A 57,023-nucleotide genomic window follows, 5' to 3' on the forward strand; every position below is an offset into this window, starting at 1 on the left:
TGACGGATTCGCTCTCCAGCAGGGTGATGCGTTCACGGTGATCGGCCCCGGTGGCTTGTTCCCGGCGCAGGCGCTCGACTTCATCCTTGAGACTGTTTTGTCGATGACGCAGGCTTTCCAGCGGCGGCGGCACGTCGTGTTGGCCGAGGGCGACCCGGGCGCACGCGGTGTCGAGCACGCTGATGGCTTTGTCCGGCAGCTGTCGGCCGGAGATGTAGCGATGGGACAGTTTCACCGCTTCATGGATGGCGGCGTCGAGCACCTGCACACCGTGATGCTGCTCCAGTTTGGCAGCGACACCACGGAGCATTTCCACGGCGGTGATTTCATCCGGCTCCTCGACTTGCACCAGTTGAAAACGCCGGGCGAGGGCCGGGTCTTTCTCGAAGTATTTTTTGTACTCAAGCCACGTCGTAGCCGCCAGGGTGCGCAACTCGCCACGGGCCAGGGCCGGTTTCAGCAGATTGGCCGCGTCGCTGCCACCTTCCGCGCCACCGGCGCCGATCAGGGTGTGGGCTTCGTCGATGAACAGGATGATCGGATTTTCCGCGCTGCGTACTGCGTCGATCACGCCTTTAAGACGCTGCTCGAACTCGCCTTTGACCCCGGCGCCAGCCTGCAATAAACCGAGGTCGAGCACCCGCAGGCTGACCTCCTGCAACGACGGCGGCACATCCCCGGCGGCGATGCGCAGCGCCAGGCCTTCGACCACCGCTGTTTTGCCTACGCCCGGTGCACCCACCAGGATCGGGTTGTTTTGCCGGCGGCGCAGCAAAATGTCGATGCACTGACGGATCTCGCCGTCGCGCCCGACGATGGGGTCAATACGCCCGGCATGGGCGTCGGCGGTCAGGTCCTGGGTGTATTGATCGAGTAGCGAATCCTGCTTCGGCTGCGGGTTACCCGGACTAACCGGGCGCGCGCCACCCACGTGTTCGCGAGAGCTTTCGGTCCATTCCAGCAGGTTGCTGCGCAGCGCATCCCGGGGAATCTTCAGCAGCGATGAAGCGCTATTGAGTAACAGGCTGCGGCGTTCATCACGGTCGATCAGGGCCAACAGCAACAAGCCGGAACGAATGCTGTCCAGCCCCAGCACACTGGCCTGGACCACCGCGTCTTCCAGCAAGCCAATGGTGTGCGCCGACAGCGCCGGCGTGCGGGTGCTGCCGGATTTGAACAGTTCCAGCGCCTTGTTGATTTCAGCGGTCAGGGCATCGCGCTCCAGACCGAAGCGCGGCAGCAGATAGGCGAAGTCGCCACCCTCGATGTCCAGCAACTCCAGCAACAGGTGTTCGATTTCGACGTAATGATGACCCCGTTGCAGACAGCGTTGCGCGGCGCGTTCCAGCGCGCGGCGATTGTCGGGGTTGAGGCGCCCGATCAGGCTGGCCAGTTCCATGTTCAGGTGATCTCCAGCTGACGAAGGCGGGTTTCGATCCGTTGCACGGCGAGACTGGTTTGGCGTTGCAAGCCGCCGTTCCAGCTCAGCAGCGGCGGTGCTTCGCGACCGAGTTTCATCGGGCCGGCGCCGCGCACCAGCAACACCAAAGTGCAATCCAGGTCCGGGCCGAAGTACAGCGCGCTGAGGCTGGCCAACGCCGGGTGGGATTCGCCGTCCGGCAAAAACTTTGCAGCCTGGGCCGAGCTCAACGGACCAAGGGTCATTCTGAAACCTGCGTGTTCATCCCAGACCCGAGTACCGGCCACTGCCGTGCGCCCCAGTTGCAAGTTACGACCGCCCGGGATCATGCGGCTGCGACTGGCGGGCGGGATCTCCCGCCAGGCACCTTCATAGGCGCTGAGCTCCACCGGCAATTCGAAGTGCTCGCGTACGATCGCGGCGAAACCGGCGAGGGAACGACGGCCATCCGCGAATAGCGCGCTGCACGCCAGCACGGCGGAGTCGGGCACGGCTTGGCGTTCTTGCAAGGCTTTGGGCAGCAACCCGGTGAGTGCGCGCAATTGCGCCTGCACCGCCGAGGCGCCGGGAACCGTAAACCCAATGGCTATCCGGTGTTTGCGCATCACCTTGTACAACAGGCTCAGCAAGCGATGCTGGAACAGGTCAAGGAATTCGGCCGGCGCGTAGTCCTTGGCCCGCGCCCGTTGTTGCAGCCATTCCTGATAGGCGTAGGGCAGGGGACCGTCGGGGCCGCCGAGGCCGAACACCGGTGTGCTGAGGGTCGGTTGTTCGCCGGGTTCCTGGGTCAGGCTTTCGATTTCGCTGGCGGCGAACAGTGGCGTCAACGGCCCGCGCAGGCGAATGGCTTCCGCCTGGGGCGAGGTGCCGCTGCCCAGGGATTCGGCCTGCGGGTGTTCGCGTTCCAGCAGCAACAGCGCTTGCAACAGCTCAAACGCTTGCGGATCACGCCGCAGCTTTTCACTCAGGTTCAGAGGGAAAGCGGCATGCCGGCTTGGGGTTGCCATGTTTTCACCTCCTTGTCGGACTGGACCAGCACCGTGCGCACAAAGCGATTGGCCGTGGCATACAGTGAAAAGAACTGGGCCAGCACCGCCGAAAACAATACGGCGCTGCTGCCGACGAAGTGCTGCGCATCCAGTTGCAGCTGCACCTCCAGGCCGTTGCGCCAACCGCGCCAGGCGTCTTCGCCGACATGGCCGATGACGCGCTCGCAACTCAGGCTCAGCAAGCCCTCGATCTGCCGCAAGGCACTGGCCTCGTCACGCAGGTTGTGCAACTGAAGGATTTCCTTGAGTGCATCCAGCGCTTGGGGCCCTTCGACCAGCGAGAGATGATTGAGGGTCAATTGCGACACCAGTCGCCAGCGCGATTCGCCGTCCAGGCGCGGCAAACTCTGCGGGCTCGGCGGGTTGCGCAGACGTGCCCAGGCCACTGGACCCGGCCGTTCAAAACCCAACGGGGTGCCGGCAGGCAGGCTTTGGGCCAAGTGTCGATTGGTGCACAGCAACTCGGCGGTGAGGCTGAATTCGACTACGTCCGAGAGCGGATCGAGTCGGGTGTCGACCAGGCTCATCATCAGGTCGGTGCCGAGCCGATTGGGGGTCATGCCGCTGACCCGTCGTGCATGCCAATAGCACTGTTGATCGCCGCCGCCATGCTGGCTGCCGTAATAGGCCGGCACCCGTTGCACACCCTGACGGGTGGTGGCGCGCACGGCTCGAATGCTATGGATCTCGACGCTGTTTTCCCGGTGACTGTCGGCCACCAGCCGGTATTCGCTGCGGGTGCCGTCCGGGCGCAGAGGTTCGGAGGTGCGCGGAAACAGGTTGATCACCGGCGCACAGCCGAGGGCGATGTCGCTGGCCTGAAGGTGCATGCGACTGGTGGGCGGACGGTCGAAGACGATGTACAGAAACAGTGTCTGACTGTCGGAACTGGCGCCGGCCAATGGCAGGTCGAAAAAATTGAATTTGTCTGGGAAAGCGAAGTACTCGGCCAGCAAGCGCATCCCGGGGTGCACACCGTCCTCGTCTGGCAGCAGCACTTCATCGCTGGCAAAGCCGACAATCTGCGGCAACCCCGACAACGCTTTTGGCACGCTGCCCGCCGGCCCGGCCAACACCTTCACGGCGTGGGCGCCGAGCAGGTCATACAGGCAGGCATTGATCACCGGGGACGCGGCCAGATGGATACGCAGGTGCTGGATGTTCAACTCCGACCACTGGCTTTCGCCCAGGCAACGCAGGCTCAGGCGTAACGCCGAACGGGCTTGGGGAACACCGGTCAGGGCCTGGGCTTCATCGCTGCCCAGCAACAAGGCTTCATTGATTTCCACCGGCCACAGTTGAACGGCGGCACTGGTGCGAAAGTGGATGCTTTCGCCTTTGCTGGTGGTGACGAACAGCGGTGTGTCGCGGGGCAATGGATAGCCGCCCGCGAGGTTGCCCTTGCTCGGGTCCGGCTGGAACTGCACGATCGCGCAGGACGGCAGCGGACGCATGGCCAGCGGGTAAAGTTGTTCCAGTAGGGCATCGCTGAATTCGGCGTAGTCGTCATCGAGCCGTCGTTGCAGGCGCGCGGCCAGCAGCGCAAAGCCTTCCAGCAGCCGTTCGACATGCGGGTCGGGGCATTCGCCGGGGGACAGTTCCAGACGCCGGGCGACCTTGGGATAGCGCTCGGCAAAAATGCTCCCGGCATGCCGCAGCCAGGTCAGTTCACGTTGGTAGTAGTCGAGCAGTTGCGGGTCAATCGAGTCGCTCATGACGCACCTCAAGGCCATCGCTGGCCTTCTCGATGACAAAGGCCACGGGCCAGTGCTGCAGGCCGCTGCGCAACTCGCCGAGCAGGCGAATACTCAACTGCTGTGGGTGGCCGGGGACTGGATTGACTTGAACCTCGCCCAGTTTCAAGCGCGGTTCGAAATGGGTGATGGCCTCACGCACTTCCCGCGCCAACTGACGACGGTCATCGCTGCGCTGCTGTTGCAGGGACGTCCAGTCAGCGATGCCGTAGTCGAGAATGCTCGGCGGAGAGGTCAAGGCGCGGGGACCGCGCCGAGTGTTGAACAGGCGCAGCAATTCCGTTTGGACTGAATCAAGCAGCTCCTTGCGGTCGAACACCTGCACGGTGTCGACCTCGCTCGAAGCAAGCCGCTCGAACAGCGGCGCACGGATGCCGGTGCCTGCCATGGCTGACGCGTCCTCTTACTTGCTGGCCTTGTTGGCGGCCATGTCCCAGACCGTACCGGCGGTGCCTTCCTTGGTGCCGTCGTCTTTCTGCGCGGTGAGTTCCCATTTGATTTTGGTGAAGTTCAGGGAAATGGTTTCCACCGGTTTGCCACCCGTGCCGCCACTGACGCTGACGTTGGACAGCACCACGTTGGTCAGGGTGTAGATGATGAACGGCATCAACTGACCACTGCCTTCGGCTGCGTTACGGCCGATGGTGATCTTGGCTTCCGGGATCGGTTTGCCGGCGCAGCAGTAGCCGTTGAGGGACGGCGTGGAGCTGTCGACGAATTTGGTCAGGGTGAACTCGCCGATGTGCGGTTTACCGGAGGTCCGTTCCGAGTTGCTGACGTCGTTGGTCACCTGCATCGCCACGTTGTGGCTGTAAGACATGACTTCGATTTTGTCCTTGTAGCCCTCGAGCAGACTGTCGCCTTTGATGTCGCCGCCGAGGTCGAGAATGATTGCATCCATCGCATGAAACTCCTGAAGGTTATCGCGCTAGATAAACGGAGAACTCCCGCCGGGTTGGCCGGCGGGAGAGAGGCAGGTCAGGCAGCGGCCGGTGGCGGCAGGGTGGCAACCAGGCGGATCGATGCGGTCAGCTCTTCAAGCTGGAAGTGCGGCCGCAGGAACACCGTGGCGTTGTAGGCACCGGGCTTGCCGGCGACTTCGGTGACATCCACCCGGGCTTCACGTAACGGGTATTGCGCCTTGATCTCTTGCGGCGCGTTATCGTTGATCAGCACGTAGTCGGCGATCCAGTTGTTGAGGTAGGTCTGTACGTTGTCGCGGGTCATGAAGCTGCCGATCTTGTCGCGCATGATCACCTTCAGGTAATGCGCGAAACGAGACGCCGCGAGCACGTACGGCAACATCGCCGAAATCCGCGCGTTGGCATTGGCTTCATTGGTGTTGTAGAGCTTGGATTTGTTGGTGGTCTGGCCACCGAAGAACACCGCGACGTCGCTGTTTTTCTTGTGGCACAGGGCGATGAAGCCGAGGTCGTTGAGCTCTTTTTCCCGGCGGTCGGTGATCGCCACTTCGGTCGGGCATTTGAGCGACAGGTCGCCGGAACTGGTGCGGAAGGTATGCGCTGGCAGGCCTTCGACCGCGCCACCACCTTCGGCGCCACGAATCGCCGCGCACCAGCCGTACTTGGCGAAGGCCTCGGTGATGCGTTGCGACAAGGCCCAGGCGGCGTTGCCCCACAGGTATTTGCCGTGGTCGGTGCCGTTGACGTCTTCGACGTAATTGATGCCTTCCACCGGCGAGGTTTCGGGACCGTACGGCAGGCGCAGCAGGAAGTGCGGCAGCACCAGCGAGACGTAGCGCGAATCTTCACTTTCGCGGAACGAGCGCCATTTGATCAGTTCCTGACTCTCGAACACTTTCGACAGGTCACGGGGCACGGCCAGTTCGGTGAAGCTGGTCATGTCGAACAGCCGTGGGCTGGCAGCGGCAATGAATGGCGCGTGGGCAGCGGCAGCGACGTTCGACAGTTTCTCCAGCAGGCCGATGTCCTGCGGGTGCCGGCCGAAGGTGTAGTCACCCACCAGCAGGCTGAACGGGTGGCCGCCGAAGGTGCCGTATTCTTCTTCGTAGATTTTTTTGAACAACGCGCTCTGGTCAAATTCGACGGCTTTTTCCAGGTCGTTTTGCAGCTCTTTCTGGGTCACGTTAAGCAGGCGCAGTTTCAGTCGGGAACTGGTTTCGGTGTTTTGCACCAGCAGGTGCAAGCCACGCCAGGAGGCTTCGAGTTTCTGCATATCGGGGTGGTGCAGCACTTCGTTGAGTTGAGCGCTGATCAGCTTGTCGATCTGGCTGATGCGGTCATTGATCATCGCCACGGTGTCCTTGTCGATGGCCATGCCTTCGTCGAGTACCTGGGTGGCGAATTCCGCGAGCATGTCGCGGGCATAGTCCTGCTGGCTGTCGTCATGGGCCATGCGGCCTTCGGCGATGATGCGGTCTAGCAGGGACAGGCTTTCTGTGGTGCTTTCACTGGTTTTGGCGGCGGCTGAAGCGGGCATGGCGACTTCTCCCTACGTGAATGAGTGATCAGGCTTGCGGTTCGGCCGGTGCTTCACTGTCGCCGGCGGCGGCAGGCGCAGGGGTGTCCGGACGCGCAGACTTGATCTCTTGCAGGCCCTCGGTGTTGGCGATGACATCGCGCAACAGCTTGTCCAGATCATCGTTGCCATCGAGTTTGGTCAGCAGGTCGCGTAGACGCTGGCGGGCTTCGAACAGACGGCGCAGCGGCGTGACTTGCTCGACCACTTTCACCGGGTCGAAGTCGTCGATGTGCTTGAAGTTGAGCTCGATGTTGAGCTTGCTGTCATCGCCGGTGAGGGTGTTGGTGACCTGCAAGGTGGCGCGGGGGGCGATCGAGGCGAGGACTTCGTTGAAATTGTCGCGGTCGATCTCGGTGAAGCGTCGCTCGGTCAGCTTGGGGAGGGCCTCGAGAGGCTTGCCGGAAAGGTCGGCGAGAATGCCCACCACCAGCGGCAATTCTTTTTTCTCGATGGCGTTGCCGATTTCGACGTCGTAGGTGATTTGCACCCGAGGCGGGCGCACCCGGTCGAGCTTGTGCTGAGTACTTTCTGCCATGTTGAGTGACTCCGATGCATGAGCGGGCGCAATGCATCGGGAGGCCCGTTCATCGCTTTCCCTTGCTGGACCGTAGGTTAGAAAGGGTGGCAGATGGACCTGTCGTTCCTTTGACAAACCTTCCTAGTTCGCCGTGTGGGCCGAACTACCCAAGACGCTAGAACAGGTCTATAAAAAAGCAAGGGAAAACCTTTTTGTGACAGTCATGAGAAAAGGAAAATTCATTTTGTCTGCACGTTTTTTTGCCTGCGCCGTGTTCTTGTCCCTCGCCGGGTGTTCGCTTTTCGGACCACGCGTCGATCTCGACAACCTGACCCTCGACGTCGCGCCACGAGCCAACGACGACACTCCGATTGCCGTGGATTTCATCGCCGTGAATGACCCGGACCTGCTCAAGCAGTTGTCGGGCATCACCGCTCGCCAGTGGTTCACCGAGCGCGATCAGTACCAGCGCGACTACCGGCAACTGATGACGGTCTGGGGGCTGGAGCTGGTGCCCGGTCAATTCATCGACAAACAACCCTTCCCGCTGGGGGGCAAGCGGGCGGCTGGACTTTTGGTCTTCGCCAGCTATAACACTCCCGGAGCACACCGGTTACGGCTGGATGACCAGAGCAATGCCTGGCTCAAGTTCGACAGTCGCGAGATGACGCTGGTGGGCGACAGCCCGAACTGATCACCTTGCAAGAACACCGCGTTGCGCGGCGAAACCATGACCTCGAAAGGAATCGTATGAGCCTGTTACCTGACGCGGTTTGCTGGCACGAGGGCATGCAGTTGTTGCCCCAGCATTTTCAGTTGCAAGGACTGCGGGCCGAGGCGCTGGTCGCGCATTTTGCCCAGGCGTGTAATCCGTGGTTCTGGGGCGTGAATCGCATCGAAGTTGATCCCGGTGCACTGAGTGCCGGGCTGGTGCGACTGATCAATCTGCAAGCGACAATGCCCGATGGTTTGCCGGTGAATCTGCAGGCCGGAATAGGGCCGACCCTGGAGCTCGACGTCGGCGAAGCGATCAACGCCACTGACGATGCCACGGTCACGGTTTACCTCGCGGTGAGCCCCTTATGGCGTGCCGGACAGTTGCTGCCGCTCAAGGGCCGGTTGCAATCGGTAGTCGGTGATGCGTTGCCGGATTTGACCAGCGGCGAGTACCCCGAATCGATCACTGTGTGGCGGCCGAATCCGCGCTTGTGCACGCAGTTGAACAAGGCCGATTCCATCTGCCTGCCGCTGCTGAAAATCCGTAAGGAGGGCGGTGGTTTCATCCCGTTGCCTTACACACCACCAACGCCAAGCCTGTTGCCGGAATCCGTGATTGGCCGGCGAGTGGCCGGTTTATGCGCCAGGGCGCGCGAGAAATGCATGTTCCTTGGCGGCCGTTTGCGTCAGGCGCAGCAGGCGGGCAATCAGGATGACGTACTGGAAATCCGTCGCCAGTTGACTGCGCTTTGGGCGCGGTTGCCGGAAGTCGAAGGTGCGCTGGGCAGCCGTCAGGCCAACCCGCAAACCCTGTATGGCGGGTTGCTCGGGCTGGCGGGTGCCTGGTCGGCGCTGGACCCGTTGGCCGGTGTTCCGCCGTTCGCGCCGCTGGATTTTCTGGAGCTGCAACGTGGCTATGAAGCGGTCCTCGACTGGCTGGAGAAAACCCTCGAATTGATCCGCGCCGGCTATCGCAGCCTGCCGTTTGCCCGCAGTGAACAGAGCTTTTCGATCCAGTTGCCCGACGATCAATCGAGCCAGCGCCTGGTGATCGGTTTGCGCATGCCCAACGGTGTTGGCGAGCAGGCTGCCAGTGAATGGCTGAGCGGCGCGATCATCGCGTCGCAGCCGCACATCCCGTTGCTCAGTCGCCAGCGCATGAGCGGTTTGACCCATCAGGCCATGAGCCGTAACGAGCAGGTGGCCTACAGCGTCGGTGACGATACGCGCTTGTTCGTGGTGACGGCCGAAGGCCAATGGTTCGACGGGCAGTTGCCGTTGCTGATTGCCGCGCCAGCGTCGAAACCGGCGAGCAGTCCATGGCAAGTGGTGTTGTTTGTGGCCCAGGCCAGTGAAAGTGCTTGATCAAGGAAGGGGCGTCGTATGTCTGAAGGGAATGCCGGGGCGGGTACACGGGGCCTCCACGAAGCACCGTTGAGCAGCGCCTTTCGCCAGGCCTGGTTGCAATGGTCCGAGGAATGGAACCAGTTGCCCAAGGACAGTGATGAGACGGCGCTGGTCGAGGCCGTGGTCGAGCTGTCCACGCAGATTTCCCAACGCCTGTGGCGCACCGCATTCGCCCGGGTCGGCGATGCGGCGACCGAGCAGGTCAAGGCGCTGGTCTATGCCTTTGTCGCGCTAATCGATGAAACCCTGCTGTTCACCCCGTGGCCGGGTCAGTCGGCCTGGCAGGACAAACCCCTGGAGTCACGGATGTACGCCAGCCGTCAGGCCGGTGAACGGCTGCCGTCAGCGGTCAAGGAACTGCTGGATGAGCAGATTCCCACCACCCGCGACCTCGCCAATGTCTATTTGCAGTGCCTGGTGCTGGGGTTTCAAGGACGGCTGCGTGGAGAGCACAGTCAGGTCCAGCATGAAAAATTGCGCCTGGCACTGTTCACCTTTGCCTGGCAGCACGAGGCAGATTATGCCGATGTCAGCACCCGGCTCGCGCAACCGGCGACGGTGCCGCCGGTGCAGTTACCGGTGCGCCTGTCGTTGCCCGATGGCTTTCGTCTGGGCCTGGGGATTCTCGCCATGGTGCTGTTGCTGACAGGGCTGGGGCAGTTGTTCTGGCGCGATATCCGCCAGGAACTGGAGCCGGTGTTGCAGATGACCGATTCCGCTGCCGTGTCGGAGCAAGACTCATGAGCACCCTGCAGATCGTCGGCCTGGTCATCGCACTGTTGGTGTTACTGGCACTTATCGTCTTGGCGCTCTGGTGGTTGCGCACTCAGAGCGGCGCAGCGATTCGCAGTTTTTACGCGGCCGTGCGGCACATGGAGCAGGAGCAGGGCGCTCAGGACCGCTATCAGATTCCCTGGTTGCTGATGCTCGGCAACGAGACCCAGGGCACGCAATTGTGCAGCCAGTGGCGCCTGCAACCGACCGACAAACCGGCCTGGTTTGGCCGTTGGTGGTCGGACCCCGAAGGTGCGGTGCTGGTGGTGCCGCAAGCGTTGTTTCTGCCCGACGAAGGCATGAATCTGCAACGAGGTGGCTGGTGGCGTTTGCTCGGGTTGATCCTGCGCCTGCGCAGCAAACGTCCACTGGACGGGGTGATCTGGACCGTGCCGGTCAGTCGCCTGGGCAATGTTGAGCAGGCCGCTAACCTTGGGTTGGCGGCGCGTCGGCGCTTTATTGATTTGCTGCAACGCTTCGGCCTGAGCCTGCCGGTGTACGTAGTGATTACCGGCATGGAAGAACTGCCGGGCTTTCAGGAACTGATCAGTGCACTGCCGCAAGAAAGCCGCGAGCGGGCGCTGGGCTGGTCGTCGCCCCACGGCCCTGATGCGATGTGGCAATCGCAATGGAGCGATCAGGCGCTGGATCAGGTCAATCGGGCCTTGGCGGAATCGATCATCGAACTCGGGACGCTGTCCGGCCATTTGAGTGGCGATTTATACGGTTTACCCGAGCGTATCGAAGCCTTGCGTCGCAATTTGCAAACCCTGTTGGAGCCGGTATTCCAGGGCAATGCCCAGGGCGAGGCACCGCGTTTTCGCGGGGTTTATTTCACCGCCAATCAGCCGTCCGAGGACGCCCTCGACGGGTTCGACGCCAATGACAGCGACCTGCAACAGAGCGTCTTCGCCCGGCAGTTATGGCAGCGGCGGGTGGTTGCCGAGCGTGGCCTGGCGCTGGTGGTGCCGCGCCTGTTGCGCCTGCGTCAGCGCTGGCAGCGCCTGAGCGGAGCGATTGCGCTGGTGGTCGGGGTGATCTGGATCGCCGGCATGCTTTGGGTCTGGCAAGACTCGGTCAAGGATGCCCATGAACTGTCGCGCCTGCTGCAAGGCGCGCAAAAGAACTACGTCGCGGTCACCGATGAATCCCATCGACTGGACGCGACCCGGCGCAATGTCCAGAGCTTCTGGCGGGTGCTGGAAAAGGCGCCGCGCTGGACGTTCACTTCGTTGGTGTTCCCCACCTCCTGGTTCTCGTCGCTGGACGTGCAAGTCGAGAATGAATTGCGCGCTACTGCCCAGAGTCATTTGCTGGAGCCATTACATGAACTGTTGATCGCGGAACTGGCGCAGCTCAAGTCCATCCGCAACACCGAGCGTCGTGGCACTGTCGAAAGCGAAGACCCCGCCCAATGGCAAAACTACGTCAAGGCCAAGGATCTGGTGGAGCGGGCGGTGCGTCTGGAGCAACAGAATCAGTGGTTCAACCAGGCCTTGAACAACCCGAAGGCGCCGCTTGAAGACCTGGTGTTGCTGAGCAACAACGCCTTGGCCCTGAACCTCAATGCCGGCACTTTGCGCCGCGCCGGTTTTTACAACCGGGTGATGCTGGATGCCGATGGCGGCAACCTGAAGCCGCTGGACCTGACCCTGGAGCGCCCGGCGATCGAGGAAAACTTTTCCGGGCTGATGGAGCATTGGCTGGATCAGTATTTTCTGGCCGACAATTTCGTGCGTCAGGCCGGTTATCTCAAATTGCACCTGGAGCGGCTGGAGGCCGGCAGTGGCAATTCCCTGACGGAACTTGAAGATTTAAGGGCGCTGATCGATGACTTGCAAGGGCTGATCGGCCTGACCAACTCAGCCTGGAGTCGAGGCAAGGGTCAGGACCTGGTACCCGGTTATCGCGAGATGATGGACAAGGTGCGCCAAAGCGCCTTGCTCGGCCAGCAGGTGGAGCAACAACTGGATCAACAGGCGTCGAAGTTGCAGCAGAGCTTTCGCGATCAGTGGATTGCCCAGGCCGGTTCCAGAGGCAATTTGCTGGTGCAACAGGGCAGCGGGCAATTGGTGTTGCAGGAGCATGTGAGCCAGTTGAACAACGCTGTGCAGGCTTTGTTCAAGCGTGATTTCGTGGCGATTGCCATGCGTGCGGATCAGTCGGGTGACGGTGATGTACAGGGGCAAAATGTCGATGGCGACGACCTTAACGGCGCGCTGAATTACTTCGCCAGTTACAAGAGTTATGCCGCCGAAGAACTGCCGCGCATCCCGCCGGCGTATCGCGGTGCCTTGCTGGAAGCTGCCGAAGGTGCGGCGGCCAAGGCCATGTGGTTGAGCCTCAAGGATCACAATGACCAGTCTCACGCCTACGGGGTGTTCAATGTGCAGGCGCCGCAAGCGGTGGCCTTGCAGAAAGCCTTTATCGACTTGCGCCGCGGCGATCTGGCGACGCGTTTGCAAAGTGCCTTGAACCGGCGCGCCATGGCCCAGGTGGTTGGCGGTCTGGATGAGATCACCGCACAACCGCTGTTCAGCGGGCGCACCGAAATCAGCCAGTGGGACGGTTCGAAAAACCTTGGCCTGCAACTGTATGGCGCCAGTGATGTACAGGATTTGAAGCTGAGCCTCAAGCAGCAGTTCAACACCATGCTCGGCATCACCGAACGACGCACCTCGGCGCTGGAATGGCTGAAAACCCAGCAGCAGAATCTCTCAGCGCTGGATTACGAGCGTGTGACGCAATTCAGCGCACTCAATGACGAGTTGCTCAAGTACAAGGATTCGAACCCCGCAAGTTCACCTGCGCAGATCGAGCAATTGGTGAGCCGCGACTTCATCGAAATGGACACCTCGTCCTGCGGCCAGATCCTGCAAACCGCCAGCCTATCCGGCGGGCGCGGTACGTTGGCCATGCGTGCCCTGGAACTGCAGCAAACCGCCATGCAGCGTTGCCAGCTTCTGCAACAGCAGCAAGCCTCGGCGGCGTGGAACGACCTGGCCAACTATTTCAATCAGTACCTGGCCGAGCGCTTTCCGTTTGCCAATGGGGTGCAGGTGGCGGACGCCGACCCGGCGCGGGTCCAGCATTTTCTTGAACTGATCGACAAGCGTTTGCCGGTGGCCCAGGCCGGGTTGTCGCTCAGCCAGACGCCGGAACGGTTGGCGGCCGAGGACTTTCTCAACCGTTTGAAGCAGGCCAGCACGTGGCTAAGCCCGCTGTTTGTGCGGGACAAGAGCGGCATCCTGGGCGTGGAAATGGACGTGCGCTGGCGCACCGATCGCGAGGAGGAGCGTGGTGCCGATCAAGTGATCGCCTGGAGCCTGAACGCCGGTAATCAACAACTCAGCTACCCCGGTGAGGCCCAACCGAACCTGCGCTGGATGGTCGGCCAACCGGTGCGGCTGACGCTGCGATGGGCACGCAATGGTTCCCAACGCCCGGCCAACGATCCGTTACAACCGAGCCTGGTGGTGCGCGATCTTGAGGCCGGTTGGGAGTATGGCGGCCCTTGGTCGTTGCTGCGCCTGATGCGTTCGCACCAGTCAGTGCAGCGCCAGCCGAACATGGACTACACCGACTTTCCACTGACCTTGCGCCTGCCGGTCACCGCGCCGTCCAATACGGCGGAGCAAACGCTGATGTTTGTACGCCTGTCGTTGATGAGCCAGGGCTCGAAGCTGCCGTTATCCATTCAACCGCTGCCCACCCGCGCCCCGCGCTCGCCGTTCCTGCAGACCCGGGCGACCGCTTCTGCAACGGCCATGAATCAGGAGGAGGGCTTGTGAATATGCCTTCAACACCGCTGCCGGAACTGATTGACCGCTTGCTGGAGCCGATCAGCGACGATGCGCCTTGTGGTCAGGATTTGCGTTATGAACGTGAATTTGACCAGGCACGAGAGCTGCGCCGAGAGGACGACACGAGTTTGCCGACCGGGGTCTGGCAATCGTCGATCAAGCGTGCGCAATGGCCGGAACTGGAAAAATTGACCACCAGCCTGCTGCTGGAGCGCAGCAAAGACCTGATGCTCAGTGCCTGGCTGGGCGAAGCGTGGTTGCATCAGGACGGACTCGAAGGCTTGCCGGGTAGCCTCGCCCTGGTCGCCGGGTTGTGTGAGCGCTATCCCGAGCACCTTCACCCGCAGGCGGAGGAGGGGGATCAGTCATGGCGGGTGATCCCGCTTGAGTGGTTGGCCCGGCGCTACACTGAAGTGCTGCTGACGCGGGTGCCGTTGCTCGACCCGCGTAACGGCGAATTCGACGGCCTGTGCCTGGATGCGTGGCGGCGCTTGCAGGTGCAGCAGGTGCTGGTCAACGACAGCAAGGGTGCAAAAACCTCGGCGGAAACCGCACGCGGCGAACAGAAGAAAATCACCGAACAGATTCGCGCCACGCCGTTGTCCTTCTGGTTGCGCAGCCAGGGCAGCCTGTTGTTGAGCCTGCAGCATCTGCAACGGCTGGAAGCCTGGAGTGATGCCTATCTCGGCAGCCAGGCGCCGGGCTTCAAAAGTTTGCAGGACGTCATCACGGCGTTATTGACGCTGGTTCAGGAGTTCATCGCCATGCACCCACGACAGTCCACCGAGGCCCCCGTTGAAATCGCGCCCGCGGCGGCGTCGGGCCTTGAAGAAGTGGTCGCTGCACCGCAGGTTTTCCGTGAGCCGGCGAGTCGCGACGAGGCGTATCGGCAATTGTTGCTGATTGCCGAATACCTGGCCCGCACCGAACCCCACAGCCCGGTGCCGTACTTGATCAGGCGAGGGGTGGAGTGGGGTAACAAGCCCTTGAGTGAATTGTTGGGTGAGCTGATTTCGGCGGATGCGGAATCCCGGCGGCTCTGGACGCTACTCGGCGTCCTCTAGCTGTTGTGGGAGCGAACCTGCTCGCGATGGCGGTTTTATAGCCAGCAATGATGGTGAATGTGATGGCCTCTTCGCGAGCAAGCCCGCTCCCACAGTTGTTTGGTGGTGGGTCGGGAGTTTGCGTACGCCGCAATCCCTTGTGGGAGCGAGCTTGCTCGCGATGGCGGCGTTTCAGTCGATATAGATGCCGGCTGACAGTCCCTCATCGCGAGCAAGCTCGCTCCCACAGGGGTGATGGGTATCAGACTGACCGCGCAACCACCGGAATTGGCAGCACAATCGGCGTCAACACCGGCCGGCCGGCAAAGAACGCCACCAGGTTTTTGCCCACCAATTCGACGGTGCTTTGGGTAGCCTCCGGGGACAGCCCGGCGACGTGGGGCGTCAGGATCACGTTGGTCAGGGTTTTGAGGGCTTCCGGCACCTTGGGTTCGTGATCGAATACATCCAGCGCGGCGCCGCCAATCCGCCGTTGTTCCAGGGCGCTGATCAGGTCCGTCGTGACCACGACGCTGGCCCGGGCAATGTTCACCAGAAAACCCTTGGGCCCCAACGCGTCCAGTACCTGACGGTTGATCAAGTGTTGGGTGCCCACTCCGCCGGGCGTGGCGACGATCAGGAAGTCCGAACCCTTGGCCAGTTCCGTCGGCGTCGAGCAATAGTGGTAGGGCGTGTCACTGCGGTGCTGGCGGTTGTGGTAACTCACGCTCATGTCGAAACCGTTGGCCGCACGCTTGGCAATCGCCATGCCGACCGCCCCCAGCCCGAGAATGCCCAAGCGTTTGCCGGACAGTGACGGGCGCATGATTTTCGGCCACTCGCCACGGCGCACGGCGGCATCGGCCCGGGGAATGTCGCGCACCATCGACAGCAACAACGCCATCGCGTGGTCGGCCACGGAAGAGGCATTGACCCCTGCGCCATTGGTCACGGTGATACCGCGGTCGCTGGCCGCTTGCAGGTCGACGTGCTCATAGCCGGCGCCGATCACGCAGATGATTTTCAGGGCGGGCAGGGCGGCGATTTCTTCGGCGTACAAACCCAAGGGACCGCGCGTCAGCACGGCATCGATACGCGCGCCATGGGTGGCAATGGCTTGGGCGCGCTCGGCAGGCGTGGGCGCCAGGATCAGGTGAAAGCCCTGATGCTCGAGAATCGGCAGGTAGTCATTGATGGTTTCAACCAATACCAGGACGGTTGCAGTCATGCTGGGCTCCTGTGGCCATCGAAATATAGGGGCTCGAAAGTCGCTTCAGATTGCTGATTCGAGAGAGGTTTGGCAATCACCAAAGATCATAGGCTATAGGCCGGTGCACTGTAGGAACTGCCGAAGGCTGCGATCGGGTGATCTTGATCTTTTGGCGCCGCCAACGACGCCAAAGGATCGCAACCTGCGCCAGGTCCTACACGTCTGCGGTGTTCAATACCTTGGCGAAGGCACCGTTCAAGGTCGCGTTATGGTGCTCGATAATGGCCCGGGCGGGCAGCGCGGGTGTGTCCATGCAAGTATGGGCATCGGCCACCAACATTGGTTTGAAGCCCAGATCGGCCGCTGCCCGGCAGGTACTGTCGATGCAATACTGGGTTTTCATGCCGACGATAAACAGGTCATCGATCCCGCCAGCCCGCAGTTGCTCCGCCAACGCCGTCCCGTAAAAGGCATTGGGTTTGTGCTTGTCGAACAGGATATCGGTGTCGGGATTCAGCGCCAGCGCGGGCAATAACTGCCAAAAGGGACTGCCAGCCTCGATCGGTGAACCTTGAGGGCCAGTATGGCGGACCGCATAGATCGGCATTTTGCGTTCCCTGGCCCGGCAGATAAGCAGCTGGATGTTGGCCAGTATTCGCTCGCCGTCGTAGGGTTGGTCCGGGCCGTTGAACAGACCGACCTGCATATCGATGATCAAAAGTGCTGATGACATAGGTGTTTCTCCGTGAAGTGCCGAACGGACGGGAGAAACAACAAGGCCCCGTCCATTGCTGGCGGGGCCTTGGGTTTACTGCGCTGGGTTTAAGTCAGCCAGCCACCCCACGACCCGCCGGAAGCGGTCGTGGTGGTGCGGGTGAGGTTCAGCGCAGGAAAGTTCATGGGGCCGATCATGCTGTCGGCGCTGCGAGCTTGTCAACGGTATCGTCCGCCGTCAGAAATGCCCGCGCCGCGTCGAGGATTTCATCTGACAAGGCGTCCCCACGGGTAGCGCGCGCCAGAGTCAGGGCGCCGACCATCAGCGAGTAGTCCACCAAGGCGCGTTGCCGATTGGCTTCGGGCTGATCCGCGCCCATCAGCGGGGCGAGCATTTGCAACAAGGCTTCCAGGCCCTGGGTGTAGGTCTGGTGCAAACCGCTTTCTGCCGTTTCGTGACACATGTCGCCGGCAAATGCGGTCACCGGGCAGCTTTCCCCCGGATTGTCGCGATTGGCCGTCGACAGGTACGGCGCGATGATGCTGGCGCGGGCGGAGAGGGGGTCGCTGCTGTCGTCGATTCTCTGCTTCCAGCGCTCCAGCGATTGGCTGAACGCCCGGCTGCAAGCCTCTTGCGCCAGGGCTTCCTTGGATTCGAAGTGCCCATAGAAGCCGCCGTGGGTCAGGCCGGCGGCGCCCATCACATCGACGACGCTGATCCCGTGCAGGCCGCGCTCACGAAACAGCCGCGTGGCGGCCTCGACGATGATTTCGCGGTTGAGTTCGGCTTGTTTGCGGGAGACTCGAGGCATGGGTGGCTCACATTCTTTAAACGTATCGATGAACGGCATCTTAGGGAACTGCCGGCGCCGTGTCTTCCTGACGGGGTGACAAGTCAGATCGCTTAGCCAGCAAATTGACCGATGCCATTACCGAACGACCAGTTCTCGCGCTTGACCTCCACCAGATTGATAAACACATCTTCCAGGCGCACGCCCAGTTCGGTATTCAGGCTCTCGGCGATGGTCTTGTAGAGCAGTTTTTTCAGCTCGGTGGTGCGGCCTTCCATTAGCGTGATTTGAATAATCACCAGCCCGTCGGTGCGTTTGATGCCCATGAAGGTCGGGTCGTAGATGAAGTGGTTTTCATCGTGTTCGGCGAGGATCTGGAAGTTGTCGTTCTCGGGAACGTTGATGGTGCTGTGCATGGCCGCGTAGATCAGTTTGCCGACACGCTTGGCGAAAGTGGGGTCCTGGTGTTTTTTGATGTCGATGCGAACGAGTGGCATGGGAAGGCTCCGCGAGTGAGGCTGCTGGTCAGCAGGTGAGATCGAAAATACATGACGGCTGTCTTTTATTAAATAGATTTTTTAAAACATCTATTTAATCCCGACGTAAGGGCTCCATCGCTCCAAGATAAACGGTGCCGTTCAATTTGAGAGGGCGAGTGCGCTGACCTTCTCTTTGACAAACTCCAGAAATGCCTTGGTCAAACGTGAAGCCTCCAGACGCTCAGACGTGACAATCCCGTATTCAAAGTCAATCTCGGGTTTGAATGGACGCACCAGGACTTTATCGCCGAGCGTATCGGCCACCGCAGGATCGATGATGGAAACACCGGCACCGAAACGGGTCAGGGATGCGATGACCGTGGATTGTTGGCATTCGATGTTCAGTTGGCGCTCTATCTGGTGCTTCGCAAACAGTTCATCAATCACGCGTCGGGTATCCAGTTCTTGGGGATAGGAAATGAACGGTTCACCGGCCAAGTCCTCTGGAGTGATATGGGCGTGGTCCGCCAACCGATGGCCGTTCGGCAGAATGCAGCGCATGGGGGCAGTGAACAGTTGTTCGAGCCTTACGCCAGGTTGCCAGGTTGTGTAGGTCACGAAGCCGACGTCACATTGTTCGTTGGCCACCATTTCACTGACGGTTTTAGTGCCGTGGATGGTGAAAATCACGGTCACCCCGTCGTGCCGTGCCATGAATTCCGAGATCCAGGCGGGCAATAATCCTGCGGCCAGGGCAGGGGCGCAGCAGACGGTCAGGGCGCCCTTGTTCAGTGAGCGTATCTGGCGTGCGGCATGGGCAATCCGTTCGACCCCGACAAACGAGCGTTCCACCTCGCGATACAACAGCTCGGCATCGGCCGTCGGAAATAGCCGGGCTTTTTCCCGTACGAACAGCTTGAACCCGACATCCTCTTCCAGATCAGCAATCAACCGCGTAACCGCCGGCTGCGTCACGCTCATCATCTCTGCCGCGCTGGTGACCGAGTGCCGGATCATGACCGCGCGAAACGCCTCTAGCTGCCTGTTTTTCATGGTGATTCCTACTCATTATATTTTGACATTCGTTGGCGTTATCTTTTGGCCAAAAGCGTAAGTCACTCTGGGCCGAATGTATCAATGAGCGCCAAATCCTGACCATTTGTTTAAGAAGCATAAGCGTTTCAGCAGATTTTTAGCAGGCGATAACACTGGATAAAACCATAACATTTAGACATGGATGTCCTGTCAATTGTGATTGGACCCCCTGATATCAATTGCAGACACTGGGTCTGCCCGGAAGGTGCGGGCATCGACAGTGGTCCTCATATCAGGAGTCAACATGATCAGAAGGTTTGCCCCCGCACTCATCGCGGCCTCGCTGTTCGCCAGCTACGCACACGCCGAGCAACCGACCCTTTACGTCGCCGTTTTCGGCGGCTCTTTCGAGCAGTTGCTCAAAGAGCAAATTGTCCCGTCTTTCGAGAAAGCCACCGGCAGCAAAGTGATACTCGTCCCCGGTGACACGACCACCACCATGGCGCGTATGCAAGCCCAGAAAGGCAAGCAAACCCTGGACGTGGCGTTTCTGGATGACGGTCCCATGTCCCAGGCTGCGCAACTGGATTATTGCGAGGCGTTGAGCGATGCCCCTGTCTACAAGGACCTGTACGACGCTGCGCATTTCAAAAGCAACAAGGCTGTCACCATCGGGCTCGATGGCACCGGCATTGTCTACAACGAGCGGGTATTCGCCGCCAAGGGGTGGGCACCACCCACGTCCTGGAAAGATTTGGCCAACCCTTTGTATAAGGGGCACGTGCAGTTTCCCAGCGTCACCAATGGCTACGGGATTGAAAGCCTGGTGATGTTCGCGCGTCTCAACGGTGGCAGCGAGCAGAACATCGAGCCGGGTTTTGTGGCGATAAAAACCAGCGTGGCGCCTAACGTCCTGTCCTTCGATCCATCACCGGGCAAAATTTCCGAGCTCTTTCAGAATGACAGCCTGTGGATCGGCGCCTGGGGCGCAGGCCGTACCCAATCGCTGCGCAACCAAGGCGTACCGGTGAAATTTGTCGCACCCAAGGAAGGCGCCATGGCCCTGGGCCTGAGTGTTTGCCCGGTCAAGCACGATACGGTTAACGCGTTGGCCCAGCAGTTTGTCCAGTACACCCTGACCCCGGAAGTGCAAGCGCTGTTCGCCGATGAAGAGGGCGTGGCGCCGGTCAACAAACACACCGAGCTGCCTCCCGCCGTGCTGGCCAAGGTGCCGGACAAAGCGACCGTCGCGGCGATGTTGAGCGTGGATTGGGACATCGTTAACGCCATGCGCCCCGCGTGGATACAGCAGTGGAATCGCCAGATCGAGCAATGACATTTGCGTCACAGGCAGGACGGCCAAAAGTCATCCTGCCTGGGCCAGCACGCGCCCGCCCAAGCGAACAGTGAGTCTAATAAAAATGAGCTATTTGAGTATCGAAGGCCTGAGCAAGTCGTATGGCGACGTGACGGTCCTACATGGGGTCAATCTGAACATCGAACAGGGCGAATTCATTTCGTTGCTCGGGCCTTCGGGTTGCGGCAAGACCACGACGTTGCAAATGATCGCCGGCTTCATCGATCCCAGCCATGGCGATATCCGTCTGCAAGGCCAGTCGTTGTTGGGGCGCCCGCCAGCACAGCGTGGCTTGGGCATGGTGTTTCAAAGCTACGCGTTGTTTGTGCACATGACGGTTCGGGAAAATATTGAGTTTGGCCTGCAGATGCGTGGCGTGGCACGCGTCGAGCGAGCGCGTCAGGTGCGTCAATCGCTGGAACTGGTGCAACTGGGCGCCCATGGCGACAAATTTCCTCGCGACCTCTCCGGCGGCCAGCGCCAGCGGGTCGCACTGGCCCGGGCGCTGATCATCAAGCCGCCCTTGCTGTTGCTCGATGAACCGCTATCCAACCTGGACGCCAAGCTGCGTCACGACATGCAAACCGAACTGCGCAGCATCCAGCGCCAGGTCGGCACCACGACGATCATGGTCACCCATGATCAGGACGAAGCCTTGGCCATGAGTGACCGGGTTGCGCTGCTGGACCGGGGGCGAATCGTGCGTTTCGATAAGCCCAACCCTTTGTATGACGATCCGGGATCGCACTTCGCCGCCGATTTCATTGGCCGTGCCAATCTGCTGGACGGCGAAATCGTGCTGCGTGGCGGTCAACGACAATTCGTCTGCGGTGCCGGCAGCCTGGCGCTGGACGCCGAGTTGCCGTGTGGTCGCGCAACTTTCTCGTTGCGACCTGAACGCATCGATCTGGTTGAAGGTCCTGCCGCCGTCCTCTACGGGAAAGTGGCGGGTTGTGTGTTCAAAGGTAATTGCTGGCTGCTCACGGTGGTGACTGAGCTGGGTGTCTTGCAAGTCATGCGGGCCAATCGTGGTCAGGTCGCCGTAGCGCCCGGCGCACAGGTGGGTTTGTCGTGGGAACCGTCGGCCCTGCGCCATGTAATGCACTCCGGGGTGGCGCCATGAGGCAGGCGTCCATATTGAACCCCCGGCGATTTGCCTTCGAATTCAGCAGCAAAGCACTGCTGCTCTTGCTGCCAGCCAGCCTGTTGTTCATCGCGCTGCTGGCCATTCCGATGCTGATGACGGGCGAACTGAGCCTGCATGGTTTCAATGCTGCAACCAGCGACGTGCTGGCGACACACTCCTGGCACAACTATGCCCTGGTGCTGTTCGATCCGTATTACCAGACCATCTTTCTGCGCACCCTGGGTCTGGCATTGGCGGTAACGCTGGGCGCCGTCGTATTAGGCGTGCCGGAGGCGTACATCATTTTCCGGATGCGGCCGCGCTGGCGTGCGTTCTTTTTGATCATGACCCTGGCACCGCTGCTGATTTCGGCGGTAGTGCGGACACTGGGCTGGTCGATCCTGTTGAGTCAGAACGGTGTCGTTGCCAGCACCCTCGTGTGGCTGGGCGTTACGGACGGCAGTGTGCAGATGCTGTTCACGTTTTGGGCCGTGGTCATCGTCTTGATCCACGCGCTGGTGCCCTTGGTGATTTTGTCGGTATGGACCTCGTTGCAAGGCATTGACCCGCAAAGTTGCAATGCCGCGCTTAGCCTGGGCGCCGGGCCGATGACGATCTGGTGGCGGATCGTCTTGCCACAGGTGCTGCCTGGCGTGCTGTCCGGCAGCCTGATGACCTTCGCCCTCAGCGCCAGTGCGTTCGCCACCCCGGCACTGATCGGTGGCCGGCGCCTGAAAGTCGCGGCCACCGCTGCTTACGATGAATTTCTCAACACCTTGAACTGGCCGGTCGGGGCGACGATTGCCGTCCTGTTGCTGCTGCTCAACCTGCTGGTGATCGGCGTGTACGGCAAGCAGGTTGAACGCCGAATTCAACGACGTCTGGGGCGCTGACATGAACAAGAATGGATTGTTTGCGCTGGTGTTTCACACCCTGTTTTCAGTGTTCCTGGCGGCGCCCTTGGTGATCGTCTGCCTGGTCGCCTTTACCCCGGGCACCATGCTGAGCGTGCCCACGCTGCACTTTTCAGTGCGCTGGTTTGTGGCCCTGTTCAATGACAACGGCTGCATCACCGCATTCTGCAACAGCATGGGCCTGGCAACGCTGGCCGCGACGGGGGCGGCCCTGCTTGGCGTGCCCGCCGCCAGGGGCCTGTTGCGTTACACGTTCCCCGGTCGGGCAGCGCTGAACGGCTTGCTGCTGTCGCCGCTGATGATTCCGCCCGTGGTGTTGGGGGTCGCGTTGTTGCGGCTGTTCAATGAGTTTGGCGTCAACGGCTCGTTTACCTCGTTGGTATTGGCCCATGTGATGCTGATCTTCCCTTACTCACTGCGCCTGATCATGGCGTCGATGGTGAGCCTGTCCCGTGAGCCGGAGCATGCGGCGATGTCCTTGGGCGCCAGCGCCTGGACGACCTTTCGCCGCATCACGCTGCCTGCGCTGCTGCCGGGGATTCTCGGCGGATGGGTACTGGCCTTCGCCAGCAGCTTCGACGAACTGACCGCCACCATTTTTCTCGCCTCCCCAGCGACGATCACGTTGCCGGTGCGCATCTACATGAGCATGACCGAAACCGTCGATCCCATGGTGGCGGCGGTCGCGGTGGTGATCATCGTGATCACGGTGGGCTTGATGTTTGTGCTGGATCGTCTGGTGGGGCTCGACAACGTGCTGATGGGGAAAAACTGATGAAAAACGACTACGACTACGTAGTGGTCGGTGGCGGATTGGTCGGGATGGCCATCGCTTATGGACTGGCGAAACGAGGTGTTCGCACCTTGGTGCTCGATGGCGAAGATTCAAGCGTGCGCGCCGCCCGGGGCAACTTCGGCCTGGTGTGGGTTTCGAGCAAAGGTTCGCGGCAAATCGATTATGCGCGCTGGTCATTGGAGTCATCGCAACTGTGGCCCGGCTTCTGCCAGGAACTCGAAGACGCCAGCGGTATGAAGCTCGGTTACGAAAAACCGGGTGGAATCATGATCGCCATGAATGAGGAAAGCCTGGCCAGCAGCGCGGCGGCGTTGGAAAAACTCCACGCGCAGGACAGTCGCCTGAGCTATGAAGTGCTCGACCACGGCCAACTGGCACAGCGCATACCGGCCGTGGGGCCGGACGTGGCGGGGGCGGTGTATTCGCCCCACGACGGCCATGTCAGTCCGCTCTACACCTTGCGCGGCCTGTTCGCCGGTTTCGAACGCGCGGGGGGTGTTTATCGAACGGATTCGCGGGTCGATTTGATTGTCCCGCGTGACGGCGGCTTCCGTCTGACCGCCGGCAAGCAGACTTTCGAAGCCGGGAAGGTGGTGCTCTGCGCCGGCCTCGGCAATCGCGACCTGGCACCGATGGTCGGTCTGCGCGCACCAGTCGTGCCGCTGCGTGGGCAGATTCTGGTGACCGAGCGGGTCAAACGCTTTCTCGACTACCCGACGTTGTCTATCCGGCAAACCGCCGAGGGGTCATTGCTGTTGGGGGACTCCGCCGAAGACGTGGACATGGATGACGGCGTGACGCCGGGCATCATTGCCCATATCGCGCAAAAAGCCATCGCGCCTTTTCCACTGCTCAAGAACGTGCGCGTTGTGCGCGCCTGGGGTTCGTTGCGGATCATGACCCCGGACAGCATGCCGGTTTACGAAGAGTCGCTCGCCCATCCCGGGGCGTTTGTTGCTTTGTGCCACAGCGGCGTGACGCTGGCGGCCGCCCATTGCGAAAAACTCGTGCCCTGGCTCATGGGTGCGCCTCGTCCCTCACTACTCGACTATTTCTATGCCAAACGTTTCGCTGTTTAGCGCGCTCGCCGCTACGCCAGCCGCTCAGGTTTCAATCCTGATCAATGATCGGCCGTTCATCGTGCCGCATTACATGACCGTCGCCGCGGCGCTGCTGAGCGTTGGGGTGACGCAGTTACGCGAGACGCCAGTGTCCAACGCACCGCGGGCGCCTTTTTGCATGATGGGCGCCTGCTTCGAATGCCTGGTGGAAATCGACGGTGTGCCCAATCAACAAGCCTGCATGACGCTGGTGCTGCCGGGAATGATGATCCGATCCATGATCGGTGCCAGGAGTCTGAAATGAGCATGATCCATGTTGACCTGCTGATCATCGGCGCCGGTCCGGCCGGCATGGCCTGCGCGGTGCAAGCCAGGGGAGCGGGCCTCGATGTGCTGCTGCTGGACGAAAGCCAGCAGCCCGGCGGGCAGATTTATCGCAGCGTGGCGCAATCGCCGCTGGCAGATCCTGATGTGCTGGGCAAGGACTACATCGCCGGTGCTGCGCTGGTGAAGCGCTTCCTGGCGAGCGGCGCGACCTACTGGCCAGGCACCTTGGCATGGCAAATCACACGCGACCGACAAGTGAGCTTCACGCGCAACGGAGCCAATGGCGGCAGTGGGCAAATCCAGGCCCGGGCACTCGTCATCGCCAATGGCGCCCAAGAGCGGCCGGTGCCGTTTCCCGGCTGGACGCTGCCGGGCGTCATGGGCATCGGCGCTGCGCAAACGCTGTTGAAGTCCGCCGCATTGTTGCCGAGCCAGCGGGTGGTGCTCGCCGGTAGCGGGCCATTGCTCTATCTGTTTGCCTGGCAGTTGATCCGGGCGGGCAGTTCCGTGGCGGCCATTCTCGACACCACGCCCCGAGCCAATCGTTTTCCAGCGCTGCGCTATCTGTTTTCAGCGTTGCGGGCACCGGGGTATTTGCTCAAGGGCATGGGTTTGTTGAGGGCCATTCGCGGCAGTTCCATCCCGCATATCCAGCATGTCGAAACCCTCACTGCGCTGGGGCAGGGCGCTGTCGAGAGGGTTTGCTATTCAGTTGATGGTCGTGACGCGCACATCGACTCGGACCTGCTACTGGTCCATCAGGGCGTTATTCCCAACGTACAGCTGACGCGGTCGCTGGGCTGCGAGCATCGCTGGGACGATATCCAGCTTTGCTGGCGCCCTGAGCTTGATCAGTGGGGGCAGACATCGCTCGCGGGGATTTACGTCGCGGGGGACGGTGGCGGCATCGATGGCGCCAAGGTGGCAGAGCTGTCGGGAGCATTGACTGCGCTGCAGATCGGTCAGCAACTGGGCTTTTTTACAGAAAGCGTTCGTGACACAGAAGCGCGCCCATTCAAGCGCCAGCTCCATTCCCATCGGGCCATACGGCCATTCCTGGACACGTTGTATCGGCCTGCGGAAATCTTCCGGCGGCCCTCAGACCAGACCATCGTCTGCCGCTGTGAAGAAGTCAGCGCCGGTGATATCCGCGCCATGAGCCGATTGGGTTGCAGTGGGCCCAACCAGACCAAGTCATTCTCGCGGTGCGGCATGGGACCGTGTCAGGGCCGCATGTGCGGGATCACGGTGGGGGAAATACTGGCTGAGGCCCGGTGCGCGCCGATGCAAAAGGTGGGCTATTACCGGATTCGCCCGCCGATCAAACCCGTGCAGTTGATTGACCTGGCCAACGCTTACGTGCCGGATGCGAATGCGGCGCCGTTGGTGGCGTTTGTACCCAAATAAGCGCATAAATCTTTGCGGATTACCCTGCCTGGACGTCTGAAACTCCACATTAGGAATTTGAAATGAAAGAGATTATTCGTATCGACAGTAACCCTCGTATGAGTCGCGCGGTTGTCTGTAATGGCTTTGTCTTCGTCGGCGGGCAAACCGCATCCGACACTACCCAAGACATCAAAGGCCAAACGGCCCAGGTCCTGCAAAAAATCGACGGGTTTCTGGAAAAGGCGGGGTTAGACAAAACACGCATTGTTTCCGCGCAGATATGGCTGGCGGACATTCAGTCTGATTTTTCAAAAATGAACGAGGTGTGGGATGCGTGGGTGCCTCAAGGTCACACGCCCGCCCGTGCCACGGTGGAGTCGCGGCTGGCGCTGCCGGAGTTGTTGATTGAAATCACGGTCATAGCCGCTGGCTGACCGCTGAAAACAAGATTCAACCCTAGGGAATTTCCTACAGATCAGGGAGACAAATCCTTCGTTGGAAGTGTCATGAGATCGCCACAATTCTGGCTTCACGGTATTGCAGAGTAACTGGTGAGATGGACTCCCCTAGCGTTCTCGTTTTAGAAAATCACTCGTTTCAGCGCGGTGTATTGGTCACGGCTCTGCAGCATCTGGGCGTCATCGATATTTTGCAGACGGACAATAGCGAAGGGGCGAAGGCGCAGATACGCCGGGCGGGGGGGGCGTTGATATTGTGCTCTGCGACCTGGTGCCTGGACTTCCTGCATTGGGTCGGGCAGAACGGCATGGTTCGCGCGGTCGCCCTGTGCAGTGAGTTACAACCGGAGTTGCGCCGCGCCGTCGGGCAGATGACCTGCTTTTCGGGGCTGCAAATGCTCGGCGTCCTGAGCAAACCCACGCTACTGCATGCGTTGCAAGGCATCTTGCAGCGCTATCGCCATCGGCGCCTTCCAGCCGTCATCGAGCCGACGCCGTTGAACCGGCTGCCCAGTGAAGAGGACGTTCGCCGGGGCCTGGCGTTGGGGGAGTTCAAGGCCTGGTTTCAACCCAAGTTCGAGATGAACAGCGCGGCATTGGCCGGGGCGGAAGCGTTGGCGCGGTGGGAGCACCCGATGAGCGCTCCATGCGAGCGATGATTTCACCGTTCAAGCTGCGCCGATTCTGTTTGGCAATGCGTTTCAATGTGAGACGCAAACCATCCGGCAGTCGAAGAACAAACCTATCGAGTACTTTATCCACCACCAACTCCTGACAACCTTGGAATTCGCTAGTTTGGCCTCCGACAGCAGGGGTTTTATGTAAGATTTTTCCTGCTAAAACGTTCGAAATTTCTTGTAGTTGCCCGCCACCATCATCTGATCCGCATAACCATTCCTCACCTAAGTCTTTGCTTCTGCTCATTAATCCCGGACAATCGCGCCCCTGTTTCGGCCAGGGCGCTGCCTGTCGGGTTTTTCCGACTCGTCCTGGTCGGGTAGCAACTGACCGGAATGCGGAGATCCCACCGGATGAATGATCAGGCCAATAGCGTCGACGAACGCTATGTAGCGGCGGCACCAGCGACCCTTGAGAGCTGGAATCGCCATGACACCACCTGGATGCTGGGCCTGTTTGGCACGGCAATCGGGGCCGGCACGTTGTTTTTGCCAATCAACGCGGGCTTGGGCGGCTTTTGGCCGTTGCTGGTCCTGGCGGTGCTGGCGTTCCCGATGACGTTCTACGCCCACCGTGGCCTGACCCGTTTCGTGTTGTCCGGCCGTGAAGGCGCGGACATCACCGAAGTGGTGGAAGAACACTTCGGCATCAAGGCCGGTGCGCTGATCACCTTGCTGTACTTCTTCGCGATCTTCCCGATCCTGCTGATCTACAGCGTGGCGCTGACCAACACCGTCGGCAGCTTCCTTGAACACCAACTGCACATCATGCCACCGCCTCGGGCGATCCTGTCGTTCGTGCTGATCCTTGGCCTGCTGGCGGTGGTGCGTTGCGGCGAGCAGGTGATCGTCAAGGCCATGAGCCTGATGGTGTACCCGTTCATCGTTGCGCTGCTGTTTCTGGCGGTGTTCCTGATTCCGCACTGGAACGGCGGCATCCTCAGCACCGCGTCCACGCTGCCTGAGCCGTCGGCGCTGCTGCACACGTTGTGGCTGGCGATTCCGGTGATGGTGTTCTCGTTCAACCACTCGCCGATCATCTCCGCGTTCGCGGTGGACCAGAAGCGTCGCTACGGTGAACACGCCGAGGAGCGCAGCTCGCAGATCCTGTCCCGCGCCCACGCCTTGATGGTGGTGATGGTGCTGTTCTTCGTTTTCAGTTGCGTGCTGACCCTGTCCCCGGCGCAACTGGCCGAAGCCAAGGCGCAGAACCTGTCGATCCTGTCGTACCTGGCCAACCACTTCAGCAACCCGACCATCGCCTTCGCGGCGCCGTTGATTGCTTTCGTGGCGATTTCCAAGTCATTCCTGGGCCACTACATCGGCGCCAGCGAAGGCTTGAAAGGCCTGATCGTCAAGAGCGGCAAGCGTCCGTCGCCCAAAGCTCTGGACCGCATGACTGCCGCGTTCATGTTGGTGGTGTGCTGGATCGTCGCCACCCTGAACCCGAGCATCCTCGGCATGATCGAGACCCTCGGTGGCCCGATCATCGCCGCGATCCTGTTCCTGATGCCGATGTACGCGATCCGCAAAGTGCCGGCCATGGCCCGTTATCGCGGCCAGGCTTCCAACGTCTTCGTGACGGCGGTGGGCCTGGTGGCGATTTCTGCGTTGATCTACTCGCTGACCGCCTGAAACCCGGGGTGATCGGCTGGGAATGCCCCGACCGGTCCACCCCGCAAAAATGCCTGATCGAGTGAAGTAACGGCCGCTGACTGCGCATAAAGCGCAGCACGGCCGTTTTTTTGGTAGGCCGGAAAGCTCAGCGCCACCACGTGATCGGTGTCGGTGCGTTGGGGCTGGCCGAGCCGGCTCAATTGCACGCCGTTGCGCAGAAAATAGCGTTCCAGGGCCGGTGTGGTCACCGCCACGACTTCCGTCGCGCCCATGCACCAGGCGTCGTGCAAGGCGTTCCAGAACACCCGCATCGGCAGTTTGCCTTCCTCCAGCCGAGTGGCGGCGAACCGCGAGATCTCCCAGGTATCGCTGCGCCGTGGCACGGGTTGATCGCAGAGAAACCCGAACACTTCCGACAATAAATACGGCTGGGTCGTCGGCAGCAGCCGTGCGCAACCGTGGATGTGCTCATAAGCGTCCACGGCGATGATGTAGCGGGTGTCTGTATGGTCGAACTGATCGTATTCGCGACCCGGCAGCGCGCCGCTGGATTTCAGTTGCCAGCCCAGATCCTTGATGAAGACCTTGTGCCGGTAACGACCCAGGTCGTCGTGCAGGCTTGGGGACAGCTCGTGATGATGCCGTGCAATCACTGTAATCATGGGGCGATATCCTTATCGTGGTCGAGTGGGCTTAAATCAGCCCGAGTGCTGCTCCATAGGCGGCCGCCAGGGTTTTATTGGCGGCGCCGAATTTCTTCTGAATGATTTTCAGGTGAAAGTTCACGGTGTTGACCGAGATGCCGAGGATCACCGCAATTTCCCCCGAACTTTTGCCATCGGCGGTCCATTGCAGGATTTCCCGCTCCCGGGGGCTCAGTTCGATGAGTTCCGAGGTGGCTTGCTGATGGCCGATTTCCGCCAGGCGTGTGGTCACCAGTTCGATGATGCAGCGCAGGCGCAGGCGGATTTCCTCGCGCTCGGCATCGCCGATGAAGGTCTGGTTGCGGGCGACCGAGAGCACGCTCAGGGCGTTGTTGGGCGTATGGATCGGCAAGGTCACGCCGACTCGCAGGCCCCAGTCCTGGGCTTCGCTCCACAAATTGCGGCTGTGGTCGAACAGCGCGTCATCCCAGACCACCATTTGCGTGGAACGCAGCCCGTTGAGGATCGACGGGTCGATCGCGGCATAGTTCTGCAGGTGATAACGCTCCAGCCACGCTTTGGGATAAGAGCCGTAGATCTCGGTTTTCGGTCGGGTGAAGGGGATCGAATGGCGTACTCCATACGCGTAATAATCAAAGCCCAGCTGTTGAACTTCCTGTTCCAGAAGCGCAAAAATCCGTGGCGCGTCCTGTTGCTTGAGCATCTCCATGCGCAGGTCATTCCACCAGTGCATGAAATCTCTATCCTTATCCATGGCAGTCGCCTTGATTCCGTGCACCTGAGGGAATCTAGCGCAGGACGATCTGCTGTCAACACAAACCTACACATTTTCGTGGGATCGACCGCTCTGGCACGGCGTTCTTCAAGACGCAGGCTGAGGGGCGGCCGACTCATGGCAGTCGGCATTTTGAAAAACAGGTACGGGGCGGGGCAGTTTGCCGTAGGTGAAAGCGTGGAAAACAGAACTTCTGCACGGCGTTGCGCAGATTGGATTTTTAACAAGCAGGGGCACCTACCTGATCTGGCAGTTGCCCCTGGGGTACGTGGTTTGCGGTTGTCTGATCGGGGCGACCCGGTCTTCCGGAAAAAAACATCGCTTTTCTAACGTTCGGCGGTGTTTTTATGGCTGGCGCCATGACCCGGAGCACAACAGCCAGCGGATAAACGGCTACCCTAGAGCCTTCACTGACGCGTCGTAGACGGCCTGTTGATCTTTTCTCTGGAGACGCTGCATGGCTCGTGCTCAAGGCGCATCGGTGCAACCCCGTGCCGATTCCCCCAACCGTTGGCAGGACCTGTTGGCCGGGCTGTCGATTGCCGGTTTGCTGTTGCCGGAAGCGGTGGCCTATTCCAGCATCGCCGCCGTGCCGCCCCAGGCCGGCGTCATTGCGTTATTTGCCGGCCTGCTGTGTTACGGGCTACTGGGCACCAGCCGTTTTGCGATTGTTTCTGCGACCTCGTCCTCCGCCGCTGTTCTGGCCGCCGCCACCGCCACGTTGGCCAATGGCGATTCCGGCCTGCGGATGACCCTGGCCATCGGCCTGGTGTTGGTGACCGGCGGGTTCTTCTTGCTGGCGGGTCTGTTCAAGCTTGGCAGCGTCACGTCCTTTATCGCCAAACCGGTACTGCGCGGTTTTGCCTTGGGGCTGGCCGCGACCATCATTCTCAAGCAGGTCGCCAGTATCGTTGACGTGCACTTGAGCAACGGCAATCTGATCCGTTTCGTCCCGCAGTTGCTGGAGCAGTGGCCACAATGGAATCGTGTCGGCTTGCTGGTTGCGGCAGTGGCGCTGCTGGTGTTGTGGGTGTGCGCGCGGTTTCGGCGTGTGCCCGGCGGTTTGCTGGTAGTGGCGCTCGGCATCGCGGCGGGGCAGTGGCTGAACTTGCCGGCGTATGGGGTGGACCTGATCGGCGTGATCGACCTGAGCCTTGAAGTGCCCCGGTTGCCAGTGTTGCCGTTTGCCGATTGGCTGCGCCTGGGGGAGCTGGCATTTGCGATGGTGATGATCCTGTATGCCGAGTCCTACGGTTCGATCAGCTCCTTTGCGCTCAAGCACGGCGACCGGGTGTCTTCGAACCGCGACCTGCTGGCCCTCGGTGCGGCGAATCTACTGTCCGGCCTGTTCCACGGCATGCCGGCGGGCGCCGGTTACTCTGCGACGTCGGCCAACGAAGCAGCGGGTGCCACTTCACGTCTGGCCGGTGCGGTGGCGGCGGGGGTGGTGTTGCTGATTGTCTTGACCGTGCTGCCCTACATTGCTCTGACGCCTGAGCCAGTATTGGCTGCGATCGTCATTCATGCGCTGGCGCGGGGCTTGAGTCTGCAGCCTTTGGGCCGCTATTTCATCTGGCGCCGCGACCGTGTGCTGGTGATCTGCGCGGTGGCTGCGGTGTTGGTATTGGGCGTGCTGGACGGCTTGCTGGTGGCGGTGGCAATCAGCGTGGTGCTGATGCTGAAACAGATGTCATCGGCGGATATTCAAGTGCTGGGGCAGATGGGCAGCGGTCACGATTACGTGGATGTGCAACGCCATCCTGACGCCCTGCAGATTCCTGGCGTGTTGATTGTGCGGCCCAGTGAAGCGCTGTTTTTTGCCAATGTGGAACGTATTTTGGGCGGTGCGCTAAGGCTGGCCCGGCACGCGTCGCCGCCGGTGCACACGATCATTCTCAGTCTGGAAGAGTCCCCCGATCTGGACGGCACCAGCATAGAAGCGCTGGAAGCGTTCTTTTTGCAGGTGCGGGCAGAAGACAAATTGTTGATCCTGGCGCGGCTCAAGCACGAGGCCAAAGCGGTGCTGGCGTTGTTGCCGGCGCAGGAGTTGGAGCAGGTGATACTTAGCGGCTTGAGTGTCGACGGTGCGGTCCAGCAAGCCCTCAAGCCATCCACATAACCCCTTGTGGGAGCGGGCTTGCTCGCGAATGCGGTGTATCAGTCACATCATTGCTGGATGACACACCGCATTCGCGAGCAAGCCCGCTCCCACAGGGATGTGCAGTGTGAACCTTGCGGGCATAAAAAAACGCCGCTCATCTCGCGATGGGCGGCGTTTTTTATTGCGTTGCAGCGTTAGGCTTGAACGACCGGAATGTTGGCGTTCGCAGCAGCTTCACGGAACTCGGCGATCTGGTCGAAGGACAGGTAGCGGTAGACATCAGCCGCCATGCTGTCGATCTTGCCAGCGTATTCCATGTACTCCTCGACGGTCGGCAGGCGACCCAGGATGGAAGCAACGGACGCCAACTCAGCCGAAGCCAGGTAAACGTTCGCGCCGTCACCCAGACGGTTCGGGAAGTTACGGGTCGAAGTCGACACTACAGTCGAATTCGGCTCTACACGTGCCTGGTTACCCATGCACAGCGAGCAGCCTGGCATTTCCATGCGTGCGCCGGCCTTGCCGTAGATGCCGTAGTAGCCTTCTTCGGTCAGCTGGTGAGCGTCCATTTTGGTCGGCGGCGACAGCCACAGACGGGTTGGCAGCTGACCCTTGACCTGATCCAGCAGCTTACCGGCAGCGCGGAAGTGACCGATGTTGGTCATGCACGAACCGATGAACACTTCGTCGATCTTCTCGCCAGCGACGCTGGACAGCAGACGGGCGTCGTCCGGGTCGTTTGGCGCGCAGAGCACAGGCTCTTTGATGTCGGCCAGGTCGATCTCGATGATTTCAGCGTATTCGGCGTCAGCATCGGCAACCATCAACTCAGGGTTGGCAACCCAGGCTTCCATCGCTTGAGCACGACGTTCCAGGGTACGCGCATCGCCGTAGCCTTCGCCGATCATCCAGCGCAGCAGGGTGATGTTGGAGTTCAGGTACTCGGTGATCGACTCTTTCGACAGCTTGATGGTGCAACCGGCAGCCGAACGTTCAGCCGAGGCGTCGGACAGCTCGAAAGCTTGTTCGATGCTCAGGTTGTCCAGGCCTTCGATTTCCAGGATGCGGCCGGAGAAGGCGTTCTTCTTGCCTTTCTTCTCGACGGTCAGCAGGCCAGCCTGAATCGCGAAGTAAGGAATGGCGTGAACCAGGTCACGCAGGGTAACGCCCGGTTGCATCTTGCCTTTGAAGCGCACCAGGATCGATTCCGGCATGTCCAGCGGCATAACGCCGGTGGCAGCAGCAAACGCAACCAGACCGGAACCGGCCGGGAACGAAATGCCCATCGGGAAACGGGTGTGGGAGTCACCACCGGTACCGACGGTGTCCGGCAGCAGCATGCGGTTCAGCCAGCTGTGGATGATGCCGTCGCCCGGACGCAGGGAAACGCCGCCGCGGGTCATGATGAAGTCTGGCAGGGTGTGGTGGGTGGTCACGTCGATCGGCTTAGGGTAAGCCGCGGTGTGGCAGAAGGACTGCATCACCAGATCGGTCGAGAAGCCCAGGCACGCCAGGTCTTTCAGTTCGTCACGGGTCATAGGACCGGTGGTGTCCTGGGAACCGACGGTAGTCATCTTCGGTTCGCAGTAGGTGCCAGGACGAACGCCTTTGCCTTCTGGCAGACCGCACGCCTTGCCGACCATTTTCTGTGCCAGGGTGTAGCCCTTGCCAGTGTCGACAGGTGCTTCAGGCAGTTTGAACAGATCGGTAGGACCCAGGCCCAGTTCAGCACGAGCCTTGTCGGTCAAGCCGCGACCGATGATCAACGGGATACGGCCGCCGGCACGAACTTCGTCCAACAGTACCGGAGTCTTCATTTCGAAGGTGGTCAGGACTTCGTCGGTGCCGTGTTTGCAGACTTTGCCAGCATGCGGGTACAGGTCGATCACGTCGCCCATGTTCATGTTGGTAACGTCGAACTCGATTGGCAGTGCGCCGGCATCTTCCATGGTGTTGTAGAAGATTGGAGCGATCTTGCTGCCGAAGCAGAAACCGCCAGCGCGCTTGTTCGGCACGTAAGGAACGTCGTCGCCGAAGAACCACAGTACCGAGTTGGTTGCCGATTTACGCGACGAACCGGTACCGACCACATCACCGACGTAGGCGATAGGGAAGCCTTGACCGCGCATTTCTTCGATCTGCTTCATCGGGCCGGTAACGCCTTGGGCGTCAGGCACGATGCCTTCACGGGCCATTTTCAGCATGGCCAGGGCGTGCAGCGGGATGTCCGGGCGGGACCAGGCGTCCGGGGCAGGGGACAGGTCGTCGGTGTTGGTTTCGCCGGTGACCTTGAACACACGCAGGCTGATCTTGTCGGCCAGGGTCGGACGGTTGCGGAACCACTCGCCGTCAGCCCAGGACTGGATCACGCCTTTGGCGTGTTCGTTGCCATTGCGGGCTTTTTCCGCAACGTCGTGGAACGCATCGAACATCAGCAGGGTGTGCTTGAGTTGAGCGGCTGCGACCGGGGCCAGTTCGGCGCTGTCGAGCAGGTCAACCAGGGTCACGATGTTGTAGCCGCCCTGCATGGTGCCGAGCAGTTCAACAGCGCGTTTCTTGTCGATCAGAGGGGAGGTTGCTTCGCCTTTGGCCAGGGCAGACAGGAAACCAGCCTTTACATAGGCTGCTTCGTCCACGCCAGGTGGAATGCGATTGGTGATCAGGTCAACGAGGAAAGCTTCTTCGCCAGCCGGGGGATTCTTCAGCAGCTCGACCAGGCCTGCAGTTTGTTCGGCGTTAAGCGGCTGGGGAACGATACCCAGTGCTGCACGCTCTTCGATATGTTTGCGGTAGGCTTCAAGCACAGTTATTACCCTCATCAGTGGTCCCAAATGGGTGTCCGGGACGCTCATCCCGAAATTGCCGTACTCATGCGCTGCGTGGCGTTGTGGGCCACTTAGCCAGAATTACCGACAATTCCTTACAGAAGCTGCTTTCAAAGTTTTACGCCTGCAGAACGGGGAGCTGATGAGGGTTGGCGTAGAGCTTTTCCCCGCTGGAAAAACCCTTCGCCAACACCGCTCTGTAGGAACGACTGTGCTCGTGACGCTTTGAAAACAGCTTCTAACGGACATTGGCGCCTTAAAAGGCTGGCTGATTCTACGGCAAAAAAAATATAAACGTAAGTTAGCCCCTCAAGATTGAGGGGTGATCAATGTTAGACAAAGGGCTAACATGCCGACCTGTTCTGCTTTCCCGTGTTTTGCCTACCTATGCCCAATCAGACCATCAAGACCCCCTGCGTCGGCCTCTGCTCCACCGTTTACGGTGACCTGGTGTGCCGTGGCTGCAAGCGTTTCCACCACGAAGTGATCAACTGGAACGGTTACAACGAGGAAGAAAAGCGCGCAGTGTGGTTGCGTCTTGAGCAACTGTTGTCCCAAGTGATGGCCAGCAAACTGGAAATTTTCGACCCGCAACGCCTGCGGTTGCAGCTTGAGCAGCGAAAAATCCGCTTCGTGCCGCATCAATCGGAATATTGCTGGGCCTATCAGTTGATCGCCCGTGGTGCGCGGGTCATCAATAATCTGGAGGCGTACGGGATGGTGCTGATGCCGGAGTTTCGCGACTGGAACCTGCCGGAATTGCGCGATGCCATTGATCGGGAGTTTTTCCTGCTGTCGGAAGCGCATTACCAGCGCTACATCGCGCCGGGCTTTTTAAAGGACGCCTTCGGCGCCTAAAAGCTTCGCGAGCAAGCCCGCTCCCACAGGGGATTTGTGAACGCCATAGATCCAATGTGGGAGCGGGCTTGCTCGCGAAGGCGCCCGACCAGACGCTACAAATCTCAATGCCGCGTCACAACCTCTTCCAGATGATCCATGATCTCATCCGGCTTGAGCACCAGCACATCGCTCTCCACCGCATCCAGCACCACTTCTGCCGTATTGCCGATCAACGCCCCGGACAACCCGGACCGCGCCACCGTGCCAATCACGATCACCGCCGCCTGCAGTTTATGCACCATGAACGGAATCAACACATCCGCCGGGCCTTCCTCGATATGCAGGTGGTCGTCATCAATGTCGAATTCGGCCTGGAACGCCTTGCACTGCTCGCGATAGCGCGCCTGGATGGTTTCGCTGAGCTGGAAGGTCGGGTCGGCCGACGACAGCATCGGCGACGGATGGGCGCTGATCACGTGCAATTGGGCCTTGGCCAGGCTGGCGATGTCGTACCCATGATCGACGATGCAAGCATGCAGCGTGCGGTGTTCGCCGTCGGTGTTGCCGACGTCGATGGCCGCCAGAATGACCCCGCCAGTCCATGGCTTCGAGGTTTTCACCAGCAATACCGGCGTTGGGCAGTAACGCAGCAGTTTCCAGTCCGCCGGGGTCAGCAGGGCCTTTTTCAGCGGGCTGTTGGGGAAATGTTGCTTGATCACCAGCCCGCAGCCCTCGGCTTGCTGCACATCGACGATGGTTTCGTGCAGGCTCTCGTTCCAGGCCTGCTCGGTGGTGACGCTGTAGCCGTCCTCCACCAGCGCCGCCTTGAGCACGCCCAACATGGCGCTGTGATCATGCTTGCGATCACAGACCAGCAAGTGCAGATGGGCCTGGGTCACGCCCGCGATCAGCTTGGCCCGCTTGAGCGCCAGGCTTTCCGAGTGCTCGGGTTCGATGACCACCAGAATGCTGCGTATGGCTTGCATGATCGGGATCTCCTGAAAGTAAAAAATGCTGCGTTGGACAACTATAGTTGCTGCCCGGCAACACGGGACTTGATGCATATCAATGGCGGCGACTGGTGGTCTGCTGACAAGCCCGTATAATCGGCGCCCTTCGTTTTGAACCTTTTATCCGTGAGCCCCATGATCCTTCCCGAAATTCACGAGTTCCTCGGCTGCCGCACCCCTGACGGCTGGGTCCAGGCCGCGCTGGCCGATCAGGAAACCTTGCTGATCGACCACAAGAACTGCGAATTCAAGGCCGCCAGCACGGCGTTGAGCCTGATCGCCAAGTATCACTCGCACGTCGATCTGATCAACCTGATGTCGCGCCTGGCCCGGGAAGAACTGGTGCACCACGAACAGGTCATGCGCCTGATGAAAAAGCGCAAGATCGAGCTGCGTCAGCTCTCCGCCGGGCGTTACGCCTCGGGCCTGCGCAAAGTGGTGCGCAGCCACGAACCGGTGAAACTGGTGGATACCCTGGTGGTCGGCGCGTTCATCGAAGCCCGCAGCTGCGAGCGTTTCGAGGCGCTGGTGCCGCATCTGGATGAAGAATTGGGCAAGTTTTACTTTGGCTTGCTGAAAAGCGAGGCTCGGCATTTCCAGGGTTACTTGAAACTGGCGTATCAGTATGGTGACGCCAAGGACATCGCCCAGGTGATCGACCGGGTGCGCGTCGCCGAGCAGGAATTGATCGAATCACCGGACGTGGAATTCCGCTTCCACAGCGGTATCCCAGCCGCCGCGTAACCCAACCAACCGCCGCCTAACCCTACCCACCGCGGCCTATCCCAACCAACCGCGGCCTAATCCCCTTGTAGGAGCGAGGCTTGCCCGCGAAGGCGTCCTCGAAATCGCCTTCGCGGGCAAGCCTCGCTCCTACAAAAGCGTTATCCGTAGTCTCGTGATGTTTTGATTCAAAATTGTAAATAACTCTTAAGAGTATGAAACATCACCCAAAACCGGCCCCCATGGCCGGTTTTTGCTGCCTGCCGTCACCGTCCCGCCATCGATTGCCGCCATAATGCCGCCCACTTCAAACAAGGGTTGGCAGACGGTCGTTATGGATAACCTGGGTTTTGGCAAAGTTTTGCTGGTGGAAGACGACGAGAAGCTCGCCGGGCTGATCGCGCATTTCCTGTCCCAACATGGCTACGAGGTCCGGGCGGTGCACCGTGGCGACCTGGCGTTGGCCGCGTTTCTGGAATTCAAACCGAAAATCGTCGTGCTCGACCTGATGTTGCCGGGCCAGAGCGGCTTGCACGTGTGCCGCGAGATTCGCAGCGTGTCCGACACGCCCATCGTCATTCTCACCGCCAAGGAAGACGACCTCGACCATATCCTCGGCCTGGAATCCGGCGCCGACGATTACGTGATCAAACCGATCAAACCCCCGGTGTTACTGGCCCGCTTGCGCGCCCTGCAACGTCGACAAGTGCCGGAAACCGCCATGTGCAGCGCCCTGGAGTTCGGTCACCTGAGCATCGACCGCAGCTGTCGCGAAGTGCGGCTGGCGGGTGAGGGCATCGAGCTGACCACCATGGAATTCGAGCTGCTGTGGTTGTTGGCCAGCGCCGCCGGCAAGATTCTGTCCCGGGATGACATCCTCAACCGCATGCGCGGCATCGCTTTCGATGGCCTCAACCGCAGCGTCGACGTCTACATCAGCAAACTGCGGGCCAAGCTCCGGGACAACCCACGGGAGCCGGTGTGCATTAAGACCGTTTGGGGCAAGGGTTACCTGTTCAATCCGTTCGCGTGGGAGCTTTAGATGCTGCGGTTATTTCTTGGGTTGTACCTGATGCTGGCCGTTGGGCTGGTGTTGGCGTTGCAGACCGTCGAACACACCTTTAACGCACTGCTCGATAACCAGATGCAGGCGTATAACCGCGAGGCCGTGCGCGGGCAGGCGTATTCGCTGGTGGAGCAGATTCGCGGTCTGGAAGGGCCGGGGCGCGAGCAACAACTGGACGCGCTGCGCCCGCATTACGGCTTGGGTTTGACGCTGGTCAATGCTGACGATCTGGCGCTCGATGATCAGGAAAAAGCCTTGTTGGCAGAAGGCCTGCTGGTGATTCGGGAGAAGTACACGCAGTTCATTTCTTCGATTGATGGGGGGCCGCAGCTGCTCAGCATCAAGTTACCGGCGGAGCCGAGCCTGATGCCGTTCTACATCACGGCGGCCTACCTGATGCTGGCGGTGCTGATCGGCATCGTGCTGTTTTTCTGGGTGCGACCACACTGGCGGGATCTGGAAAAACTGCGCCTGGCCGCCGAACGGTTCGGCGATAACGATCTGTCGTCGCGAATCCAGCTGTCCAAGCGCTCGAACATTCGCGACCTGTCCGAACACTTCAACCTGATGGCCGCGCGCATCGAAGGCCTGATTGCCAATCAGCGAGAGCTGACCAATGCGGTGTCCCATGAACTGCGCACGCCGATTGCGCGGTTGTCATTCGAACTCGATCAGCTCAAGCAACAACCCGATCCGACGCAGAACCGCGAACTGATTGCCGACATGTACGCCGACCTCGGTGAACTGGAAGAAATGGTCTCCGAACTGCTGACCTATGCCAGCCTGGAGCGCGGCGCCACGGTGATCACCCGGGAGAATATCCAGGCCAGCAGCTGGCTCGACAGCGTGGTTGGCAGCGTGGCGCTGGAAGCGGAAGCGGCGGGGGTGCAACTGCTGATTGTCGAGTGCCAGATCGATCAGGTGCGGATCGAACCGCGCTTCATGGCCCGGGCGGTGATTAACTTGCTGCGCAATGCCATTCGTTACGCCGACGGGCGAGTTGAAGTGTCGCTGGTACGCAGCGGTGATCACTACGAAGTACGGGTCAACGATGATGGGCCGGGCGTGCCGGTGGATGGGCGGGAGAAAATCTTCGAACCGTTCTCGCGCCTGGATGCCAGCCGGGATCGGCGTACTGGTGGTTTCGGGCTGGGGTTGGCGTTGGTGCGACGGGTGTCGCAATCCCATGGCGGGCAGGTTGAAGTAGCGGATTCGCCTTGGGGTGGAGCGTCGTTTCGCATGACCTGGGCGCATTTGGATTAGATCAAAAGATCGCAGCCTTCGGCAGCTCCTACAGGGTGTACACATTCCAATGTAGGAGCTGCCGAAGGCTGCGATCTTTTCCATTGCGCCGGCAATCAAAAGGTATACACCACCTGCCCAGCCACCGACGCCTGCAATCGCCGCTCGACAATCGGGCTGTCCGCCGCCTCGCTCGCCAAATACTGCACCGCCACCACCGTGGTAAAACTCCACCGTTCATCTATCGGCAACGACCAGGTCAGGTCCGCCCCACGACTGACCAACCCACCATGGGTGTCATACGCCCGAAACTGACTGCGCGAGGCTTGCGCGTAGCTCACCCCATACCAGGTGCGCAGGTAGTTGCTGTCGCCGAACTGGCTGTTGAGGCTGCCGACCACGTTGCCATATTCACCTTCATAAAACGGCGCGCTGATGCTCAGTTTCAAGCGGTTGTAAGCCGAGCCGGTGTCGTGGTCGTCATCGTCCTTTTCCAGCGCATGTTCGAAGCTCGCACCGAGAATGATCGGGCCCATGTGATAGGTCCCATCCAGTCCGATGACCGGACGCGATTTGATCGAACCCATGCCGTTGAGTTCGTCCGAGCCTTTGAAGCCGGTTTTGCGATCCTTGCGCACATCACTGGCGCCGATGTACACGCTGAGGCCGAAATCATCCTCGTCAAACGCCCAACCCAGGCCCTTTTCGGTGTCCAGAAAAATGCCGTAAGGGCTGACGACTTTAGCGCCCAGCAGTGGCGCCACGGTGCGTTCATCACTGCCGCTGTAACGCGGCACGCTCGCGGCGCCGGCACGCAGGGTGTAGCGCCAGTCTTCGGCACGTAACGAGTCGGTGGGAACGAGCAGGCAGAGCGAAGTCAGCGACACACACAGCGAACGAAACATGGGAGCACCCGAGGGAGATTGGATGCGCCCATGCTAGGCAGCTGTTGGCCAGCAATCTTTGAGAGCTTTGTCGGGAAACTGTCAAAGACTGTGAAGGGGGGCCTCTGTAGCAGGTTGAGTCATGGCCTAGCTGAAGCTTAGAAATCCCACTTCGTAGTCAGCGTCAAATTGCGCGGCTCGCCGTAGAACGTGGTGTCGAAGTTGCCCAAACCGGTCAGGTAGCGCTTGTCGAACACGTTGTTGGCATTGGCGGTAAAGCTCAAGTGCTCGTTGTACTGATAACGGGTCATCAGGTCCACGAGGGTATAGCCGCCCTGTTTGATCTGGGTGTAGTCGCCGACGGTCGGGCTGTAGATTTTGCCGTAGAAGGCGCTCTGCCAACTGATGCCGCCACCGACGGTGACTTTGTCCAGCGCGCCAGGCAGGCGATAGGTGGTGAAGGTGCGTACCACGTGTTCCGGTTTGCTGGTGGACAACGGGAAGCCGAAGATCCGTTGTTCATCGGCATCGCGGGTGCGGGCGTAGGTGTAGCCGGCTGACAGGTTCCAGCCTTCGGCCAGTTCGCCGGCCAGTTCCAGCTCCACACCTTGGGTCTTGGTACCGTCGACGGCTTTGTAGATGCCTTCGTTGGTGATGGCGTTGGTGCCGATCGACTCGGCGACGCCGTCCTGCTCGATGCGGAACAGGGCCAGGCTGGCATTCAGTCGACCTTCGAAGTAAGCCGCTTTCAGGCCGGTTTCATAGCTGTCGCCCTCAACCGGGGCCAGGGTCGTACCGTTGCTGTCCTTGTAGGTTTGAGGCTGGTAGATCGAGGTGTAGCTGGCGTACACCGAGTACACATCATTCAGGTCATAAATCACCCCGGCGTAAGGCGTGACCACGCCGTGTTCCTTGTAGCTGGCGTGGGTGTCGTCCAGGCTGGAACCCGGGTTGTAGCGGTAATCTTCGTTGTACTTGAAGGTACTCAGGCGGCTGCCGAGGATCACGGACAGGTCGTCGGTCGGACGCAGGCGCGTGGCCAGGTACACGCCGTTCTGGCTCTGGGTGCGCTCGTATTTGCCGTTCTTCGGGAATTCCTGTTTCGGCAGATGACCGTCCCAGTCATAAATGCTGCCAGGCACCATCTCGAAGGCGCTGGTGTCGTAGGTCGAGCCGGTCTGGCGCGAGTGTGACGTCATGACGCCAGCCACCAGTTCATGCTCGCGGCCACCCAGGCTGAACGGCCCGGAGACGTTCACGTCAGCGGTGTTCTGCACGCGATGACCTTCCCAACGACCCCAGTAAAGAAACATGCCTTCGCCGGTGGCACGATCTGGGTTGCCGCCGCTGGCCGAGGCCAGTTGGGTGTCGTGGTCGGTGGTTTTCTGGTCGACGCTGACCTTGAGTTTCCAGTCATTGGCCAGGGCTTGTTCCAGCGAGGCGAAATAGGTGGTTTCGTCGAAATCGCGACGGCTCCAGTCGGCGGCCGGGTTGAAGTGACGCGGGAAGTCGGTGCGCCCGCCGTCGGAGAAATACGTCGGGTTGCCAGTCCAGGAGCTGCCGCGCGGGGTCGCACTGGATTTGTCGATGCCGAAGGTCAGCAGGGTATCGGGCGTCAGGTCAGCCTCGAGAATCCCGTAATACAGGTCTTTCTTCTGGCTGTAGTGATCCTGGTAGGAATTCTTGTCCGAGTACGAGCCGACAAAACGCCCACGCACGCTGCCGGAATCATTCAGCGAACCGGAAATATCGCCGGTGCTGCGATAGGCATCCCACGAACCCACGGTGCCGTTGATCGAGGCCTTGAATTCCTTGGTCGGCTTTTTGCGGATCAGGTTAACGGTGGCGGACGGGTCGCCCGAGCCGGTCATCAGGCCGGTCGCGCCCTTGATGATTTCGATGCGGTCCAGGCTGGCCGAGTCGTCGCTGTTGTTGGGGTTTTCGCCGTACACACCGTCGTAGGGCTGGTTCACGCCGTCGTACTGGAAGTTGGTGATGGCGAAGCCTCGGGCGGAAAACTCGGTGCGATCGCTATCGTACTTCTGCGTCGAAATGCCGGGGGTATTGCGCAGCGCATCGCCGACACTTTGCACACCGCGATCGTCCATTTGCTGACGGGTGATCACAGTGACCGATTGCGGAGTTTCACGCAGCGACAACGGCAGGCCGGTGGCCGAAGACGTTTGGCCGGTGGTGTAGGAATGCGTGTCTTCGGTGGTCGCGCCTAAACCCTGGGCGGAGATGTTGGTGGCGTCCAGTTGCAACGCGTCGCTTTTCGAGGTGCCGGTTTCAGCGGCATGGGCGGCGCAGGCAAAGGTCAGCAGGGCGGCCGGAAGGGCCAATGCCAAGGGGCACAAGGCAAAACGAAAACGCGCGGCGAGGTGATGCGGCATGACAGTCCCTTTGTATCGAATCGGTCGGTAATTGAATGCTTCTGAGGGTTAACCGAACGAAAAACGCAAAGGGGAACTGAGGGGCAGAAAATAATTTGATGTTTTTCCAAGTGCCGAAAGAGCAATGAGAAACCTGTGGCGAGGGAGCTTGCTGTGGCGAGGGGGCTTGCCCCCGTTCGACTGCGAAGCAGTCGTAAAATCAGGCAACTCGGTGCGCGCGGCAGTTCGTAGGGGGCCGCTTCGCGCCCCAACGGGGGCAAGCCCCCTCGCCACAGTAGATCTTCTTAGCCACAGGAGCTGTGTTTACCTTTCCAAACCCAGCCGCTCATGCCACTCGGCAATCGACTCTTCAGGATAGACCTCGAATTCCTGATCCTTGGGCTTCACCTCAACCTCCACCCACGACGCCTTCGAACCCAGCATCAAGTGCGTATGCTCCGGCGGCACCGGCAGCGGGGTGTCTATGGCCGAGGCGAACGGGTGAATCAGCTCCGGCCACTCCGGGCTGAACAGCCATAAGCCGCTGCCGCACACCGAACAGAAATGCCGCTCCGCCGTGCTGCTATGCGCGCGTTTATCGCCGTCTTCCTTAAGCCGCGCATGGTAGATCGCGATATGTTTGCGCCCGCGCACCTTCAGGCTGCCGGCGTCGCCACCGAGGTTGATCGCATAACCGCCTCCGCCCTGGGTCTTGCGGCAGATCGAGCAGTAGCAACGCTGGTAAGGGTAGGGGTGGGCGCTGGTCAGACTGAACGACACCGCGCCGCAATGGCACGAACCTTCGAGCTGCATGACAACCTCCGGCGGTTCTTGAATGGACTCAAGACAGCCTAGACCCTCAGCGGCTTTCGACCGGCACCAGAATCGCGTCGCCGGTCGCCACCAGTTTCAGTTGGTCGCCGGTCTGCGCGAACAGCTCGGCACGGGCGAACACCTGCTTCTTGCCGGCCTTCACCACCCGGCCCTTGGCGATGAACACTTCACCGACCGCCGGGGCCAGGCAGTTGACCGAAAAGTGCGAAGCCAGCACGTTGCCGGCTACCGTCCCGGCAGCAAACCCGCAGGCGGTATCGAGCAGCGCGCCGATCAGCCCGGCATGCAGGAAACCGGCGTATTGCGCCATGTCGGCTTCGCGAAAAGCCATGGAGAGGTCAGCTTCACCGCTCTCGGCGCGAGTGACTTCGAAGCCGGCCCAGCGGTTGAAGGCTGAAGTTGAGTTGATCTGTTTGAGTGCGTTGAGCATGGCGAATCCCTCCGGTTGAAGGATCAACATGCGCCGGGTTTGGGGGGAAGTCATGGTGGATAAGAGAGGGTGATGGACAGGGGGATTTTTGGTGAATGGGCCGGCGCCTTCGCGAGCAAGCCCGCTCCCACAGGGGATATGTGTCGGGCACAAGACCAATGTGGGAGCGGGCTTGCTCGCGAAGAACGATAACGCGGTCTGCCTGCCTGACACCAACCTGTAGGAGCTGCCGAAGGCTGCGATCTTTTGATCATTTTTTGAGACCGCCCAAGGTCAAAATCAAAAGATCGCAGCCGTCGGCAGCTCCTACAGGGGTGGACGTGTGCCATCGGCCACGTCAGCATGAACACCTAAAAAAGGCCTTGATCATGCGACGTCTACCTTCCCTGGCAGCACTCAAAACCTTCGAATGCGCCGCCCGCCACGCACATTTCGGCCGGGCGGCCGCCGAGTTGTGCGTGACCGACAGCGCCGTCAGCCATCAAATCCGCCAGCTCGAAGAGCAACTGGGCGTGTCGTTGTTCATCCGTGAAGGCCGGCAGATTCGCCCGACCATGGCCGCCGGGCGCTTGATGCAGAGCTTGCAGCACGCCTTCGAACTGATCGGCGAGGCCTGCGATGAACTGCGCGATCCGTCATCCCTCGCCGTGTTGCGCCTGGCCGTCACGGCCGAACTGGCGCAAAAATGGTTGATGAGTCGTCTCACTGACTTCTACGCACGCTACCCGCACATCACCTTGCACCTTTACGAACAACCGATCGACGCCACGGCGCCGGGGGAAGACATCGACCTGGCGATCACCTACGGCACCGGCCCGGTGGACAGCAGCGCGTACTTTGTCCGGCCATTGCCGGCGTTGCAGTTCTTCCCGGTATGCAGCCCCGGCCTGTTCAACCAGGGCACCCTGAAAAACCCGAAAGACCTGGCCCGCCATTGCCTGCTGCACGACGATCAGGACGGCAAGACCTGGACCGCCTGGCTCACCAGCCATGCCGGCGACCAGCGCCCGGAGCGTCAGTTGTATTTCGCCCACGCCGGGTTGGCGCTGGAAGCGGCGGCGCAAGGGCAGGGCGTAGCGATGGGCGATAACCTCACGGCACAGGAAGATTTGCTCAGCGGTCGGTTGGTGCGGCCATTCACCGCCAATATCACCGCGTTGGGCCAATACGCGTTGGTGTGTGAACGGGTGCGGCTGGAGCGCCCGGCTTTGGCGCAGATGCTGGAATGGTTCAACGATCAACTGGTCGATTGATGAGTTGAATTCAAGTATTCCGAAATAATCATCGTTGGCGAGGAGGGCGCTGGCGACCTTAGCCTGTGGTCATTCCAATCCCCGCTGATGAGGTTTGCCCATGGCACGTTTGCTCGATTCCACCCCCAAGCAAGACGGTTTCCGTCTGCCCGGCGAGTTCGAACCAAAATCCGGTTGCTGGCTCGGCTGGCCGGAGCGCACCGATGTGTGGCGCAACGGTGCCAAGCCTGCGCAGAAGGTCTGGGTGCAAATCGTCACCGCTATCTCCCAGAGCGAACCGGTGACCGTGTGTGCCTCCGCTGCGCAGTTCGCCACCGCTCGCCGGCAGTTGCCGCCGCAAGTGCGGGTGGTGGAAATGACCTGCAACGACACCTGGTTTCGCGACAGCGGCCCGTGCTTTGTGGTCAACGATGCCAGCGGTGAAGTGCGCGGCGTGGATTTCGAATTCAACGCCTACGGCGGTCTCGACGGCGGCTTGTACTACCCGTGGGACAAGGACGACCAAATCGCCAGCAAGATCCTCGAAATCGAACGTTTCGACCGTTATCGCGCCCCGTTGATTGCCGAACTCGGCGGCATCCAGAGCGACGGCCAGGGCAGCATCCTCACCACCGAACAATGCCTGCTCAACCGCAATCGCAACCAGCATCTCGGCAAAGAAGAAGTCACCCGGCGCCTGACCGATTACCTCGGCGCCGAGCAAATCATCTGGCTCCCAAGGGGCTGCAAATTCGACGAAACCGATGGCCACGTCGATGACCTCGCATGCTTCGTCCGCCCCGGTGAAGTGGTGTTGCAATGGACCGACAATCGCGATGACCCGCAGTGGGAAATCTACCAAGAGGCCTACGACATCCTGCGCAGCACCCGCGACAGCCGTGGTCGCGAGTTGATCGTGCACAAACTGCCGCAACCGGACGTGCTGGAATGGACCGCTGAAGAAGCCGAAGGCCTCGACCAGCAGGACAGCACCCATACCCGTCAGGCCGGAACCAAGATCTGCGCGTCGTACATCAACTACTACGCTGGCAACAGCTCGATTGTGGTGCCGTTGTTCGGTGACCGTCAGGATCAGGTGGCGTTGGCGACCCTCGCAGAACTGTTCCCGCAACACAAAATCGTCGGCATCGAAAACTCACGGGAAATCCTCCTCGGCGGCGGTAACGTAGCCTGTATCACCATGCCGCAGTACGCTGCGCCTGCTTGCAACAAACAGGGGGTATAAGCATGGGCCTGCACAAACTGACTCAAGCGTTATTGCTGGTGCTTGCACCCCTGTGTGTGCAGGCCGCCGACACCGCCAAACCGGTGGTCAACCTGTACATCTGGGGCGAGTACCTGGCCCCGGATACCTTGAGCAATTTCGAGAAGCAGACCGGCATTCATGTGGTGGCCGATCACTTCGATTCCCTGGAAACCGTCGAGACCAAACTGCTGACTGGGCGCAGTGGTTATGACCTGGTGCTGACGGCGGGGCAGCACCTGTCCCGAGCCATCCAAAGCGGCGCGATCCGGCCGCTGGATCATCAGCAATTGCCGCATTTTGCGGGTGTCGGTGAAGAGTTTCGCCAACACATGGCGGTGTTCGATCCGGGTAACAAATACGCCGGGATCTACGCCTGGGGCACCACTGGTGTCGGGGCGCAGGAAGAGGCGGTCAAGCAGCGTCTGCCCGATGCACCACGGGACAGTTGGGCGATGTTGTTCGACCCGGCGGTGGTCTCGAAATTCGCCGATTGCGGGGTCAGCCTGCTCAATGATCCCAACGAAGTATTCGCGGCGGTCATGAAGTACATGGGCCTGGACATCAACCGCCAGAACCTCGATGACCTGAAACTTGCCGAGCAGCAACTGGCGAAAATCCGGCCTTACATTCGTTACTTCGACAACGATCTGAACATCAGCGACCTGGCCAACGGCAACACCTGCGTGGCGATGTCCTGGAACGGCAACGTCGCCATCGCAGCCGGCCAGGCCGAGGCGGCAAACAAGCCGTTCAAACTGAATTACCGGATACCGAAGGAAGGCACGCTGATCTGGTTCGACGCCATGGTCATTCCCAAGGACGCGCCGCATCCCCAGGCAGGGCTGGCGTTGATGGATTATCTGATGACGCCGCAAGTGATTGCGCCGATCACCGACACCATTCACTACGCCAACGCGATTACGGCGGCGGACGGGTTGATCGACCCGGCGATTCGCAATGATCCGGGGACGTATCCGTCGGCTGAGGTGAGGGCTTCGTTGTATAGCAAGAATGACAATGGCAAGGACTTTAACCGGGCGTTGATTCGGGCGTTCAGTCGGTTGAAGTCGGGGTTGTGACCTGTCTGTGAAGTGATGTGTTGGATGTGAAATCGCCTTCGCGAGCAAGCCCGCTCCCACAGGGTTTATCTGTGCCCACAAATCTTGTGTCCACCAGAAATACCCTGTGGGAGCGGGCTTGCTCGCGAAGAACGATAACGCGGTCTACCGTCCAGGCACCCGCCACAAATACCATGAAGCCACCGTCCGAAACGGACTCCACCCCAACCCAATCTCAATCATCTGCTTACGCGTAGGCTGCACCTCCAGCCCCTTCATCCGTCGATACCCCTCACGCACCCCAAAGTCATCCGCCGGCAAAATATCCGGCCGCTCCAGGCTGTAGATCAACAACATTTCCACGGTCCAGCGCCCAACCCCGCGCAGGGTGATCAGCCTCTCGATCAGCGCTTCGTCATCCATAGCCAACGCCGTGGCGTAATCCGGCACCACACCGTCCAGTGTCGCTTGGGCAATGCCCTGGATGGTCGCAATCTTGCCGGCGGAAAATCCGCAGCTGCGCATCTGCTCAAAGCTTGTCGCCAGAATCTGCTCGGGTCGTGGGAACGAGGTCGAAGGAAACAGCGCGATCAGCCGTCCGACAATCGCGTCCCCAGCCTTGGCATGCAGTTGCTGATAGGCAATCGCCCGCACCAGCGACTCATACGGATCGCGCGCCGGATGAGGTTGATGCAGGCAGGGGCCGATGGCAGTGATGTGGCGCCGCCAGTCGTCATCAAGGGAGGCCAGGAATTCGCTGGCGGGCTGGTAGATATCGGGCATGGATCTCAAGTTTTCTTCAGCAGCGAGTTCACTTCGCCGTAGGTGAGCGCCTTGAGGTCATGGGTATCGAGCTTGCCGGTTTCCAGAAAGCTTTTAGCCACGGTCGCCATCGCGCCATACAGGAATTCAGCAATGCCCGACCCGGCGCTCAACCGCCGCACGCCGAGGGTTTTCAGTTCGTCGGGGGATGGCAGGGAGGCCCAGCCCAGCACGTTCACCGGCAGCGGCGTGCCACGGCAGATCGCCGCGATTTCGTACTCCGCCGTGACGCCCGCGGCGAACAACCCGTCAGCCCCGGCGGCTTGATACAACGCCGCGCGCCTGAGCGTTTCGGCGACGCGATCTTCGGCCGGCACCAGGCCCTTGAGGTACACGTCGGTGCGGGCATTGATGAACAGCTTCACGCCCCGGCGTTCGGCTACTTGTCGGGCGATTTCGATCTTGCGTGCCAGCAACTCCGGCGGGGAGGCGCCGTCCTCGATGTTGATGCCGACGGCGCCGGCGGCGATCACCGCGTCGATCACTTCGGCGACCCGCGACAGGTCATCGGAATAGCCGGCCTCGATGTCCACGGTCAGTGGCACATTGATCACCCGGGCGATGGATTCGACCGTCGCCACCAGGCGTTCGAGGGGCAGAGCGTTGCCATCGGGATAACCATGCACCCAAGCCACCGCCGCGCTGCTGGTGGCCACGGCTTTGCTGCCCAGTTGTTCTACCAGCCGCGCCCCGGCGGCGTCGGCGACGTTGGTGAGGATCAGCAGGCCGTCCTGGTGCAGCTTGTGGAACTGTTGGTCGAACGCTTCCATCGATTTTCCTTCCCTTTGAAAAACACAGAATGATCAGAATGCCAGTTGTTGCGTGATCTGCACCGCAGCCTTTTCCAGCCTCAGCAGAAACGCCTTGCGCGGTTGTCCGCCACCATAACCGGTCAGCGAACCGTCCGCACCGATCACCCGGTGACAGGGCAGCACAATCGCCAAACGGTTATGCCCATTGGCCAGGCCCACGGCGCGGCTGGCACCGGGTTTGCCCAGCAGCGCGGCGATGGCGCCGTAAGTGCTGGTCTGGCCGTAGGGGATCTGCGCCAGTTCGGCCCAGACCTGCCGGGCGAATTCGCTGCCCGGCAGGTGCAGCGGCACTTTGAATTCGGTCAACTGGCCGGCGAAATACTGCGCCAGTTCGGCTTCGATCTGCTTCAAGTGGCCGTTGTGTCCCGGCGCCACGACGTAGCCATAACGGTTTTGCAGTTCTTCGACTTCCTTCGTAAGCACTGGGCGATCCAGAAATTCCAGCAGCACCAATCCGCGCCGTTCGGCCATGGCAATCATCGGCCCCAGCGGCGTGGTCAACCGGGTGAACAACAGCGGCTCGCTGTTGGCGGCGCGGCCCGGGGTGATGTGAAAGGACTTTTGAAAGGCATCGCGAAAACCGCTCAGGGATTCGTAGCCGGAATCGAACGCGACATTGTCGATGGACTCGCCCTGTTTGATCCCGCCCAAGGCCATGCCGAGGCGCCGGGTGCGCAGCCAGGCGTGGAACGTCATGCCGAAATGCTGCTTGAACCAGCGCCGTAATTTGAGCGGCTCGATGCCTTCGGCTTGCAGTTGAGTGTCGGTCCAGCGCTGATCCGGATCGGCATCCACCAAGGTGAGCAAGCGCTGCACCCAATCCGGCGCGATGGCCGCCGCATCCAGCGGTTTGCAGCGCAGGCAGGCGCGGTAACCGGCGGACATGCACTCATCGGCATGGGCGAAGAACTCGACGTTCTCGGGCTTGGGTTTGCGCGCCGTACAACTGGGACGGCAGAAGATTCCGGTGGTTTTGACCGCAGTGAAAAACACCCCCTCGTAGGCGGTGTCTCGTTCGAGCATGGCGCGAACCATCTCGGCGTGGGGCGGCAGCACAGCGTTTTGTAGGTTCATGAGGTGAGCATAAGTCCGCTTGCGGGTTGCCTCCACCGGTAAATCGACAGTGAATTTCGGGCGCCACCAACCAACGTGGGAGCGGGCTTGCTCGCGAAAGCGGTATGCCAGACAACAAAAATGCTGAATGTTAAACCGCCTTCGCGAGCAAGCCCGCTCCCACAGGGGATATCAGAGTTTCAGGCCCGCCGCGCTAGCAACAGCACAGAAGCCGCCGCCGACAACAACCCCGCGCAGCAGCGATTGAAGATCCGCTTGCCCCTCGGCTCGGCGAACCAGCGGCGCATGTGCAGGCCCATGTAGGCGTAGGCGCTGATGGCGATCCATTCCAGCATCAGGAACAACGCGCCCAGTACGGCAAATTGCGGTGTTATCGCTCGGGTCGGATCGACGAATTGCGGGAGAAATGCGGTGAAGATCAGGATCGCCTTCGGATTACCCGCCGCCACCAGGAACTCCTGGCGCGCCAATGCCAGCATCCCCACGGGCGCGCCTTCCACCGCGGTTTGCGCGCCGGGATCGGCCCGCCACAGTTGCCAGGCGAGATAGAACAAATACGCCGCCCCCAGAATCTTGATCCCGTAGAACAACAGCTCGGACGTTTGCAGCACGACTGCCAACCCCGCCGAGGCGAGGGCAATCATCCCGGCAAATGCCAGCAATCGTCCGACTCCGGCGACGCAGGCGCGTCGATAGCCGTAGCGGGTGGAATTGCTGACAGACAGCAAATTGTTCGGGCCGGGCGCCATGTTCAAGGCAAAGCAGGCGGGGACAAACAGGGTGAGGGTGGCAAGGTCCATGACGGGGGCTCCAGCAGCGAGAGCGTTATTTTTATCACAGGTGTGGGGTGGCTTGACCCGTACAGTGGCGCGCGGTGGTCGCGGTACACAATGAAGGTTCAGCTCCTGTGGGAGCGAGCCTGCTCGCGAAGAGGCCAGTACATTCAACATCTCAGTTGACGGTTACACCGCCTTCGCCGGCAATCTCGCTCTATTTGTGTGGCGTGAGCGGAAGGGGTGTTTTGTTCAATACAGCCACCGGTGTGCTCTTTACCTTGAGGCCCGGTTCAACTGAATTGAAGAAGGTCTGTGATGAGTCTGATGATTTCCATGGCGGCATTTGCCCTGGCCGCGTCGATAACGCCGGGTCCGGTGAACATCGTGGCGTTGAGTTCCGGCGCGCAGTTTGGCTTGCGCGCCAGTCAACGGCACGTGGCGGGGGCGACCCTGGGGTTTGTGTTGCTGTTGGTGCTGATGGGCCTGGGGTTACATGAGTTGCTGCGGTTATGGCCGGTGCTGACCCGGGTAGTGCAATTGACCGGAGTGGCGTTTCTGTTGTTTATGGCCTGGAAACTGGCGCTCGACGATGGCCGGTTAAGTGCCGGACAACAGGGTAAGGCGCCGTCGATGTTCTACGGCGCGTTGATGCAATGGCTCAACCCCAAGGCCTGGCTGGCTTGTGTCGCGGGCATGGGCGCGTTTGTCGCGGATGGCGATGCGCGGCTGGTCTGGCAATTCGCGGCGATTTATTTGGTGGTCTGTTACTTATCGGTAGGCTGCTGGGTCTATGCCGGCACGTTCTTGCGCGGGTATGTGAGCAATCCGGCGGGAATGCGCCTGTTCAATCGGATCATGGCGGTGTTGTTGGCGATGAGCGCGGCGTACTTGCTGTATGCCTGAGTGCCGTACCCCATCATTCGGGGTACGGACTGGTTACCCTGGCCTCAATTGATGAGCATCAAGCCATGCCACTCAGCAAATTGAACACGTCCTTTGGCATTGGCGTGAATCGACCGCTGCGCAGTTGACTGATCGCGTACATCGCGCTGGCGGTACGGCCATTGCCGTCGCCGAAGCCCTGGAAACCCACCACGGTCGCAAGCAGGTGTTTGTCGAAGTGTTGATGGGCGGTGTCCAGGTTTTTCAGATGCTGTTCCATCAAGGCAAAACCGGTGATGCTGCTGCCGTAAGGCGTTGGCGCTCCGGCCTCGCGTACGGAGCCGGAGAGCTCAGGCACAAGACGGCGATGCACTTCTTTGATGACTGCCGGATCGGTCAGAGATGCTTTATTGCCCGCGTATTCGCGAAGCAGCGTAACGATGTTATCGAAGTCATTACCGTTGGACGTCGAGCCATTCAGCATCCAGGCGCCGGCTCGTCGCGCTGGGTCGGTAAAGCCCTGGGTGTTGAAGTCAGAATCCGGCATGACGCCATTGTAGGGCGCCTTGCCCAAGTCCTGTTTCAACACGTTTTGTTGGTAGTTCTTCATGTAGCTGACTTTTTTCGTTTCGAACTCGGCAACGATCTCCAATGCTTCGGCATAACCTTTCGCAGAGTAGAACTCATTGGTGTAGTGAATCGGCCTGCTGCCCATGTAGGTGCTCAGCACCTCATCCAATGCCGTTTGGCCTATCAATGTCCCCAGTTCTTGTACTTGCCGGGTTTGCAGAGCCGCTTCTTTGACGGAGTTATTTAGCAGGTGCTGCAGTTCGGTGGGGTCGGCCCCCTTCGGAAAGGCAATCGTCTTGTCACTCAGGCGCGTCACAACCTGTTCGATGGTCGTCATGCTGTCATCCTTGAACAGCGCGCGGGCGTGGGCCACGGTGTCCAGGCTCATGCGGATCTGCGATGCCGAACCGCTGTGATTGATCGCCTTGATCAGATCATAGGTGTCGGCTCCTGTCAGATGCCGTAGCTGATTGCGGGCGATATGTGCGGTTAAGGCAGCGTAGTGTCCGACTTTCAATGCCCCCCGGCCGATCAGCTTCGCACCACCCTTGAGCAATGACGGGACGCCGTCCAGGGGATTGAGCAGCCCGACAACGGTTCGCGCACCGACCCGCGATGCCGACAGCAGTTTCGTGGTCAGGGAAGCACCTTTGGCGACGGTGCCGGCGACCTTGAGCGGAATCGCGGCGAAGGCGAGGCCGACAACCGCAGCGTCCATGACGCACCCGGCGATAGCGTTGCGCTGCCGCTCGGGGACACCCGAGGACATCTCCTCGACGCATTCCTTGAATGGAATGATCAGGTTAAGGATGACACTAAACACGGCGTCGCTCTTTTCAATGGCCCGTTCTCGCTCGGTCTGGTCAAGCCCGATCTGCATCAGTTCATTTTCGGTGAAGAGCGGGTTTTTCCGGGCAATCAGGTCGCTGATGGCTTCTATCCGTTCGGCGTTGAAGTAGCGGACCGGGTTGGCCGATTGGGTTGGATGCGTTGATGCTTTGAATTCGCCGATCCTGGTCAGGTAGAAACTGGAGTTCACACCGTCCCGTGGTTCGACATTCTGGAGGTAGGCGGCCAGATCAACGGGCGCGTTTGCAACCAGTGTCTGTTGATTAAAGTCTTCGTCTGCCCAATGGGAAATAAGCCGAGGGGCCACGAGTGTTCGAAGATCCTGGCGTGATCGGCATTCCAGCCGCAGGGGGAATAGTTCATAACAACGAGTCAGTGAACCCATTACCGCGCAAATAATGATGCCGTGGCGAGCCGGGTTTTTTTCAGGCTGCAGAGTCTTTGGAGGGCTCGTGAATATAAATCCACCACTGGGTCGATAATCGACGTTGGTCTTGACCTCGTTAACCTGATAGATGCCCAGATGACCCTGCTCAATAAACTTCCTGTTGGACTCCTCCATTTGAGAAAAGATTAATCTTATTGTGGTCGATAAGGCGGTCGTTATTCCGGAGAAATGCGCATGAATGGCTTCTTCATATAAATGAGCAACCGGGTATAAGTGTGTCAATTGTGGGAAGGCCTGGTAAATATCCTTGCCCTTGATACGCCCCCAGTCCTGGGTGTGCAGTTCATTTCCCATGTACAGGTCCAGTATCGATACCTTCCTGCCGGCACCGCCTCCGCTGCCGCGGTGTTTGACCAGCAGCTCATCAGGATTGCTGTCGGGTACGTTTGACTTCAGCTCCTTCAGCGCGAGCGCTTTGCGGCTGGGGATCGGTTGGTTGATGTAGTCCATCCCGTCCGACAGGGCGCCCACATAGCGGTTGTATTCTTCGATGCCTTGACTCACCGCAGCCTCGCTCAAGCTGCCGTCTGCTTCTCGTGTGATCAGGTCGTTCATCAACGCCCAGGTGATGATCGGGTCAATCGTTTGACTGGCATGCAACGCTTGCAGTTGCGGTGTTAACCCCGAAACCTGGCTGAACCCCAATAGGTGCTGATAAGTCATCACACGGGATGCGCCGGGAACAAGCGCTTCAACCAGATGAACCGCCTGGGTGAACACCACCCAGCCCGGGCTGCCGAGTCGCAGTTCGGCTGGGACATCGCGAACCAGGTATTCAGGTGCCATGCCTGCCAACACCCATTCCACCACCAGCGGCGCAATAACGGGGTTCAGGGTAAATCGGGTTATCAAATGCTTTTGCAAATCGTCGCGCACGTCGGCGGGCTGGCGTTGCAGGTAGTGGGTCGAGTAGAGGTCAAAGCCTGCGAATGACGTATTCGTGCTGTCAGCATCGGGATCAAGATCAAGCAGCAGCACGGCGATCAGCAATTGTTCGATAAACGCTTGAGTGGGTTTGTCGCCGCTTTTTTCAGTGAACCAGCCCAAGGCATCAAGATACGGCAGCGCCTGGTCGGTAAATTGCCGGGCGATGTCGATCAGCCGTTGCATCCGGTAGTCATGGCTGGTAGGCAATTTTTCCGAACCGGCGCTCTCCAGCATCAGCCAGGCGCCAAATTGCTCGAACAAGGGGGCGGAGTCGTCTTTCAGTGTCTGGGTCACCCGCCGGATGATGGCGCGGTGTTCTTCTGTGAGCCTGAACGGCGAATCATCGGGCGTATCCAGTAACTGCCAGTAGTTCTCGAACTTTGGGCTGGCCGGCAACGTTGCGAAGTTGAGCACGTCAATCAGGGCCGTGGTTTCTTCCTCGCTGGCGGGAAGCGCCAAACCGTGGAATTGAAGCCATTGGCCAATGGATATACGGCCATTAGAGGTAATGAAACCAGCGGTACTGCTGGCCATTCTCGCCAGCAGTTTCAGGTCTTCATTGAACGCTGCAATGCCGACTACTTGGGCCGTAATGTCGGTGCGCGAAAAGTAGTGATTGGTGACGTAAGTCGGTGGATTACCCGGACGTCCTCCGGAACTCGAGTTTTCATGGACGTGGTAAAGGTACCCGTTTTTATCGATATGAAAGTGGGCATTCTCCGGGATGGAATGTTTAGTCCGGATCTTCATGAACTCAGGATGGCGGGTCATTCTCGCGAGATAAACCGACGCAGGGCGGTGGGCCAAGTCGAAGTTGGAACCTGTCACGCTGGTAACGGCCAGACGATCCCATGGCCATTCGAGGATTTTCTGGACGAACGCGTCGCCGATAAGAGTGGCAAGTGCTTGAGTGATGACTTGTCGCTGAAGTTCGTTGCTGGCGCTATACATACTGAAGTTCCATCTTCTAGTGTGATTGCAAACGCTTTTAGATTAATGGGAGGCGCGCTACGTTGTCGTTGCGGGTGTATGAGCGAATGTGAAAACACTGCGCTGAAGATGTTTTATGGCGAGGGACGTTAATAGTTACTTGTGTTGCTAGTTGTGTTTTGCGCAATTGATGGTCTTTGGCAGGGAAAACGGTTCAGCCCCGATACTGCCCCGGCGTCGCCGCCAGATGCTGTTTAAACGCCCGCTGAAAGTGTGCCTGATCGGCAAACCCGGCTTGCAGCGCCACATCGGCAATCAATTGACCGCTGCGTAACCGCTCCCGGGCGAACTGGATGCGCCGGTTGACCAGAAACGCATGGGGCGTCATGCCGAAATGCTGCTTGAACGCGCGGATCAGGTAGGACGGCGACAGCTGCGCCGCCTCGCAAATATCTTCCAGCTTGAGCAACTGCGTGCAGTTGTCGCGGATGAAATCGGCGGCCCGCTCCAGTTTGAAATTGGGCTCGCGCAACGGCTGATCGATGGGGTTGAGGCGTTGCTGCACGTCGGTGAAAAACTCCACGGCCGCGCTGTGTTTGCGCAGCACGTCTTGCTGGGCGTCGATCAGCACCGCGTACAAATCCTTCAGGCCGGCAAACAGGCTGGCATCGC

51 protein-coding genes (2 of these 51 running past the window's edge) are annotated in these 57,023 nt (G+C 60.2%); 24 read left to right on the plus strand and 27 right to left on the minus strand.

Annotated features, from left to right (window positions below; translation table 11 throughout):
- The 7 genes from tssH to tssB all read right to left on the minus strand — a co-directional run.
- A protein-coding gene (gene tssH / locus ACWIKB_RS20495) for a type VI secretion system ATPase TssH (protein ID WP_475269075.1) crosses the window boundary here: on the minus strand, positions 1-1,399 show its 5' portion. 1,145 nt of this gene lie to the left of the window's left edge; only the first 1,399 of its 2,544 coding nucleotides appear in the window; its start codon is at positions 1,397-1,399; its stop codon lies beyond the left edge, outside the window.
- A 2-nt stretch (positions 1,400-1,401) separates the two neighbouring features.
- Positions 1,402-2,427 (minus strand): type VI secretion system baseplate subunit TssG, encoded by a 1,026-nt coding sequence (gene tssG, locus ACWIKB_RS20500; RefSeq protein WP_475269076.1) that lies wholly within the window; start codon positions 2,425-2,427, stop codon positions 1,402-1,404.
- Entirely contained in the window at positions 2,391-4,184 is a 1,794-nt protein-coding gene (gene tssF / locus ACWIKB_RS20505) for a type VI secretion system baseplate subunit TssF (protein WP_475269077.1), read from the minus strand. Before tssF ends, tssG begins: the two co-directional genes overlap by 37 nt.
- Complete coding sequence (gene tssE / locus ACWIKB_RS20510) at positions 4,168-4,611, minus strand: type VI secretion system baseplate subunit TssE (RefSeq protein ID WP_475269078.1); 444 nt, start codon at positions 4,609-4,611, stop codon at positions 4,168-4,170. Before tssE ends, tssF begins: the two co-directional genes overlap by 17 nt.
- 15 nt (positions 4,612-4,626) lie before the next feature.
- Positions 4,627-5,124 carry an Hcp family type VI secretion system effector gene (locus ACWIKB_RS20515; RefSeq protein WP_475269079.1) on the minus strand — a complete coding sequence of 166 codons (498 nt, stop codon included), beginning with the start codon at positions 5,122-5,124 and terminating at the stop codon, positions 4,627-4,629.
- A gap of 77 nt (positions 5,125-5,201) precedes the next feature.
- Complete coding sequence (gene tssC, locus ACWIKB_RS20520; RefSeq protein ID WP_475269080.1) at positions 5,202-6,683, minus strand: type VI secretion system contractile sheath large subunit; 1,482 nt, start codon at positions 6,681-6,683, stop codon at positions 5,202-5,204.
- A 28-nt stretch (positions 6,684-6,711) separates the two neighbouring features.
- On the minus strand, positions 6,712-7,260 hold the full coding sequence (gene tssB / locus ACWIKB_RS20525) for a type VI secretion system contractile sheath small subunit (RefSeq protein ID WP_475269081.1): 549 nt from the start codon (positions 7,258-7,260) through the stop codon (positions 6,712-6,714).
- Between the two features lie 226 nt (positions 7,261-7,486).
- On the opposite strand from tssB, the gene ACWIKB_RS20530 reads away from it, so the two are divergent.
- From ACWIKB_RS20530 to tssA, 5 genes are read left to right on the plus strand one after another with little or no spacing between them, the layout of a single operon-like run.
- Positions 7,487-7,936, plus strand: a complete 450-nt coding sequence (locus ACWIKB_RS20530) for a type VI secretion protein (RefSeq protein ID WP_475269082.1) — start codon at positions 7,487-7,489, stop codon at positions 7,934-7,936.
- 56 nt (positions 7,937-7,992) lie between these two features.
- Positions 7,993-9,324, plus strand: a complete 1,332-nt coding sequence (tssK, locus tag ACWIKB_RS20535; RefSeq protein WP_475269083.1) for a type VI secretion system baseplate subunit TssK — start codon at positions 7,993-7,995, stop codon at positions 9,322-9,324.
- A gap of 18 nt (positions 9,325-9,342) precedes the next feature.
- Positions 9,343-10,110 carry a DotU family type IV/VI secretion system protein gene (locus ACWIKB_RS20540; protein ID WP_475269084.1) on the plus strand — a complete coding sequence of 256 codons (768 nt, stop codon included), beginning with the start codon at positions 9,343-9,345 and terminating at the stop codon, positions 10,108-10,110.
- Positions 10,107-13,931 carry a type VI secretion system protein gene (locus ACWIKB_RS20545; protein WP_475269085.1) on the plus strand — a complete coding sequence of 1,275 codons (3,825 nt, stop codon included), beginning with the start codon at positions 10,107-10,109 and terminating at the stop codon, positions 13,929-13,931. The genes ACWIKB_RS20540 and ACWIKB_RS20545 overlap by 4 nt, the downstream gene beginning before the upstream one ends.
- Complete coding sequence (gene tssA / locus ACWIKB_RS20550; RefSeq protein WP_475269086.1) at positions 13,928-15,007, plus strand: type VI secretion system protein TssA; 1,080 nt, start codon at positions 13,928-13,930, stop codon at positions 15,005-15,007. Before ACWIKB_RS20545 ends, tssA begins: the two co-directional genes overlap by 4 nt.
- A 241-nt stretch (positions 15,008-15,248) precedes the next feature.
- On the opposite strand, the gene ACWIKB_RS20555 is transcribed toward tssA, so the two are convergent.
- The 5 genes from ACWIKB_RS20555 to ACWIKB_RS20575 all read right to left on the minus strand — a co-directional run bounded on the left by ACWIKB_RS20555 (position 15,249) and on the right by ACWIKB_RS20575 (position 19,233).
- The gene (locus tag ACWIKB_RS20555) at positions 15,249-16,214 is read right to left on the minus strand and encodes a 2-hydroxyacid dehydrogenase (protein WP_475269087.1); all 966 of its coding nucleotides are present in this window, start codon (positions 16,212-16,214) and stop codon (positions 15,249-15,251) included.
- A gap of 196 nt (positions 16,215-16,410) precedes the next feature.
- Positions 16,411-16,929: a cysteine hydrolase family protein gene (locus tag ACWIKB_RS20560; protein WP_475269088.1), complete on the minus strand. Its 519-nt coding sequence runs from the start codon at positions 16,927-16,929 to the stop codon at positions 16,411-16,413.
- Positions 16,930-17,104: 175 nt separating this feature from the next.
- A complete protein-coding gene (locus tag ACWIKB_RS20565) occupies positions 17,105-17,722 on the minus strand; it encodes a TetR/AcrR family transcriptional regulator (RefSeq protein WP_475269089.1) in 618 nt (205 codons plus the stop codon).
- A 92-nt stretch (positions 17,723-17,814) separates the two neighbouring features.
- Complete coding sequence (locus tag ACWIKB_RS20570) at positions 17,815-18,198, minus strand: tautomerase family protein (protein ID WP_475269090.1); 384 nt, start codon at positions 18,196-18,198, stop codon at positions 17,815-17,817.
- Between the two features lie 141 nt (positions 18,199-18,339).
- Complete coding sequence (locus ACWIKB_RS20575) at positions 18,340-19,233, minus strand: LysR substrate-binding domain-containing protein (protein WP_475269091.1); 894 nt, start codon at positions 19,231-19,233, stop codon at positions 18,340-18,342.
- Positions 19,234-19,519: 286 nt separating this feature from the next.
- Here ACWIKB_RS20575 and ACWIKB_RS20580 point away from each other — a divergent pair, with 286 nt between their 5' ends.
- From ACWIKB_RS20580 to ACWIKB_RS20620, 9 genes are all read left to right on the plus strand, one after another.
- Positions 19,520-20,551, plus strand: coding sequence for an ABC transporter substrate-binding protein (locus tag ACWIKB_RS20580; protein ID WP_475269092.1), 1,032 nt, complete (start codon positions 19,520-19,522; stop codon positions 20,549-20,551).
- An 85-nt stretch (positions 20,552-20,636) separates the two neighbouring features.
- Complete coding sequence (locus tag ACWIKB_RS20585; RefSeq protein ID WP_475269093.1) at positions 20,637-21,695, plus strand: ABC transporter ATP-binding protein; 1,059 nt, start codon at positions 20,637-20,639, stop codon at positions 21,693-21,695.
- Between the two features lie 14 nt (positions 21,696-21,709).
- On the plus strand, positions 21,710-22,591 hold the full coding sequence (locus ACWIKB_RS20590) for an ABC transporter permease (RefSeq protein ID WP_475269094.1): 882 nt from the start codon (positions 21,710-21,712) through the stop codon (positions 22,589-22,591).
- Position 22,592: 1 nt separating this feature from the next.
- Positions 22,593-23,387 (plus strand): ABC transporter permease, encoded by a 795-nt coding sequence (locus ACWIKB_RS20595; RefSeq protein WP_475269095.1) that lies wholly within the window; start codon positions 22,593-22,595, stop codon positions 23,385-23,387.
- On the plus strand, positions 23,387-24,487 hold the full coding sequence (locus ACWIKB_RS20600; RefSeq protein ID WP_475269096.1) for an NAD(P)/FAD-dependent oxidoreductase: 1,101 nt from the start codon (positions 23,387-23,389) through the stop codon (positions 24,485-24,487). The genes ACWIKB_RS20595 and ACWIKB_RS20600 overlap by 1 nt, the downstream gene beginning before the upstream one ends.
- Positions 24,465-24,773, plus strand: coding sequence for a (2Fe-2S)-binding protein (locus ACWIKB_RS20605; RefSeq protein WP_475269097.1), 309 nt, complete (start codon positions 24,465-24,467; stop codon positions 24,771-24,773). Before ACWIKB_RS20600 ends, ACWIKB_RS20605 begins: the two co-directional genes overlap by 23 nt.
- Positions 24,770-26,203, plus strand: a complete 1,434-nt coding sequence (locus ACWIKB_RS20610) for an FAD-dependent oxidoreductase (protein ID WP_475269098.1) — start codon at positions 24,770-24,772, stop codon at positions 26,201-26,203. The genes ACWIKB_RS20605 and ACWIKB_RS20610 overlap by 4 nt, the downstream gene beginning before the upstream one ends.
- Positions 26,204-26,265: 62 nt before the next feature.
- The gene (locus ACWIKB_RS20615; RefSeq protein WP_475269099.1) at positions 26,266-26,619 is read left to right on the plus strand and encodes a RidA family protein; all 354 of its coding nucleotides are present in this window, start codon (positions 26,266-26,268) and stop codon (positions 26,617-26,619) included.
- A gap of 278 nt (positions 26,620-26,897) precedes the next feature.
- Positions 26,898-27,302, plus strand: a complete 405-nt coding sequence (locus ACWIKB_RS20620) for a response regulator (protein ID WP_475269100.1) — start codon at positions 26,898-26,900, stop codon at positions 27,300-27,302.
- Here the strand turns inward: ACWIKB_RS20620 and ACWIKB_RS20625 are convergent.
- On the minus strand, positions 27,196-27,567 hold the full coding sequence (locus ACWIKB_RS20625) for an Arc family DNA-binding protein (RefSeq protein WP_475269101.1): 372 nt from the start codon (positions 27,565-27,567) through the stop codon (positions 27,196-27,198). The two genes, ACWIKB_RS20620 and ACWIKB_RS20625, sit on opposite strands and share 107 nt — an antisense overlap.
- Positions 27,568-27,674: 107 nt before the next feature.
- Between ACWIKB_RS20625 and ACWIKB_RS20630 the strand changes: the two genes are divergently transcribed.
- Entirely contained in the window at positions 27,675-28,955 is a 1,281-nt protein-coding gene (locus ACWIKB_RS20630) for an HAAAP family serine/threonine permease (protein ID WP_475269102.1), read from the plus strand.
- On the opposite strand, the gene ACWIKB_RS20635 is transcribed toward ACWIKB_RS20630, so the two are convergent.
- Together ACWIKB_RS20635 and sdiA are read right to left on the minus strand one after the other, a co-directional pair.
- Positions 28,937-29,599: an acyl-homoserine-lactone synthase gene (locus ACWIKB_RS20635; protein WP_475269103.1), complete on the minus strand. Its 663-nt coding sequence runs from the start codon at positions 29,597-29,599 to the stop codon at positions 28,937-28,939. The genes ACWIKB_RS20630 and ACWIKB_RS20635 overlap by 19 nt on opposite strands.
- Before the next feature lie 31 nt (positions 29,600-29,630).
- Entirely contained in the window at positions 29,631-30,356 is a 726-nt protein-coding gene (gene sdiA, locus ACWIKB_RS20640) for a transcriptional regulator SdiA (protein ID WP_475269104.1), read from the minus strand.
- Between the two features lie 478 nt (positions 30,357-30,834).
- Here sdiA and ACWIKB_RS20645 point away from each other — a divergent pair, with 478 nt between their 5' ends.
- Positions 30,835-32,496 (plus strand): SulP family inorganic anion transporter, encoded by a 1,662-nt coding sequence (locus ACWIKB_RS20645; RefSeq protein WP_475269105.1) that lies wholly within the window; start codon positions 30,835-30,837, stop codon positions 32,494-32,496.
- A gap of 176 nt (positions 32,497-32,672) precedes the next feature.
- On the opposite strand, the gene acnB is transcribed toward ACWIKB_RS20645, so the two are convergent.
- On the minus strand, positions 32,673-35,282 hold the full coding sequence (acnB, locus tag ACWIKB_RS20650; protein ID WP_054047462.1) for a bifunctional aconitate hydratase 2/2-methylisocitrate dehydratase: 2,610 nt from the start codon (positions 35,280-35,282) through the stop codon (positions 32,673-32,675).
- A 408-nt stretch (positions 35,283-35,690) separates the two neighbouring features.
- Between acnB and ACWIKB_RS20655 the strand changes: the two genes are divergently transcribed.
- On the plus strand, positions 35,691-36,161 hold the full coding sequence (locus ACWIKB_RS20655; protein WP_475269106.1) for a DUF1289 domain-containing protein: 471 nt from the start codon (positions 35,691-35,693) through the stop codon (positions 36,159-36,161).
- 104 nt (positions 36,162-36,265) lie between these two features.
- On the opposite strand, the gene ACWIKB_RS20660 is transcribed toward ACWIKB_RS20655, so the two are convergent.
- Positions 36,266-37,129: a universal stress protein gene (locus ACWIKB_RS20660; protein ID WP_475269107.1), complete on the minus strand. Its 864-nt coding sequence runs from the start codon at positions 37,127-37,129 to the stop codon at positions 36,266-36,268.
- A gap of 159 nt (positions 37,130-37,288) precedes the next feature.
- On the opposite strand from ACWIKB_RS20660, the gene ACWIKB_RS20665 reads away from it, so the two are divergent.
- From ACWIKB_RS20665 to ACWIKB_RS20675, 3 genes are all read left to right on the plus strand, one after another.
- Positions 37,289-37,897 (plus strand): MiaE family protein, encoded by a 609-nt coding sequence (locus ACWIKB_RS20665; RefSeq protein WP_475269108.1) that lies wholly within the window; start codon positions 37,289-37,291, stop codon positions 37,895-37,897.
- A 313-nt stretch (positions 37,898-38,210) separates the two neighbouring features.
- Complete coding sequence (locus tag ACWIKB_RS20670; protein WP_475269171.1) at positions 38,211-38,918, plus strand: winged helix-turn-helix domain-containing protein; 708 nt, start codon at positions 38,211-38,213, stop codon at positions 38,916-38,918.
- A complete protein-coding gene (locus ACWIKB_RS20675; RefSeq protein ID WP_475269109.1) occupies positions 38,919-40,205 on the plus strand; it encodes an ATP-binding protein in 1,287 nt (428 codons plus the stop codon).
- Between the two features lie 95 nt (positions 40,206-40,300).
- On the opposite strand, the gene ACWIKB_RS20680 is transcribed toward ACWIKB_RS20675, so the two are convergent.
- The 4 genes from ACWIKB_RS20680 to ACWIKB_RS20695 all read right to left on the minus strand — a co-directional run bounded on the left by ACWIKB_RS20680 (position 40,301) and on the right by ACWIKB_RS20695 (position 44,704).
- Positions 40,301-41,089, minus strand: a complete 789-nt coding sequence (locus ACWIKB_RS20680; RefSeq protein WP_475269110.1) for a MipA/OmpV family protein — start codon at positions 41,087-41,089, stop codon at positions 40,301-40,303.
- A 137-nt stretch (positions 41,090-41,226) separates the two neighbouring features.
- The gene (locus tag ACWIKB_RS20685; protein WP_475269111.1) at positions 41,227-43,461 is read right to left on the minus strand and encodes a TonB-dependent siderophore receptor; all 2,235 of its coding nucleotides are present in this window, start codon (positions 43,459-43,461) and stop codon (positions 41,227-41,229) included.
- A gap of 303 nt (positions 43,462-43,764) precedes the next feature.
- Positions 43,765-44,253 (minus strand): GFA family protein, encoded by a 489-nt coding sequence (locus ACWIKB_RS20690; RefSeq protein WP_475269112.1) that lies wholly within the window; start codon positions 44,251-44,253, stop codon positions 43,765-43,767.
- 46 nt (positions 44,254-44,299) lie between these two features.
- On the minus strand, positions 44,300-44,704 hold the full coding sequence (locus tag ACWIKB_RS20695; protein WP_475269113.1) for a PaaI family thioesterase: 405 nt from the start codon (positions 44,702-44,704) through the stop codon (positions 44,300-44,302).
- Positions 44,705-45,072: 368 nt separating this feature from the next.
- On the opposite strand from ACWIKB_RS20695, the gene ACWIKB_RS20700 reads away from it, so the two are divergent.
- From ACWIKB_RS20700 to ACWIKB_RS20710, 3 genes are all read left to right on the plus strand, one after another.
- Positions 45,073-45,957 carry a LysR substrate-binding domain-containing protein gene (locus ACWIKB_RS20700; protein WP_475269114.1) on the plus strand — a complete coding sequence of 295 codons (885 nt, stop codon included), beginning with the start codon at positions 45,073-45,075 and terminating at the stop codon, positions 45,955-45,957.
- Positions 45,958-46,057: 100 nt separating this feature from the next.
- On the plus strand, positions 46,058-47,182 hold the full coding sequence (gene aguA, locus ACWIKB_RS20705) for an agmatine deiminase (RefSeq protein ID WP_475269115.1): 1,125 nt from the start codon (positions 46,058-46,060) through the stop codon (positions 47,180-47,182).
- A 2-nt stretch (positions 47,183-47,184) separates the two neighbouring features.
- The gene (locus ACWIKB_RS20710) at positions 47,185-48,282 is read left to right on the plus strand and encodes an extracellular solute-binding protein (RefSeq protein ID WP_475269116.1); all 1,098 of its coding nucleotides are present in this window, start codon (positions 47,185-47,187) and stop codon (positions 48,280-48,282) included.
- Positions 48,283-48,426: 144 nt separating this feature from the next.
- On the opposite strand, the gene ACWIKB_RS20715 is transcribed toward ACWIKB_RS20710, so the two are convergent.
- From ACWIKB_RS20715 to ACWIKB_RS20730, 4 genes are all read right to left on the minus strand, one after another.
- Positions 48,427-49,044: a DNA-3-methyladenine glycosylase family protein gene (locus ACWIKB_RS20715; protein ID WP_475269117.1), complete on the minus strand. Its 618-nt coding sequence runs from the start codon at positions 49,042-49,044 to the stop codon at positions 48,427-48,429.
- Positions 49,045-49,049: 5 nt separating this feature from the next.
- Complete coding sequence (locus ACWIKB_RS20720; protein ID WP_475269118.1) at positions 49,050-49,853, minus strand: isocitrate lyase/PEP mutase family protein; 804 nt, start codon at positions 49,851-49,853, stop codon at positions 49,050-49,052.
- Between the two features lie 33 nt (positions 49,854-49,886).
- Complete coding sequence (locus ACWIKB_RS20725; protein ID WP_475269119.1) at positions 49,887-50,969, minus strand: bifunctional transcriptional activator/DNA repair enzyme AdaA; 1,083 nt, start codon at positions 50,967-50,969, stop codon at positions 49,887-49,889.
- 179 nt (positions 50,970-51,148) lie between these two features.
- Entirely contained in the window at positions 51,149-51,769 is a 621-nt protein-coding gene (locus tag ACWIKB_RS20730; RefSeq protein WP_475269120.1) for a LysE family translocator, read from the minus strand.
- Between the two features lie 291 nt (positions 51,770-52,060).
- Here ACWIKB_RS20730 and ACWIKB_RS20735 point away from each other — a divergent pair, with 291 nt between their 5' ends.
- On the plus strand, positions 52,061-52,648 hold the full coding sequence (locus tag ACWIKB_RS20735; protein ID WP_475269121.1) for a LysE family translocator: 588 nt from the start codon (positions 52,061-52,063) through the stop codon (positions 52,646-52,648).
- Between the two features lie 58 nt (positions 52,649-52,706).
- On the opposite strand, the gene ACWIKB_RS20740 is transcribed toward ACWIKB_RS20735, so the two are convergent.
- Entirely contained in the window at positions 52,707-56,372 is a 3,666-nt protein-coding gene (locus ACWIKB_RS20740) for a hypothetical protein (protein WP_475269122.1), read from the minus strand.
- Between the two features lie 193 nt (positions 56,373-56,565).
- Positions 56,566-57,023: the 3' portion of an AraC family transcriptional regulator gene (locus ACWIKB_RS20745; RefSeq protein WP_475269123.1), read on the minus strand. 376 nt of this gene lie beyond the right edge of the window; the window shows 458 of its 834 coding nt (coding positions 377-834); the start codon falls outside the window, past its right edge; it ends in the stop codon at positions 56,566-56,568.

The organism is Pseudomonas sp. 5Vm1k (assembly GCF_056161485.1).

Excerpts from the sequence above, each read along its gene's own strand:
- tssG (WP_475269076.1), bottom strand. The coding sequence starts at position 2,427 with ATGGCAACCCCAAGCCGGCATGCCGCTTTCCCTCTGAACCTGAGTGAA.
- tssF (WP_475269077.1), bottom strand. The coding sequence starts at position 4,184 with ATGAGCGACTCGATTGACCCGCAACTGCTCGACTACTACCAACGTGAA.
- tssE (WP_475269078.1), bottom strand. The coding sequence starts at position 4,611 with ATGGCAGGCACCGGCATCCGTGCGCCGCTGTTCGAGCGGCTTGCTTCG.
- ACWIKB_RS20515 (WP_475269079.1), bottom strand. The coding sequence starts at position 5,124 with ATGGATGCAATCATTCTCGACCTCGGCGGCGACATCAAAGGCGACAGT.
- tssC (WP_475269080.1), bottom strand. The coding sequence starts at position 6,683 with ATGCCCGCTTCAGCCGCCGCCAAAACCAGTGAAAGCACCACAGAAAGC.
- tssB (WP_475269081.1), bottom strand. The coding sequence starts at position 7,260 with ATGGCAGAAAGTACTCAGCACAAGCTCGACCGGGTGCGCCCGCCTCGG.
- tssK (WP_475269083.1), top strand. The coding sequence starts at position 7,993 with ATGAGCCTGTTACCTGACGCGGTTTGCTGGCACGAGGGCATGCAGTTG.
- ACWIKB_RS20540 (WP_475269084.1), top strand. The coding sequence starts at position 9,343 with ATGTCTGAAGGGAATGCCGGGGCGGGTACACGGGGCCTCCACGAAGCA.
- ACWIKB_RS20545 (WP_475269085.1), top strand. The coding sequence starts at position 10,107 with ATGAGCACCCTGCAGATCGTCGGCCTGGTCATCGCACTGTTGGTGTTA.
- ACWIKB_RS20555 (WP_475269087.1), bottom strand. The coding sequence starts at position 16,214 with ATGACTGCAACCGTCCTGGTATTGGTTGAAACCATCAATGACTACCTG.
- ACWIKB_RS20560 (WP_475269088.1), bottom strand. The coding sequence starts at position 16,929 with ATGTCATCAGCACTTTTGATCATCGATATGCAGGTCGGTCTGTTCAAC.
- ACWIKB_RS20565 (WP_475269089.1), bottom strand. The coding sequence starts at position 17,722 with ATGCCTCGAGTCTCCCGCAAACAAGCCGAACTCAACCGCGAAATCATC.
- ACWIKB_RS20570 (WP_475269090.1), bottom strand. The coding sequence starts at position 18,198 with ATGCCACTCGTTCGCATCGACATCAAAAAACACCAGGACCCCACTTTC.
- ACWIKB_RS20575 (WP_475269091.1), bottom strand. The coding sequence starts at position 19,233 with ATGAAAAACAGGCAGCTAGAGGCGTTTCGCGCGGTCATGATCCGGCAC.
- ACWIKB_RS20580 (WP_475269092.1), top strand. The coding sequence starts at position 19,520 with ATGATCAGAAGGTTTGCCCCCGCACTCATCGCGGCCTCGCTGTTCGCC.
- ACWIKB_RS20585 (WP_475269093.1), top strand. The coding sequence starts at position 20,637 with ATGAGCTATTTGAGTATCGAAGGCCTGAGCAAGTCGTATGGCGACGTG.
- ACWIKB_RS20595 (WP_475269095.1), top strand. The coding sequence starts at position 22,593 with ATGAACAAGAATGGATTGTTTGCGCTGGTGTTTCACACCCTGTTTTCA.
- ACWIKB_RS20600 (WP_475269096.1), top strand. The coding sequence starts at position 23,387 with ATGAAAAACGACTACGACTACGTAGTGGTCGGTGGCGGATTGGTCGGG.
- ACWIKB_RS20605 (WP_475269097.1), top strand. The coding sequence starts at position 24,465 with ATGCCAAACGTTTCGCTGTTTAGCGCGCTCGCCGCTACGCCAGCCGCT.
- ACWIKB_RS20610 (WP_475269098.1), top strand. The coding sequence starts at position 24,770 with ATGAGCATGATCCATGTTGACCTGCTGATCATCGGCGCCGGTCCGGCC.
- ACWIKB_RS20615 (WP_475269099.1), top strand. The coding sequence starts at position 26,266 with ATGAAAGAGATTATTCGTATCGACAGTAACCCTCGTATGAGTCGCGCG.
- ACWIKB_RS20625 (WP_475269101.1), bottom strand. The coding sequence starts at position 27,567 with ATGAGCAGAAGCAAAGACTTAGGTGAGGAATGGTTATGCGGATCAGAT.
- ACWIKB_RS20630 (WP_475269102.1), top strand. The coding sequence starts at position 27,675 with ATGAATGATCAGGCCAATAGCGTCGACGAACGCTATGTAGCGGCGGCA.
- ACWIKB_RS20635 (WP_475269103.1), bottom strand. The coding sequence starts at position 29,599 with ATGATTACAGTGATTGCACGGCATCATCACGAGCTGTCCCCAAGCCTG.
- sdiA (WP_475269104.1), bottom strand. The coding sequence starts at position 30,356 with ATGGATAAGGATAGAGATTTCATGCACTGGTGGAATGACCTGCGCATG.
- ACWIKB_RS20645 (WP_475269105.1), top strand. The coding sequence starts at position 30,835 with ATGGCTCGTGCTCAAGGCGCATCGGTGCAACCCCGTGCCGATTCCCCC.
- ACWIKB_RS20655 (WP_475269106.1), top strand. The coding sequence starts at position 35,691 with ATGCCCAATCAGACCATCAAGACCCCCTGCGTCGGCCTCTGCTCCACC.
- ACWIKB_RS20660 (WP_475269107.1), bottom strand. The coding sequence starts at position 37,129 with ATGCAAGCCATACGCAGCATTCTGGTGGTCATCGAACCCGAGCACTCG.
- ACWIKB_RS20665 (WP_475269108.1), top strand. The coding sequence starts at position 37,289 with ATGATCCTTCCCGAAATTCACGAGTTCCTCGGCTGCCGCACCCCTGAC.
- ACWIKB_RS20670 (WP_475269171.1), top strand. The coding sequence starts at position 38,211 with ATGGATAACCTGGGTTTTGGCAAAGTTTTGCTGGTGGAAGACGACGAG.
- ACWIKB_RS20675 (WP_475269109.1), top strand. The coding sequence starts at position 38,919 with ATGCTGCGGTTATTTCTTGGGTTGTACCTGATGCTGGCCGTTGGGCTG.
- ACWIKB_RS20680 (WP_475269110.1), bottom strand. The coding sequence starts at position 41,089 with ATGTTTCGTTCGCTGTGTGTGTCGCTGACTTCGCTCTGCCTGCTCGTT.
- ACWIKB_RS20685 (WP_475269111.1), bottom strand. The coding sequence starts at position 43,461 with ATGCCGCATCACCTCGCCGCGCGTTTTCGTTTTGCCTTGTGCCCCTTG.
- ACWIKB_RS20690 (WP_475269112.1), bottom strand. The coding sequence starts at position 44,253 with ATGCAGCTCGAAGGTTCGTGCCATTGCGGCGCGGTGTCGTTCAGTCTG.
- ACWIKB_RS20695 (WP_475269113.1), bottom strand. The coding sequence starts at position 44,704 with ATGCTCAACGCACTCAAACAGATCAACTCAACTTCAGCCTTCAACCGC.
- ACWIKB_RS20700 (WP_475269114.1), top strand. The coding sequence starts at position 45,073 with ATGCGACGTCTACCTTCCCTGGCAGCACTCAAAACCTTCGAATGCGCC.
- aguA (WP_475269115.1), top strand. The coding sequence starts at position 46,058 with ATGGCACGTTTGCTCGATTCCACCCCCAAGCAAGACGGTTTCCGTCTG.
- ACWIKB_RS20710 (WP_475269116.1), top strand. The coding sequence starts at position 47,185 with ATGGGCCTGCACAAACTGACTCAAGCGTTATTGCTGGTGCTTGCACCC.
- ACWIKB_RS20715 (WP_475269117.1), bottom strand. The coding sequence starts at position 49,044 with ATGCCCGATATCTACCAGCCCGCCAGCGAATTCCTGGCCTCCCTTGAT.
- ACWIKB_RS20720 (WP_475269118.1), bottom strand. The coding sequence starts at position 49,853 with ATGGAAGCGTTCGACCAACAGTTCCACAAGCTGCACCAGGACGGCCTG.
- ACWIKB_RS20725 (WP_475269119.1), bottom strand. The coding sequence starts at position 50,969 with ATGAACCTACAAAACGCTGTGCTGCCGCCCCACGCCGAGATGGTTCGC.
- ACWIKB_RS20730 (WP_475269120.1), bottom strand. The coding sequence starts at position 51,769 with ATGGACCTTGCCACCCTCACCCTGTTTGTCCCCGCCTGCTTTGCCTTG.
- ACWIKB_RS20735 (WP_475269121.1), top strand. The coding sequence starts at position 52,061 with ATGAGTCTGATGATTTCCATGGCGGCATTTGCCCTGGCCGCGTCGATA.
- ACWIKB_RS20740 (WP_475269122.1), bottom strand. The coding sequence starts at position 56,372 with ATGTATAGCGCCAGCAACGAACTTCAGCGACAAGTCATCACTCAAGCA.